Source organism: Nocardia sp. bgisy118, from assembly GCF_057708605.1.
Genome location: NZ_JBYISM010000003.1, coordinates 402,323 through 446,307, shown reverse-complemented (window position 1 = coordinate 446,307; position 43,985 = coordinate 402,323). Strand labels below are relative to the sequence as shown.

Genomic DNA, 43,985 nt, shown 5'->3' with positions numbered 1-43,985 from the left:
CTCGGCTCGATCCGCACCTTCCCCGCGTCGGCGGCCGCCGACGCGAGCAGGCGCGCGAACGCGTGATAGAAACCGCCCACCTCACCCGAAGCCAACCGGACCACCGGATCGTTCCCGCTCCCGCACCCCACGACGCCGGAAGCGCCGACGCCCGCGGCGCCGATGGCCGCGAGCGCCAGGAACTTTCGCCGGTTCAGCCGACCCGTCACGACACCACCGCCACGGGAAGACGGACGGAGATCGCGAGTCCGTGCGGTGCCACCGCGGAGACCGAGAGCGTACCGCCGCGCGCCTGGGCGAGAGCCGCGGCGATCGGCAGGCCGAGGCCGGAACCGCCTGCCTGCGCGGAGGAACCGCGGAAGAACCGGGTGGTGAGCTTGCGGATCTCGTCGGAGGGGACGCCGCGGCCGTCGTCGCGCACCGTCACCGTGACCCATTCCGGCTCGATCCCGACGGACACCACGGTGTCCGCGCCGGATCCGGCGTAACGGTTCGAATTGCTCAGCGGCACATCGAGAATCTGCGCGAGCACATCCGCGGTCACGGCGACCTCGGCAGGCCGCCCCGGTTGCTCGGCGCGCAGCGACTGCCCGGAGGCGGCGAACGCGGAATGCCAGGCGTCGATGCGGTCGGCGACGACTTGGCCCGCGTCGCAACGCTGTTCGGCCGTAACCGCCGCGGGCGCGAACGCGTCCGGCGTCTCCGCGACCGCGAGGGTGAGCAGACCGTCGAGCAATGTGGTGAGCCGCTCCACCTCCGCGCTCGCCCCGCGGAAGGTGTCCGCGGCGTTCTGCGGAATCGCGTACTCCAGCGAATCCAGCCGGATGGTCAGGGCGGCCAACGGATTGCGCATCGCGTGCGCGGTGTCGGCGACCAACTGGCGCTGCGCCTCCGTCGAGTCCGCCACCGCCAGCGCCATGGTATCGAAAGATTCCGCGACAGCGCGCATTTCGGGCGGACCGCCGTAGTGGCGGGCGATCGACGCAGGCGGTGCGTCGTCGGCGGCCTGCGGCGCGGACCGCGCCTTCGGCAGCGTCGCGGTCAACTCGGCGACGGCCCGGGAGAGGGCCGCGAGCGGACGCAGCACCCAGCGGCTCAGCGTCAACGCGAGCATCGTGAAGAGCACCATGGCCCCCACCCCGCCGACGCCGATGATCAGCCACGCGCGGGTGATGTCGCGGCGCGCCTGCGCGGTGGACGCCTCGATGACGACGGCCCCGTTGACCTGCACCCCGGTCCCGACCGGTCGCGCGACGAGCATCATCGGATCGCTCCACGGCATGAGCCGGTCGATCGGATGCGGTCGCTGATTGCGCCGCGCGTCGGCAACCGCGGCGACAACGGCCGGATCGATGATGGTGACGCCCGCGTTGACCGCGGTCGCCCCGCGCGCGTCGACCACAAGCACGTTCTCGCCGTACAACTCGTGGTAGCGCGCGACCTCCTCGGCCAGCGCGGCGTAGTTGCCCTCCACCGCCAAAGCGTCGGCGAGAGTGGCGAACCGATCCGCGTCGCCGGAGCGGCCGAGCACCAACTCCTGGGTCCTGCTGGTGGCATAGGTCAGCGAGAGCGGCACCGCGAACGCGAGGACGGCGATCGCCGCGAACACCGTCAGCGCGGCAAGAAGTCTGCGCCGCATGACATTTGGCCCTCCCCGCTCACTGCCCCCACCGGTACCCGTAGCCGCGGATCGTGGTGATCAGCCCCGGCCGGTTGAGCTTGGCGCGCAGACCGGTCATGTGCACGTCCAGCGAACGCGAGACCGCGATGAACGCGTCGCCCCAGATCCGGTCCATCAGCTGCTGGCGGCTCACCGCCGCACCCGGCCGTTCCACGAGCGCCTCGACCAGCTCGAATTCCTTCTGCGTCAACGCGACCGGCACCCCGCCGACCTCGACGACCCGAGCCGCCAGATCGACGCGCACATCGCCGGTGATCACCTCGGTGCGCTCCGAATGCGCGACCGCGGCCGCCCGGCGCATCACGGTTTCCAGCCGCGCCATCAGCTCCGCGATCCGCGGCGGCTTCACCAGATAATCGTCCGCGCCGCCACGCAATCCACGCACGATGGAGCGTTCGTCGCTGCGCGCCGTCAGGATCAGCACCGGCACCGAACTCACCTCGCGCAGCTGCCGCAACACCTGCAGGCCGTCGCCGTCGGGCAGACCGAGATCGAGGATGACGGCGTCGTAGCCGCGGTGGTCGAGCAGCAGCTCGCTGCCACGACGCTTGCGCTCGGCGGAATAACCGCGGGCATTGAGCGCCTCGACGAGCGCGTCGCCCACACCGTCGTCATCTTCGACCACCGCAAGCCGCACGCGCCGATCCTGCCACATGGGCTGGATCGGCGCGGTCACGAGTCGCTCAGCCACGCACGGCGGCCATGGGGCGTTCGTCATCGCTTCCGGCGCTCACCGCGTCGGCCCGCGCCTTGTCGTCGGCGTCGATGGTGGACTCCGCCGAGGTCTCCCGCATGAAGTAGTAGGTCACCAGCGAAACCGCGATGCAGCCCGCCACGTAGTAGAAGTACACCGACTCCATGCCCGCCTTCTTCAGTGCGAGCGCGATCATCTCCGCGGTGCCGCCGAAGATCGCGACCGTCAGTGCGTAAGGCAGGCCGACGCCGAGCGCCCGGATCTTGGTCGGGAAGAGCTCCGCCTTCACGATGGCGTTGATCGAGGTGTAGCCGGTGATGATCAGCAGGGCGACCATCATCAGGCCCCAGGCGGCGACCGGGTTCGAGGTGTGCGCGAGCACGGTCATGAGCGGCACGGTCAGCAAGGTGCCGCTCACGCCGAAGAAGATCAGCAGCTTGCGCCGCCCGATCTTGTCGGACAGCCCGCCCGCCAGCGGCTGGATCACCACGAACGCCAGCAGCGCGACGAAGTTGATCCAGGCCACCGTGCCCTTGGAGATGCCGGAGGTGTTGATCATGAACTTCTGCATATAGGTGGTGTAGGTGTAGAACGCCACCGTGCCGCCGAGCGTCAGACCGACAACGAGCAGGCACTCCCTCGGGTACTTCAGCAGGACCCGCAGCGAACCGCGCGAGGAACCGCTGGGCTCCTTCGAGCCGGAGGCCTCCGCCTCGAAGGACGCGGACTCGTCCATCCCGCGGCGCAGCAGCATGACGACGATCGCGCCGCCCGCGCCGATCACGAACGGGATTCGCCAACCCCAGGAGTGCATCTGCGCGGAGGTGAGCACCTGCAGCAACACGATCTGCACGCCGAGCGCGGTGAGCTGACCGGCGACCAGGGTCACGTACTGGAAGCTCGAGTAGAACCCGCGACGGCCCGCCGAAGCGACCTCGGACAGATACGTCGCGCTGGTGGCGTACTCACCGCCGACGGAGAGACCCTGCAGCAGTCGCGCGAGCAGCAACAGCACCGGGGCGGCGATGCCGATGCTCTGGTAGCCCGGCGTGATCGCGATGAGCAGCGAACCGGCCGCCATCACGGTCACCGACAGCGTCAGCGCGGCGCGCCTGCCGAACTGGTCCGCGTAACGGCCGAGCGCCCAGCCGCCCAGCGGGCGCATCAGGAACCCGACCGCGAACACGGCCGCGGTGGACAGCAGCTGAGCGGTCGAATCCCCTTCGGGGAAGAACGCTTTCGCGAAGTACACGCTGAACGCCGCGTACACGTACCAGTCGTACCACTCGACCAGGTTGCCGATCGATCCGCGCAGCACGTTCGCGACGACGCGGCGTTCGCCACCGGACTGTGTCGTAGTCACCGAATCTCCTCCTTCGACGCTTCTTCGCGTCAACTGGAAGAGAGTGTGTCGGCAGTCACAAGGGATTCGGAAGCGTGCGGCGGGTTTCCTAACTGTCTCTTAGTACGATCGCCACCGCACGCTCGCGCAGGTCAGGAGCGCAACAAGGGGGCCAGAGCGCGCAGCGGGCCGAGGTAGTCGGACCCGAGCGCCTGCAGGGCGACGTGGTCGGCGCCCGCCTCGAGGTGGGCCCTGAGCTGCACGGCCACCTGCTCCGCGCTGCCGTGCACCGCCAGCTGGTCGATCAGCCGGTCGCTACCGGGCGTGGTGACATCGGCGTCGTCGAAACCGAGCCTGCGCAGATTTGCGACGTAGTTGCCGAGCCCGAGGTACATGGGCACGATCGTGCGTCCGACTTCGCGCGCCCGCTCCGGGTTTTCGTCGATGATGAACTTCTGCTCGGTGGCCAGTAGCGCGTCCGCGCCGAGCACCACACGGGCGCGCCGGGTGTGCTCGGGGGTCACCAAGTACGGCAGCGCGCCCGCGGTCCGATCGCGCGCCAGCTCCAGCACCCGCGGGCCGAGCGCGGCGAGGGCCCGCCGCTGCTTCGGCACTCCGGCCGCGTCCAGCTCGTCGAGGTACTCGACCAGCGCGTCGTAGGGCTTGCGGTAGGGACCGTTGAATTCCGGATGCCCGGCGCCGACGCCGAGCAGGAAGCGGCCTGGGAAGCGCTCCTCGATGCGGTGGAACGAATCGGCCACGATCTTCGCCGGGGCCGCCCAGATGTTCACGATGCTGGTGGCCACCGTGAGCGAATCCGTCGCGGCGAGCAGCGATTCCACGACGGGCAGCTCCGCGGGCGGGGAGCTGCCGAGCCATACCGTTCCGTAGCCGAGCTCCTCCAGCTCGTGCGCCTCCTCCGGAGTCACCCCCTGGTAGCCGCGCCATACACCGAATCGTCCGAGACCGTCGATTGTCATGTGGGAAACGAACCTCCGCTGTCCCCGTTCCTATTCCGCGCCGCGGAGCGAGGCCCCCTGGGCATTAGCACTCAGGACATGAGAGTGCTAACTTGGAGGGTGCACAGCTCCCGGCGGTCGCCGCCGTGGCGGTCGCCGACGTACTGAGATGGAGGTGATTGCTGTGCTGCGATTCGATCCATTCCATGACATCGACACTGTCGCTCGCCAGCTGCTCGGCGAGAACGTCGGAACGGCACGCGCACCGCGATTCATGCCGATGGATCTGTTCAAGGCGGGCGACCACTATGTGCTCAATGCCGATCTGCCCGGCGTCGATCCCGGCTCGGTGGATGTGAGTGTCGACAACGGCACCCTCACCCTGCGCGCCCAGCGCAGCCTGCCCAGCGACGAAGGCGTCCAGTGGATCGCCTCGGAACGCTTCGCGGGAACCTACATGCGCCAGCTGTCCCTCGGTGACAACGTCGACGCCGACAAGATCAGCGCCACCTACAACAACGGTGTCCTCTCGGTGACCATCCCCGTCGCCGAAAGGGCCAAGCCGCGCCGCATCGAGATCTCCGGCCACTCACAGCCCAAGACCATCGAAGCGAGCACCGGCGACTGAACCACTCCGGTACCGCGGTTCGCTGAGACCGGCCGCGGTACCGGTCCCCTATTCACTCTCCGCCGCAGCACCCTCGGGTCGGCACGACGCGCATCTCCCTGGTCTCGGCATTGCGCGCCGCCAGGTCCGCGTCGGCGGGATAGTCGACCGCGACCAGGCTCAGGCCGTGGGCCGGAGCGACGGTCACCGCGCTCGCACGCTCGGTCTCCGCCAGCAGTCCGGCGATCCATTCCACGGTGCGCCTGCCCTCGCCAACGGCGAGCACCCCGCCGACCAGGCTGCGCACCATCGACCAGCAGAACGCGTCGGCGCTGACGAACGCGGTGAGCAGGTCCCCCTCCCGCTCCCAGTCGAAGCGCTGCAATTCGCGGACCGTCGTCGCGCCCTCCCTGCGACGGCAGAACGCCGCGAAATCGTGCAACCCCAACAGGCTTCGGGACGCCGCGCACATCGCCTCCAGATCGACGCCCGGGCGGCACGGCACCACGCTCCGGGCGCTCAGCGGCTCCGCGCCGTACGGCGCGGTGGTGAGCCGGTAGACGTAGTGGCGGCGAATCGCCGAGAAGCGCGCGTCGAATTCCGGCGGCGCGCTCCGAGCCGCCTTGATACGCACGTCTTTCGGAAGGAAGCGAGCCATGCGGTGGACGAGCTTGTCACCGTCGAACTCGGCGGTGGTGTCGAAGTGCGCGACCTGCCCCTCCGCGTGCACCCCGGCGTCGGTGCGGCCCGCGACGGTCAGCTGGATCGGCTCGCGGAATACCTTGCTCAGCGACTCCTCCAGCACGCCCTGCACGGTCCGTAGCCCCGGCTGGCGGGCCCAGCCGATGAAGTCCGTTCCGTCGTAGGAGATGTCGAGGCGCACCCGCACCGCATCCCGGAGCTCGGTCGCCGCCGTCGGGGACACTGGAGACGCCGCCGGGGCAGCAGAGTCGGTCTGTGCGCTAGCCGATTCCATCGAATCCTCCACTGTCACAACAACTTCTCGTCGAACGCAAACCAGCCCACGGAGTCACGACGGGCCGCAGACAGGTTCGGCCGATCGACGCGAATGAGCCCGCCACCCACAGGGGCGGCGGGCTCATTCGAGAAACCCGACCCAGGTCAGGCGTCCTTCTTGTCCTCGGCGGACTCGTCGGCCTGCTCCTCGGCAACCGGAGCCTCGGCCTCGGCGACAGCCTCGTCGGCCTTCTCCTCGACGACCTCGGGAGCCTGCTCCTCGGCCTTCTTGGAGGCGGCGACGCGACGGGCGCGATCGGCCTCGTTGGTCACGGTCTTCTCCCGGACCAGCTCGATGATCGCCATCGGCGCGTTGTCACCCTTACGCGGCAGCGTCTTGGTGATGCGGGTGTAGCCACCCTCGCGACCATCGAACGAAGGCCCGATCTCCGCGAAGAGCGAGTGGACGACGTCCTTGTTGCGGATCACCTTCAGCACCTCGCGACGGTCGGCAAGGGTGCCGCCCTTCGCCTTGGTGATGAGCTTCTCCGCGTAGGGACGCACGGCCTTGGCCTTGGCCTCGGTGGTGGTGATCCGGCCGTGCTCGAAGAGCGCCGTGGCCAGATTGGCGAAGATCGCCTTCTGGTGCGACGCCGACCCGCCGAAGCGGGCACCCTTCTTGGGCTTAGGCATTGTTGATTCTCCTTGTATGCGGCCGGGCCGGGGCGCCTACCCCAGCGGCCTAGAGCTGTTCGGTCTCGGCGTAGTCCTGCTCGCCGCCATCGGTGTCACTGAACGTGCCGCTGTCGCTCCACGTGCCGGTGCTCGCGTCGTAACCCACCACGGAGGACGGGTCGAACGACGCCGGGCTGTCCTTCAGCGAGAGGCCGAGCGCGTGCAGCTTGACCTTCACCTCGTCGATGGACTTCTGGCCGAAGTTGCGGATGTCCAGCAGATCCGACTCGGTGCGGGCGACAAGCTCGCCCACCGTGTGCACACCCTCGCGCTTGAGGCAGTTGTAGGACCGGACGGTGAGGTCCAGGTCCTCGATCGGCAGACCGAACGAGGCGATGTGATCCGCCTCGGCCGGCGAGGGGCCGATCTCGATGCCTTCGGCTTCGACGTTCAGCTCGCGAGCGAGGCCGAACAGCTCGACCAGGGTCTTGCCCGCCGAGGCGAGCGCGTCCCGCGCGCTGATGGAGTTCTTGGTCTCCACGTCCAGGATGAGCCGGTCGAAGTCGGTGCGCTGCTCGACACGGGTGGCCTCGACCTTGTAGGTCACCTTGAGCACCGGGGAGTAGATCGAATCCACCGGAATCCGGCCGATTTCCGCACCGGACGCCTTGTTCTGCACCGCCGGGACGTAACCGCGACCGCGCTCGACGACGAGCTCGATCTCGAGCTTGCCCTTGTCGTTCAGGGTGGCGATGTGCATGTCCGGGTTGTGCACGACGACGCCGGCGGGCGGCACGATGTCACCGGCGGTGACGGTGCCGGGTCCCTGCTTGCGCACGTACATCGTCACCGGCTCGTCCTCCTCCGAGGACACGACCAGACCCTTGAGGTTCAGGATGATGTCGGTGACATCTTCCTTCACGCCGGGAACGGTGGTGAACTCGTGCAGAACGCCGTCGATGCGGATGCTCGTGACCGCGGCCCCCGGGATCGAGGACAGCAGGGTACGCCGCAGCGAGTTGCCGAGGGTGTAACCGAAGCCCGGCTCGAGGGGTTCGATGGTGAACTTCGAGCGGTTCTCGGCGACGACCTCTTCGGTCAGGGTCGGACGCTGGGAAATCAGCATGAGGATCATCCTCCTTTTAGGGCGCCCGCTATTTGACGCCTCGTTTTAAGGGGTTGTGCTCGACCATCCGGCGAACCGAACGACCGAGCACCAGCGGCATTCGCTGATTACTTCGAGTAGTACTCGACGATCAGCTGTTCCTGCAGCGGCACATCGATCTGGGCGCGCTCCGGCTCCTGGTGGACCAGGATCCGCAGACGGCCAGGGATCACCTGCAGCCAGCCCGGAACCGGGCGATCGCCGAGGGTTTCGCGCGCGACCTGGAAAGGCAGGGTCGGCAGCGACTTCTCCTTGACATCGATGATGTCGTACTGGCTCACCTTGTAGCTGGGCACGTCGACCTTGACGCCGTTGACCAGGAAGTGGCCGTGGCTGACCAGCTGACGAGCCTGGCGACGGGTGCGCGCCAGACCGGCGCGGTACACGACGTTGTCGAGACGGGTCTCGAGCAGACGAAGCAGGTTGTCACCGGTCTTGCCCTTGAGGCGGTTGGCCTCTTCGTAGTACCGGCGGAACTGCTTCTCCATGACGCCGTAGGAGAAGCGAGCCTTCTGCTTCTCCTGCAGCTGGAGCAGGTACTCGCTCTCCTTGATCCGCGCACGGCCGTGCTGGCCGGGCGGGTAGGGGCGACGCTCGAACGCCTGATCGCCGCCGACGAGGTCGACGCGCAGACGACGCGACTTGCGGGTGATGGGTCCGGTGTAACGGGCCATTTCGCTCTACCTTCCTTTCCCGCTAGACGCGACGCCGCTTGGGCGGACGGCAGCCGTTGTGCGGCTGCGGGGTGACATCGGAGATCGTGCCCACCTCGAGGCCTGCGGCCTGCAGCGAGCGGATCGCGGTCTCACGGCCCGAACCGGGGCCCTTGACGAACACGTCGACCTTCTTGACGCCGTGCTCCTGCGCCTTGCGGGCCGCGTTCTCGGCGGCGAGCTGCGCGGCGAACGGGGTCGACTTACGCGAACCCTTGAAGCCGACGTGACCCGACGACGCCCAGGAGATGACGTTGCCGTTCGGGTCGGTGATGGACACGATCGTGTTGTTGAACGTGCTCTTGATGTGCGCGTTGCCGTGCGGGACGTTCTTCTTGTCCCTGCGGCGCGACTTCTGGGTCTTCTTGGGGCCGGAGGCCCTGCTCTTAGGAGGCATCCGTATCCCTTACTTCTTCTTGCCTGCGACGGTGCGCTTCGGGCCCTTGCGGGTGCGCGCGTTGGTCTTGGTCCGCTGGCCACGCACGGGCAGGCCACGGCGGTGGCGCAGGCCCTGGTAGCAGCCGATCTCGATCTTGCGGCGGATGTCGGCCTGCACCTCACGGCGCAGGTCACCCTCGACCTTGAACTCCGAGGCCTCGATGTAGTCGCGGAGCTTGGTCAGGTCGTCGTCGCTGAGATCCTTCGAACGCAGGTCCGGGCTGACGCCGGTGGCCTCGAGGATCTCCTTGGAGCGGGTACGGCCGATGCCGAAAATGTAGGTCAGCGCGATCTCCATGCGCTTTTCGCGCGGGAGGTCGACGCCCATGAGACGTGCCATGTGGCAGTTTCCTTAATCGTTGCGGAGGTCTGCTCCCTGTCCGTTCCCCCGTCTTGTGTGGGGCACCGGCCTCCGTACCGGTGGTTGGCTCGCACGCCCCGGGCCTTCTCTCGAAAGCCCGAATTTCCACAGCGTGCGGCTGGAGCTGGGAGTTCTTCGTTGTGCCAATCCGAACCGCGTTCGGTGCTTGGCGGTGAGCCCTTGATCAGCCCTGGCGCTGCTTGTGGCGCAGGTTGTCGCAGATCACCATGACCCGGCCGTGGCGGCGGATCACCTTGCACTTCTCGCAGATCTTCTTGACGCTCGGCTGAACCTTCACGTCCGTCCAATCTCGTTGTGGTCCACAGAGGTGTGAACACAGTTTTTCCCCAGCCTGGCGGCTGGGGAAGTCTTTTGTTGTGCCGTCCTCGCGAACGGCCGTCCCTCCGGGAGGGACCTGGGGTAAAAGCCTTGGTCCGGGTCGAACCAGCCCGCCCATCCGGCGGTCCGGAGATGCCCGACCCGCGCGAACGGTTGGTCCGCGCCTAAGCCAACCCGCCCGTTCGGGAGTCCGGGGGCGAAGCCCGCCGGGCGGGGTGTGGGGGTTGCACCCCCACAAAACACCAAGTGAATCGACCTAGGCGAACGCTCACCGTGAGCAGCGTTCGCCGACTCGATTCACTTGTAGCGGTAAACGATCCGGCCGCGGGACAGGTCGTAGGGCGAGAGCTCGACGACCACCCGGTCCTCGGGAAGGATGCGAATGTAGTGCTGCCGCATCTTTCCGCTGATGTGCGCGAGAACCTTGTGCCCGTTCTCGAGCTCGATACGGAACATCGCATTGGGCAGCGGCTCGACAACTCGACCCTCGACCTCGATGGCCCCGTCCTTCTTCGCCATGTCCTCCGCGATCCCGGTTCATCGAGCGACTTCGCCGATCGAACCTGGTGTGATTGCCTGGTGTCTGCTTGTATGTACCGGACGGCGTAACCGAACCGGCGGCATGCAAACAGGCGGCGCATAGGTGCACCGCCGCTCCAGCTTACCGGGAGGCGTCCGATCCGGCAAAAACGCCCCGCCAGGAAGTCGCAGGGCGGCCGCTCCCTGCGCCACGGCGGGTGGGGCCGGTCACGTAAACTGACCGAGTCCAGGAAACGGTCGAGCAGACTTAGGGGGATGCCGTGAGCCAGCGTACCGGGCCAGCCGTCGGCACTGCGCCCCTCGGCCACGACAGGGCCGAGTGCGAGGGTAGCGGGCGAGCCATCTCGGGCACCACGAAAACCGAGCGCACGACGGAGCCGTGGGACAGCGAGGCGATGCGGTGAGTCGTAACAACGACCTCCCGATGCTGCCGCCATGGCTGTCCGACAGCGAGGTCACCGGCGGTTACGAAGCACCGGTACAGAATCTCCCGCACGAAGAGCTCATCGACGACGCGCCCGACCGCAAACGACGCCGCAAGCCCCAGGCGCCCGATGGTCGGAACGACGCGAATCAGGGCTCCGGCCGCAAGGACAAGAAGCGCAGGTGGCTCGGCCGCGACAAGGACGAGCCGGTCGAGGAGCAGCCCAGCGCGCCCCCGGCCGAGGACCAGCGCCGCCCCGAGCCGCCCGCCGACTCTTGGGGGCAACCGCAGTCCGGTTGGTCGTCCGGCCCCGACACGGAGGCGGGCAGGCCCGATGATTCGCCGCGGCAAGCCGCGCGCGGCCAAGCCGATCGCAACGATTCCTGGCAGCAGCAGACCGAGGGGCCGGTTCGGCAGCAGCCGATAGGCGCGCCGGATCACCCGGTCCCGCCCCGGTTCGACGCCCACGGCCAGCCCCCGCAGACGAGCGGCGGTCCCGGCCAGACCCCACAGCAGCAGTTCGGCGGACCAGGACAGCCGATCGGCGGTCCCGGTCAGGCACGGCCCGAGCAGATCGGCGGACCGGACCGACCGCAGCAGCAGACCGGCGGCGCCGGGTATACGCCGCAGCAGCCGATCGGCGACGGCGGGCCGCAGCGGGGTGGCGCGCCGGAGCAGTTCGGCGGGCCGGGTCGAGCGCCGCAACAGCACGGCGGCCAAGGACAACCGCCCTACCAGCAGACCGGCGTGCCCGGATACCAGCAGCCGATGGGTGGGCCGGGACACCAGCCGCAGCAGCCGATCGGCGGCCCAGGCCAGCCGCCGGTCGACGGTTCGAGCCAGGTCGCGCAGCGACCGGGCGAGGCATGGGCCGGGCAACCGCACCCCGAGGACCCGAGGTCGTCGGCACCGCGAGGACAGGATGGGCAGTCGAGCCTGCCCACCCGGCAGCCGAGCCAGCCCTCCGAGGGCTTCCAACCGCTCGGTCAGCGCACCCCCACACCGACCGCCCCCGAGCTGCCTCCGTCGGACGAGGCGACCACGCGCTACGAGCGCAGGCTTCCCGACCTGCCGCCACCGCCGAGCCACGTCCGGCCGTCTCCGGCCGCCGAGGACAGCTCCACCCGAACGACCGGCGATCCGCAGGCCGGGCACAGCGTCACCGGCGGGGCGGCCGAGAACCACGTGGCCGACTCGCCTGCCGAGCGCCGCATTCCGGCCGGGGACCCCGTCGTCCCTCCGGCAGCGGTGAATCACGCTCCCGCTCAGGCGGACACGGGTCAGGGCTCCGCATCGACGGTGCAGGACCACAACCCCGCCGCAGCCGACGCGGACCGCGCGGCGTCCGAATTCGACGCGGCCCCACCGTGGCTCGCAGGTCCGAGCGCGGCCGCGTCGCCGGGCCCGGTCGGATCTCCCGCGGAGCAACGCCGCGTGCCACGCACGCCCGAGGGGGCTACGCCGTCGAGCGACGCGCCACCCTCCTGGCTCGACGGCCCCGAACAACACCAGCCGAGCGCCCGCCCTGAGCTTCCCCCGCCACCCGCGAATTTCGCCGAACAGTCCGAGGCGCAAGCGACTTCGCCCGCCGCGCAGCAGACACCGGCGTCGGCGAGCGACATCGGTCGATCGGGCGAGCCCTCACCCGTCGCGCACACGAGCGGCACGTCCGCTGCCGTCGATCCGGTGAACGGCGCCGAGCGTCCGAACTCCGAGGCCCGGCCGGCCGGCGACGAGGCGGCTCCGAGCTCCTCCACGGACGAGCGGAGCGAAGGCGGAATCCCTTCGCGCCCCGACGACTCCGTGTACGGACCGGCGGCGGTCGGACGAGGCCAAGGCGACGAGTCCACGCGCAACACCACGGGCCCAGCCGAAGACGCTGAGTTCGCGGGGGGCGGCAGGCATCGACTGTCCGCGGAACCCCAACCGAGCGAGCGTCCGTGGGGCGCACCGGGTCCGGCCCAGGGCGGACACCGGGCTCCGGTCAGCGATCAGCCCGCTCCCGGCGAGGTGCGCCGGGATCCCGGCGTCTTCGCACAGCAGGGCGGCCAGGCCCCCGGCGGCGAAATGCCGTGGACGCAGGCCGGATACGGTACCCAGCCGCCAGCCCCGCCGAACGGCCCGCAGCCCAGCTACGGCTATGCCGACCAGCGTCAGGGTGGTTACGCTCCGGCCCCCGGCCCCGACGCGAACGCCTATCACATCCCCGGCGATCGCCGGCCCGGCGAGCCGGGATATCCGACGCAGTCCGGGCCGGGAGCGGTTGAGCCCGCGAACAACCCGCCCGGCTTCGTCGCGCCACCGGCCGCCGATCAGCAGCCACCCGCACCGCCTTCGTGGAACCAGGGCGCGCAACCTCCCGCGCCCCCGCAGGGCCCCACGGGCGAGAGCTGGGGTCGGCCGCAGCACGGACCGGCCGGTGAGAGCTGGGGCCAGCAGCCGCAGGGCGGTCCGCGTCAGCCCCAGCAGGGCCAGCCCTCGCTGGACGACGTTCCCTTGCGCCGCGCGAAGAAGTCGCCGGGCAGTGGTTGGCGCAAGGCCGTGCACCACATGTCCGGCGGCGCGATCAATCCCGGCATGTCGGCCGAGGAGCTACGGCTCCAGGAACTGGTGGCCAGGATCAGGCAGCCGGTCCGCGGCGACTACCGCATCGCGGTGCTCTCGCTGAAGGGCGGCGTCGGGAAGACGACCACCACCATGGGTCTGGGATCGATCTTCGCCTCCGTCCGCGGCGACCGGGTGATCGCGGTCGACGCCAACCCGGACTTCGGCACGCTCTCCCAGCGCGTGCCGCTGCAGACCCGGTCGACGGTGCGCGACCTGCTGCTCGATCCGTCGATCGAGCGCTACTCGGACGTGCGCAGGCACACCTCGCAGGCCACCAGCCGACTGGAAGTGCTTGCCAGCGAACGGGATCCGGCGGCGTCGGAAGCGTTCAACGACGAAGAGTACCGGGCGGTCGCTCGAATCCTGCAGCGCTACTACAACATCATCCTCACCGACTGCGGCACCGGTCTGATGCACTCGGCGATGGCCGGTGTCCTGGACCTGGCGCATTCGCTGGTGCTGATTTCCTCGGCGGCGATCGACGGCGCCCGCAGCGCCGCGGCGACGCTGGACTGGCTGTCCCTGCACGGCCACGATCACTTGGTGCGCAACGCCGTCGTGGTGATCAACCTGCCACGCGAGGGTTCACCGAATGTCGGCGTGCAGCAGCTGCGCGAGTACTTCCTGTCCCGCTGCCGCGCGGTGCACATCATCCCGTATGACGCGCACCTCTCGGAGGGCGCCGAGATCGATCTGCACCGGCTCAGCAAGCAGGCCAAGCGCGCCTACGTGGAACTCGCCGCGACGGTCGCCGACGAGTTCAGCGTCGACCACCGCCGCTTCCACAGCTGAGCGCCACGGTCGACCGAACGGTTGGACCGAGCAGTTCGACCACGCAGCTCGACAAACACTGTGTGCCAAAGAGGTTCGCCGGTCGGGTGCCGAGGAGGGGTGACGACACCCGACCGAACGAACCACCTCACCACTCGGGCAGCCGCCTCCGACCCGCGAGCACGTCGCGGACCAGGTCGTCGTAGGCGTCCGCCAATTCGGCGAGGTGGTGCCAGGCGCAGTGCAATAGCTCGTCGTGCGCGTCGAGCGTCATCAGTGCGTGGTGCGCACGCACCGAGGACTCCGCGAGCCGATCGATCACCGCGCCGACAGTCTCGGTGTGCAAAGTAGCGCCGAGCCGATGCTGGGGCACGCTGCGCGTCACCCAGTCGTCGATGGCCATGACCAATTCGCTTCGGCGCCGTTCGTTTTCGAGAATATGAGTGGGATCGGTGTTCACCGATCCACCACGACCGACAAGTCGCCGCTCGTGTAATACCGCCAGATCACGGGCGAACCAGAGCAGGGGGCCACCTACGACCCGATGCCCGCGACACGCCCGAACAAGTAGATCCGAAGTGGGCAGTAGCCCGGAAGACACGGACTGCACTGCCGAATCGACACACCGGGGTGTGCCGGGAACTGCCATCACAATCGTTGATGAATCCGAACCTGCCACGTTGCCTCGCCGTTCATCGCCGCACAACACCGGATCAGGACGTTCATTACAATAAACCTCTGAAGGCACCTGTCAAGCGTTACCCGGCCGTAGGGAGTCACGAAGAGTACACTTCGTTACCTGCACGACCAACCGAGGAGCAAGATGGCGGACGGTCCGACGTATCACCGGATCGCAGACCTCCTCCGCGAGGAGATCCGCGCAGGCAAATGGAAACCGGGCGATCGACTTCCGAGTCACACCGAGCTGGCCGAGCAGATGCAGGTTTCGATCACCACGGCCCGCAATGCCATTCAAGTACTTGTCGCCGAAAATCTCGTCTATACAGCTACTTCCCGCGGCACGATCGTCCGAAACCAGGAAGTGCTCGAGTCGGTGATGACCGATCACATCCGTCGCGACCGGCCCAAGTCGCCGCACGACATCTTCGAGGAGATCGCCCGCGCCGCGGATCGGGTGCCCACCAAGGAGTTCAGCGCGCGGATGGAACCCGCGACGGCGCAGGTGGCGCAGTGGCTCGGCGTGGCGGAGGACACCTGGGTGCTCGCCCGCACCGTCGTGCAGTACCTGGACAACGAACCGTGGTCGTGGGAGGTCAGTTTCTATCCCCGCGACCTGGCCGAGGCGACCGGCATCGATTCACCGCACGACATCCCCGAGGGCACCACCCGCCGGATGGCCGACCGCGGCTATCCCGAAACCGCTCACCGCGACACGCTGGTCGCGCGACCCGCCAGCGCCGAGGAGGCGATCGTGCTCGGCGTCGCGACCGGAACGATCCTGCTCGACCATCTGCGGATCGGGGCGGACCACAGCCGGATAACCCGGGCGACGCGACAGCGCTCCATCGCCACACGCAACCGCTTGGCGTACGAGCTCGGCGACGCCGAGGGCACCGCGGTGATCCGGCAGATTTTGAGCGAGTCGTACAGGCCAGGTATCTCGTTGCTATGACTACCGTTCTCCGCGAGGCCACCCTCGGCGATCTCGGCTTGATCTGCCGCCTGCGCGTCCAGCGCACCGCCTGGCTCACCGCCCGTGGCTCCGATCAGTGGACGGTCGCCGGCCGCGGCCTGCCCATCGAGATCTTCGCCCGCGCGGTCGGCCGATCGCTCGACGCGGGCGAGACCTGGATCGCCGAGGTGGACGGCGAACCGGCGGGCACCATCACCGTCAACGAGCGCGCCGACCCCGGACTGTGGTCGCAATGGGAGCTCGCCGACGCGGTGGTCGTGCACTTCATGATCGTCGACCTGCGTTTCGCCGGACAGCGTCTCGGCCATCGCCTGCTCGCGCAGGCCGGGCAGCTGGCCAGGAAACGGGACCGCGACTGGGTCCGCCTCGACGCCTGGACGACCAACGCCGACCTGCACGACTACTACCGCAGAGCGGGCTTCCACATGGCGCGCATCGCGGGACCGATCGCACGCGGCCCCTCCCGCGCCCTGTTCGAACGACGCACCGACAGCTGGGATTTCGAGCAGACGCTCGCCATCCCCGCCGCGGGTCTGCCGTCGGCGGCACCCAGGCTGGACCCTCCGACGGACATCCTCGCTCCCCCGGCGCTGCCGAACTGAGCAGGCAGCGCCTGAGCGACGCGCAAAGCGGCAGAGCCGGACGTACTCCGCCCTCAGCCCGCGCACGCCCGGAGGTACGCCCTACAGCTGCGGCAGGTACGCCACCTGGATCATCTCGTTGCCGCCGCGAGTAACCAGCGTGCCACGACCGGGCGGCAGCTTGGCGGCGCGGATGTCGCCGATGATCTTGCCCTCGTCCTTGGGCGCGCTCATCAGCAGCGCGTCCACACCCATTTCCTTGAGCGTGCCGAGCACCTTGTCGTACATGGCCCGGCCGGCGCCGCCGGCGCGGCGGCTGATCACCACGTGCAAACCGATGTCGCGTGCCTGCGGCAGGAACTCGATCAGCGGCTCCAGCGGGTTGCGCCCACCGGAGACCACCATCTCGTAATCATCGACGACGACATAGATCTCGGGCCCGGTCCACCAGCTGCGTTCGCGCAACTGCTGTGGCGTGATGTCATTGCCCGGGATCCGCTTCTGGAGGTAGTTTGCGACTTCCTTGATCATCCCGAAAGACGTCTGCGCGGAGGTCGAGTATCCGGCCAGCTGCGCCCCTTCCAGCACTCCGAGCATGGTGCGCCGGTAGTCGATCAGGATGACGCGGGCTTCCTCGGAGGTGGAGTTCTCAGTGACGCCCGCGACGATATTGCGCAGCAGCGTGGTCTTACCGCACTCCACATCGCAGAAGCTGTAGAAGTGCGGCTGCACCGCTAAATCCATGGCGATCGGCTGCAGGTCGGTCTCGCCGATGCCGATGATGGCAAGCGTCTTGCTCTGCTGGATGCCCCGCCGCGCCGCCTCCGCGACCACAGCCTCGCGCGAGAGCTCCATCGGCAGCATCCGGACCTCGGGCGCGTTCCGGCCGGTGTAGAGCTCGTTGAGCTGCTGCTTGGCGATGCCGATTCCCTCGGACAGGGTGCGCGGATCGGAGTCGGAGTCCAAGCGCGGCAACGCGACCAGCAGATGCAGCTTCTGCGCGGTGAGACCACGGCCCGGACGCCCGGTGGGCACGAGCACCGCGGTACGCCGGTCCATCTCGGAGTCGGACGGGTCACCGAGGCGGAGCTCGATGCGGGTACCGATGAGGTCCTTGATCTGCGGGCGGATCTCCGGCCACCGGGTGGTGGAGACGATCAGGTGGACACCATAGGAAAGACCCTGTGCGGCGATGGCATTGAGCTGCGGTTCCAGCGTGTCGTAATCGGCGCGGATGGTGGGCCAGCCGTCGATGACGAGAAAGACGTCACCGTGCAGATCCTGAGCGAGCGGGTCGGCTTGCCGCTCCGTCGGCGACTTCTCCGCCAGCAGCGCTTTCCGCCTGCGGAATTCGACGATGGAGTCGATGCCCAGCTCGCGGAACAGCTCCTCACGGTGGCGCAGGATGCCGGTGACCTCCGCGATGGTGCGGCGGATTCGATCGACTTCCATGCGACCCGCGACGGCACCGACATGCGGTATCCCCGCCAAACCGGAGAGTGTGCCACCACCGAAGTCGAGACAGTAGAACTGCACCTGCTCGGGTGTATGAGTGGCGGCCGCGGCCATGATGATGGTGCGCAGGGTAGTCGACTTACCCGACTGCGGACCACCGACGACCGCGACATTGCCCTGCGCTGCGGACAGATCCACGATCAGCACGTCGCGGCGCTGCTCGTAGGGCTTGTCGATGACACCCAGCGGCAACCACAGCTGACCGTGCCGGTTGACCGGCGAGCGCCAGTCCGGGTCGGGCAGCAACATATCGACCGACGGCGACTCGTCCAGTGGCGGCAGCCATACCTCGTGCGCCGGGCGGCCGTGGCCGCGCAGGCGATCGACGACGGTGGTCAGCAGCGTCGCGGGAACGGCCTCGGCAACCGGCACCGGGGTCCGCTCCTCGCCCTCTTCCTCACCCGCGAGTTGCCCTGGCGGCGGCGGCAATTCGGGTAGTCCCATCCGTCCGGGCGGCGGCGGCAGCTCGGGCCTGCCACTCGGCACGGCCCCCCGCGCGGGCTCGACGATCTCCGGCAGCGCCACCGGCGCCGCGGTGAACACCGCAGGCGACTGCCCGCCGACGGTCTTGCCGTCCACCTGCCGGGTACTGCGCGGCGAAACATACGGCCCGGATACGTAACTGGCGTTGAAGCGCAGCGGATCGTCGGCGTCGCTCTTGAGGTAGCCGGAGCCCGGCACGCTGGGCAGGTGGTAGGCGTCGGTGATGCCGAGCACCGCCCGGGACTCGTTGGCGGAGAACGTACGCAGGCCGATCCGGTAGGACAGATGCGAGTCGAGACCGCGCAGCTTGTTCTCCTCCAGGCGCTGCGAAGCCAGCAGCAGATGCACACGCAGCGAGCGGCCCAGGCGGCCGATCATCACGAACAGGTCCGCGAAATCCGGTTTCTGCGAGAGTAGCTCGGAGAACTCGTCGACCACCACGAACAGCGCGGGCAGCGGATCCAAGTTGGCGCCCGCGGCGCGAGCCTTCTCGTATTCGGTGACATTGGCGAAGTTGCCTGCCGCGCGCAGCAGCTCTTGGCGCCGGGTCATCTCACCGGAGAGGGCGTCCTTCATGCGGTCGACGAGGGCGAGTTCCTCCTCGAGGTTGGTGATGACCGCGGAGACGTGCGGCAGCGAGTCCAGGCCGAGGAAGGTCGCGCCACCCTTGAAGTCGACCAGGACCAGGTTCAGCAGATCGGGCGAGTGCGTGGTCACCATGGACAGCACCAGCGTGCGCAGGAACTCCGACTTGCCCGAACCCGTTGCGCCGATACACAATCCGTGCGGCCCCATGCCGTTCTCGGCGGACTCCTTGATGTCGATCTCGACCGGCGTACCGTCGGGGGTGACGCCGATCGGCACCCGCAGCCGTTCCCGGTCGCTGCGCGGGCGCCACACCACCCCGGGATCGATCTGGGCGGCGTCGGTGATCTTCAGCAGCGCCATCAGGCCGGGATCGGCCCGGGTCTCGTCACCCAGGCTCACCATCTGGGCGGCGGTCGCGACGCGGAAGCGCGCCAGATCCCGGGCCAGCGCGGTCGCCTCGGCGCGGGTCACCTGGTCGGCGGTAGCGAATTTCTCCACGCCCGCTGCGGATTTCGCGGCCACCATGCCGTCGTCGGTGACGACCAGTTGCAGACCGCGGCGCACCGCAAGACCGCTCTGCGGTGCGGTCAGGTCGAGCACGGTCACCGAGTCCAGGCCCGCGTCGCTGACGACGCGTTCGGAACCGCTGACGTAGCCGTCGTCGATGATCACCAGCAGATGGATCCGGCCCGCTGTCGGCTGCGCGTTACGCATGAACCGACCGCGCTCGACCAGCTCGGCCGACATGGAGGTCTCCAGTTCGGCCAGCGAGCGGTACATCATCCGGGCCGAGCCCACACCGTCGCGGTCCACCGGATGTTGCAGGTGCGGTAGCCATTTCGCCCAGGACCAAGCCGGGCCGTCGGGGTCGGCGCAGATGATGGCGACCGCGGTGTGGTCGGGGCCGTGGAAGGTGGTGAACTCCATCAGCATCGAGCGCACCAGCGTGAGCGCGGCCGCACGGTCGCCTTCGACGTTGATGGCGGGGAACGCGCGCAGCGAGATGGCGGTGGGCAGGCCGTGCACCACCGAGTGGGTGCGCACGAACCGGCGCAAGGCGACGGTGGACACCGGCTCCAGGTCTTCCAGCGGACCGGTCTCGGGCCGGGCCAGCTTGGTGGCCAGGCGGTGGCTGCCCACGCCGACCCGCACGTGCCCGAAATCGGGGTCGTTGGGCCTGCGTTCCCACATCCGGCGGCTGCCGATCACCGATTGCAGGTCGCTGGGTTCGGGATGACTCCACCGCAGCGCCGCCAGCTGCTGGTTGCCGGTCTTGCGCACATCCTTGCGGACCTGATCGAGGTAGCGGAAGTAGTCCTTGCGTTCCTCGTTGAGCTCGGCGGCCTTCTTCGGCCCGCCGCCGCCGCGCATGCCCGCCATCATGCCGAACATCGACATCAGCATCATCATCGGGAACATCATCATGAACGGGTTGGCCAGCAGGTTGCGGCCCATCATGACCATCATCGCGATCATGCCGACCACGGCGACCACCATGACCACCGGCATCAGCTTCATCAGCAGATTGCCGACGACGGGACGATCGAGTTCCGGCGGCGCGGACAACGCGACCTCACCGCCCGGCGGACGTGGCGGCGCGATCCGCGGGCGGCGCACGAAACCTTCGGTTGCCATGTCCTACAACCCCTCTCGGGTGTGTTGCTCCGCACCCGGATCCACACTCACCTGCTTACCCCGCCGGAACGGGATCGAAGCGGCGTAGCCGAGCCCGAGCAGGGCGAGCAGCGTGATCGAGCCGATCGTGGCGACCTGGCGCGGGGCCGGGTCGACGTACGGCGGCGGGGACGGCCCGGCGATCTTGCGCGGTATATCGGAGCCGACGGTGACCGGCTTCTGCGGCAGTTGCGCGGTGAGCGCGGCCAGTGGATCGATCAGGCCGTGCCCGACCTTGTCGTTGCGTCCGTTGTCCGGTGCCTGCGCGGTCAGCTTGATTCGATCGATCACCTCGGCGGCGGTCAGTTCCGGGAAGCGCGACCGGACCAGCGCGGCCAGTCCGGAGACGTAGGCGCTGGAGAAGCTGGTGCCGTCGATGGTGGAGTAGCCCTCGTCGGTCTGGGTGGCGTTGACCAGGCCCGCGCCACCCGGCTTGCTGTCCAGGGAGACGATCTCGCGCCCCGGCGCGGCGACGCCGACCCACGGGCCGTGCAGCGAGAACGGTGAGACCATGCCCGCGGGATCCACCGAGGCGACCGACAGCACATAGGGCGTGAACCAGGCCGGAGTGACCGCGGTGCTCACCGCCGACCAGCCCGAGCGGTCGTTCTGCTTCTCACAGGCAGTGCCCTGCATGATGTTTCCGGCCGCGGCGACAACGACCACATTGCGGTCGTAGGCGTATTTCACGGCGGCGCCCAAGGCGCCGTCGGCAGCGCCCGCGCTCGCAGCCATGCACGCCACCTCGGAGATGTTGATCACCGTGGCGCCCATGTCGACCGCGCGGACGATACCGGCGGCCAGGGTGTTGACCGTGCCGTAGCCTTCGCGCGTGATCACGCCCGGCTCCTCCCGGCGATTGCGGTCCTTGGCCTCGTAGGCCGAGCTGAGCTGGCGGATGGCCAGGATCTCGGCTTCCGGTGCGACACCGGAGAATCCGTCCTCCAGGCTGGGCTGAGCGGCGATGATCCCGGCCACGAAGGTGCCGTGGCCGTCGCAGTCGACGGTGCCGTCGGTGGTGGAGACGAAGTCGCCGCCCGCCTGGAGCGCGGGCAGGCGCCAGTGCCGGTTCACGCCGGTATCGATGACGGCGACCTTCTGACCCGCGCCGCGACTGAACTGCCACGCCTCGGCCAAACCGAGGATCCGCTGCGCCAGTGGCGGATCGCGGGGCACCCCGCCCTGGAGCGTGGGTTCGGCGCAGACCTTGGCCTGTTCGGTCTCGTCCGGCGGTCTAGCGCCTGCGGCCAGGCCGAGCACGGCCCCGAGTGCGCCGTCGTCGATCTTCGGCGGCGCGATCGCCAGTGCGGGCGTGGGTGTTCCGGTGGCGAGCGCGAGCACCGCCGCCATCGTCACCGCCCGCAGCAGCCGCCGTAGGAGCGGTGCCATGTCAGATGTTCCGGGCGGCCGAGTAGATGTCCATGATCCACAGCACCAGCGGAATGATGGTGCAGATCAAGAGGTATTCGAAGATCTCACCGGTGCGGCGCATGGGTGGCGACATCTCGGTGTGCGGCCCGATCACACCGAAGACCACCGCGGCCGTGGCCACGACGAGCAGCATGCCGGCGATCGGCAGCAGCCAGTTCTCCTCACCGAGCCCGGCACCGATGCCCAGCGCGATCAACGCGATCGCGCCACCGGCGATCAGCGTGCAAGCCTGCACCAGGTCGGCGAACGCGCGCCCGCGCAGGCACAGGATGATCGAGACCACCACGCCCAGGGTGATGCCCTGCCAGCGGGCCGCGCCGAGCGGATCCGCGGCCAGCACCACGCCGATCACGGCGGCGACGGTGCAGCCGATGATCATGCCGGACTGGTATTCGTTGGCCGCGCGGGCTCGATGCTCGAGACCGGCGGCCGAGGGTAGCGCAGTGGCGCCGATGGCGCCGATGTCCTTGACGGTGGGACGGGGTTCGTGGTCGGCGGGGTCGATGGCGGCGCCGGCGGTCGGCACCGGCGGCACCGGAAGCCGTGCGGCCGCCACGGCCAGGCGCGGCACCAGGGTGATCACGATGAGCGCACCGACCAGCACGCCGGCGGCGATCTTGGACAGCGCGGGATCCCAGACCATCCGCACCATCGCGGCCACGCCGCCGAACAGCGCGAGGGTGATGACCGTGGTGAACATGGTCGCCCCGACCCGGGCCAGGCTGTAGAGGACCGCGGCCGCGGTCAGCGTTGCGACACAGGCGAACATCGCGTGCGGACTGCCGAAGGCGTTGGGCACGAACAGTGCGGTGCCCGCGAAGATCAGCAGCAGCGCGTACAGCGACAGCATGATCACCGGCAAGGACGCTTCGGCCTGATACCGGCGGGCGACGAGCACGGCCGCGCCACCGGCGATCAGTCCGGCGCCGAGGCCGATGAAACCCACTGCGGCACCGGCACCGTCGAGTTTGGCCACCGCGAGCAGGTAGATCGCGGCCAGCACCGCGAGCAGGCCCATGGACAGACCGAGCCAGCGCGCCGACAGCGGCGACCAGTGCCGGAACGAGGTCGCGGTCAGCTTGGAGACGGCGTCGATCACGTCGTCGAACAGCGCCGGTGGCTCCTTGGCGGACACCGAGCGCAATACCAGCAACTCACCATCGAAAACCTCGGCCTCGGTGAGCGATTGGTTTGCCGGGATGGGGTCGCGGCCGATCCGGGCCAGTGTCCAATGCTGCGTTTGCAGCGGTGCCCCGTCCTCGTGCTCGGTGAGATCGGGATTGCGCGATTCGATCAGCTCCACCACGTCGGCGATAAACGCCGCGATCGGAACTGTGGCAGGCAAACCCAAGTCCAACTGGGTATTGCCGCCGATCACCGAGACTCGGCACAACTCCGGAGCAACGGCAGCCACAGCGCTGCTAGACGGATCGGTCACAGCTCGGACGACTCCCTACCTAGAACACACTTCAACGCCATGCAACGTACTCAACTTAACGGAGAAGTCCCTCCCTCGCAGCAGCTATGCTTGGCGAGGAACAGCACGTCCGTTCGTTTTTAGGGGCAAACCCACATGACCGGCAACCGCCAGGCACAACGCGCATTCGACGCTGGTGTCTTGTCCTTGGGCATTGTGATCGACGGACAGGAATCTGCCCGCGATCTGGAATACGCTCAGCTAGCCTTCCAGCGCGCCACCGAATGGGATCCCGGTATGTGCGACGCTTGGCTCGGGCGCGCGGCCGCGGGCGAGCACACCCGTGAGGTGATCTTCAACCTCTTCAAGACCAGCACCTCGACGCTCTTCCGGGAGCAGCGCAGGCTCGGCCTGCAACCGCGAGCGCTGGCGGGCCGCTTCACCATCGGGCAGTACATCGATTACCCGCTGGCCAGCTATGCCGAGATCTGGCTCGCGCAGGCCACGCAGCTGATCACCGAGGGCGACTACGACGAAGCCGAGAAGGTCCTCGACGAACTGGCCAAACACCGGTCCGCACAGGTCTCCTCGTCGGATCGCGAGATCGACGACCGGATCTGCGCCTACGTCCGTGGCGTGTTGCACTTCACCACGCAGCGCTGGCCCGATGTGATGACCGTGCTGGCCGGTTCGGCGGACTGGGAGGATCCCTACCTGGCCGCGGGCGCCCACGTCATGGTCGGCACCGCCTGTGCCCAGCTGGGTTTGTTCGGCGAGGCGATCCGCCGCATGGAAGCCGCGGAGCAGGGCCCGATTCCGGCCGCGGCGACCACTGCCCGCTTCTGCCGCGGACTCGCCCTGCGCGAGACAGGCGAGGAGGAGAAGGCGCAGGCGCTGTTCGAGAAGGTGTTCTCCGAGGCACCGGGTTTCGAGGCCAACACCATGGCCATGCGCGACCGCAAGTACCGGATCACGGTGACCACCAAGGAGGTCATCGACGCGCGCACCAACAAGTGGGATCCGGCCTCGGCGCCGACGCTGGAACAGATGGGCCAGGAGGAGCGCGACGACAAGGCCAAGCTGATCCTGGAGAAGGCGCGCGCCGAACTCGACGAGCAGATCGGTCTCGCCGGCGTGAAAATGCAGGTTGCGAAGTTGCAGGCAACCGCTCAGCTAGCGCGGATCCGTGCCGAAAAAGGAATGGCGAGCGGATCCCGTGGCCAACATCTGGCATTCACCGGACCGCCGGGTACCGGTAAGACCACCGTTGCCCGCGTGGTGGCAAAAATTTACTGTGGCTTAGGAATTCTCAAGACCGACAAGTTGATCGAAGCCAAACGTTCCGATTTCGTCGGCCAGCATTTGGGCAGTACCGCGATCAAGACGAACAAGTTGATCGATAGCGCGATGGACGGTGTGCTGTTCATCGACGAGGCCTACACGCTGATTCAAACCGGCCTGTCCGGCGGTGACGCGTTCGGTCGCGAAGCCGTCGATACGCTGCTCGCGCGAATGGAGAACGACCGCGATCGCCTGGTGGTGATCATCGCCGGATACGACGGCGAGATCGACCGATTCCTGGCCTCCAACGACGGTCTGGCGTCCCGCTTCGCCAAGCGGGTGAAGTTCGATTCCTACTCGCCGGAGGAGCTCGGCGATATCGGCCGTTTCATTGCGCGGAAACGGGATTCGGAACTGGCCGACGACGCACAGGCGCTGCTGATCGCCGCCTGCGGTGAGCTCTACCGCAAGGAGGCCACGGATCAGAGCGGTGAGATCCGGCGCGGCATCGACATGGCCGGTAACGGCCGGTTCATCCGCAATGTGATCGAAGCGGCCGAGGAGGAGCGGGAGTTCCGGCTGGCCAATGACATCAACCTGGATCTGAGCGCCGTCGACGAATCGGTGCTGATGCGGATCGAGTCGGACGATATGCAGAACGCGCTGGACAACGTGCTGGCCACGCTGCGCTGATATCCGGACACAGCAGTACGGCCGCGAGTTCTCGCCAGCCGTACTGCTGTGCGGGGCACGTCAGTTGGTGGTCGGCAGGATGTCGTAGCTGACGAGCGCTTCCTCGCGCGAGAGCGTCGGCCCAGGCACCAGCTGGCCGATGATCGGCCACGGTGCGGGCCGCGGCTTGTCGGCCAGGCCGAGCAGGGTGGCCGTCTCCTGATCCGGTATGCCGTAGCGAATCCCGTTGTCGGAGATGTAGAACAGGCTGCCCAGGCGGACGCTGTCCGGCGACATGCCGGTCATCTGGAGGTACTCCCCCGAGTTCGGCGGGATGTAAGCATGGTCGATGCGGTCGCCGGTGCCGTCGCCGGTGGCCAGATCCACCACCTTGGCCGACTTCGGCAGCGGCAGTTCACGTCCGGCGAGCAGCGTGATCGTGGCGGCCGGATCGGAGTCCTTCTTGGCCCACTGGATGCAGCTGACCTTGTTCTGCTCGGGAGTGAGGATGGTCGGGACCGGCCCGGGGAACTTGTCCACCGGCAGCGGGCTCACCACGGGCACGCCAACCAACCGGTCCGGCGGCACCGAGATGATCTCGTTCATCTCCTGGGAGTTCGCGTTGCGGATCACCTCGGCGGAGAACGGCGTCAGCCGCTGCACGCCGTCGGCGAGCACCACGTACAGCTCTTCGGAGTCGACCCGCTGCACGCGGATCACGCCGCCGATCGGCACGCCCTGCAAGCGACCGGGGCCGGGTTCGCCGAGCCGATCGATCTTCGGCGGGACGATCGCGGGGACCTGTGTGGCGGAGTTGAGCATGCCCGCGCTGACCGGACGCGGGTTGTACTCCCGCATGCCCAGCGAGCGCGAGATCACCGAATCGTTCGGATCCACTTCGGCGCGTTTGCCGTCGAACATCAGGAAGGTCTTGCCGCCGCGGGTCACCAGCAGCGCCTCGTTGTCGCGCAGCGGGCGGGCGGTGTTCGGCTCGCTCGAGTCGAGCGCGCCTGCGACGACCGTGGACGTGGCGCCTGCGGAGCGGGCGGCGCTGCCCGCCGCGGACAGCTCCACCGCATCGCACAGGCTCCAGACGGAGTCCGGCGAGGCCGCGCCGGGCAGGGTGGCCGGAACGCCGGGAATGCCCACCATCGGGCCGCGCGGCATCGTCAGCTTGGATTCCTTGACGGAGGTGGGTTTTTCGTTGCTGGCGACGATCAGGCGGGCGGAAGCCAGGTTCAGCGCCGGATGCAGCGTGCCGTCGACGATCACGTAGAGCGCGCCGGTCTCCTTGCCCATCACGATGGTCGCGTCGCCGATCGCGCCCACCGGGCGCAGGAACGCCAGGATCGCCGCACCGGCGACCACCAGGATGCCGAGCACCGCGCCGACGACCAGCGAGCGGAACTGCGAGCGCATCGGATCGTGCAGCATCCGGACATCGCGCCGAATCAGCGCGTGCTCGTACCTTTTCAGCAGAAACCGGTAACCGTTGACTTGCGCCTTTGTAGTCAACTGTGCGGGCACGAAACGCCTCCGAACTGACGCGGGGTACAACGGACCGAGCATTTCACCCGGCACGGCTTACAGTACCTACCTACCCACCCCGCCGACTACGCAAGCTCCGCCACCTGCCGTCCCCGGTAGCGCAGCCGAGCGAATTCGGTCCATTATGTCCGCATGGGTTCCACCACAGCCGACGGCGAAAATCGCGACACCGCGCCCCAGAGTTCACCTGTCCCGTCGGCTGAGCCTGCCCCCGCTCCCCTGCGCTCCTCGTACTTCTGGCTGTTCCGAATTCTGCCGCTACGCTGGGTGATTCCGGTGGCGCTCGTCGCGGCCGCGGCCTCACTGGTCGCGGTGATCTTCGATGCCTCCGTGTGGGTCGCGGCCGGAGTATGTGCCGGTGTCCTCGTGCTCGGGCTGACACCGCTGCCGCGCCGCAAGTCGCCGGCAGGCTGGCTGGACGAAGAAATCACCTTCCGTTGGCGCGCGTTCCGCAATCGTTCGGCAACCGTTGATCAGGCGCCGTTCGACGTACCGCTACCCGAAGGCGGCGCCTATGGAATGCGCTGGGACGGCTCGCGATTGCTCATCATGCTGCGCGTGGAGGCGCATCCGCGCACGGTGACGCTGCTGAGCCCGCAGTCGCTGATCTCCGACGACATGATGCCGCTGCCCGAGATCGCGCACTGCCTCGACCAGTTCGACATCGAGCTGGCCTCCATCGACGTGATCAGCACCGGCGCCCGCACCGCCGGGCCCGGCCGGGTCTCGCATCTCTACGAGCAGATCCTGGGTCGGCTGCCCGCGGTGGCGCACCGCACGGTGTGGGTGGTGCTGCGGCTGGACCCGCTGGGCAATGCCCCCGCGGTGGCGCGGCGCGGCGGCGGCGCCACCGGCACGCTGCGCACGGCCATCGTGGCGACCCAGCGGGTGGCGAATCGGCTTGCCGCCCATGGCATCTCCACGGTAGTGCTGTCGGCCGCCGAGATCACCGCCGCGGTCAACCAGCTCACCCGGCACACGCCGCTGGAGGAGTTCACCGAGACACCGCACAGCGTGGAACGCGACGGCGTGCACTACACCACCTACCGGATGGCGCCGGAAGCTTTGGGACCGCAGGGCTTCGCCGCAGTGTGGTCCACTCCGACGCTGGCGACCACCGTCACCATGCGTCTTCAGCGCGCCGCGGCACAGTCACCGCGCGACCAGGCCGCCACACCCGGTGCCGCGGGCATCGAAGTGACCGCGGTGGTGCGCTTCGATACCCCGGACAAGCCCGCCGTAGTCAAGGCCGAGGGCCTGGTTCCGCTGCCGGGCAAGCAGTTCCGCGCCCTGCTGTACACGCTGCCGATCGCCCAGCGTGGCCGTCAGTTCACCCCGGAAACCTATCTGGGCAAGCCGGATTCGCTGCTCACACTGCCGATGCCGATCGCAGGCTGCGGGCAGCTGATCGGCGCCGACACCTCCGGACAGGGCGTGGCCCTGCCCCTGGTCGGGCACCAGGTGCGGCGCGTGGAGGTGATCGGGTCGCTGCTGGTCGCCCAACAGATGATCCTGCGCGCCATCGCGCTCGGCGCCTCGGTCGTGGTGCACACCAACCGTCACGACGCGTGGCGGCAGATGGCCGCCGACGTGGGTGTGCCCCAGTCGCTGACCATCGCGGCCTGGTCCGCGGCCGGGCAGCAGGCCAGCGCGCACCGCTCCGCCACTGTGATCGTCTACGACGGCATTCCGCCGACGGGACACCACTCCGACGCCACCACCGTGCTGCTCCGCAATGCCCCGGCGACCATGGAGGACCACTTCGACCCCGACGTCACCCTCGCCGAGGACCCGGAGACCGCCAACCTCGTCACCGTGCGCACGGCAGGTGTGACCACCCGCGTGCACATGGTGGCGACACCGGACGAGATGCAGTACTTGCACACGGCTTTGGCCGCCGCCCGCTAACCGAGTACCGGAAAGCCCCGGCCACCCGCAAGGGTGACCGGGGCTTTCTCGTTGCCAACCCGGATCAGAAGGAGTTGTAGACCTTCTTGTCAGCGGCGAACGCGTTGTTGAACGCGCCGTCGATGGCGTTGCGCAGGGCCTGCATCTTGGTGTGGGTGTCGTTGAGCTCCTCGAGCAGGGAGTTGGCCTTCACGGTGAAGGACTCCAGCGCCTCGCTCTCTTCCCAACCCTTGGTGACCAGCTTGTCCTTGGCGGCGACGAAGGCGTCCTTGTAGCCGTCGAGATCCTTGTAGTACTGGTCCATTTCGCTGATCAGCTGGTCGTGGACCTGTTTGGTGTACTTCATGGCCGTCTCCTTTCGAGTGGTGTGTCAGATCAGGTTGGTCAGGGCGTCCACGTTTTCCGGATCGACGTTGCCGAGGGTCGTGTTGCCCTCGGAGATGGTCTGATTCATCTCGTCGATCTTGGTGTTGATACGGGTGGTCTCCTCCTGCCAAGCGGTGGAAGCCTTCTGTCCCGCAACGGCGGCGTCACCCTCCCAGCCCGAGCGGGCCGCGTCGAAGGTTTCCTGCACGGCCGAGATGGTCTTCTTGATGCCCTCGACGGCCTGCATGTATTCGTCGACGACCGCAGCAGCTTCGGCCTCTGTATAACTGGTCTGTCCGGACATTGTTCACCTCATCATGTCGGTGGGTACTTGGTTTTCCGCTGCGCAGGGGCCGCGGTGGTTCGGTCGGTTCGTGAGTTCCGATGCGTTAACTAGGGCATCCACCTTCCTCCGGGCAAGGTTTCGATCAGCGCCGAGATCGCCTGGGCGATCCGGTGATCGGTTCCCGGGGTGAAGGTCGACCAGACCCGCAGGTCCGGCGCAGCGCCGGGGCTGGCGGCGATACGACCCCGCGAGGTGTCGTAAACCGCTACCGCTCCGGACGTTCTGGTCGTGATGCCGTCGTCGTAGGCGTAGGCGACGATCTCGGCGTGCGCGTGGCAGCTGGACATGGCCAGCCCGAACTCGATGGCATCGCGTTCGCCCACGCCGCGGGCGTAGAAGATATCGGAGTAGTCGCTGGATCTCGTTGCCTCGTCCAGTCTTTCGCGCAGATCTTCGACCGGGGCGCTGATGCTCGGGATATCGGCGGCCGGGGCGCGGCCCAGCGCTTCGAGCACCGGCCGCGCCAGCGCTTGTCCGCCGCCGTCGCACCAGATGGTGCCCACGTCGAAGGTGTCGCCGGTGCGGGTGGCCAGCGCGTGCTGAGCTCCCTTGCGCGCCACGCAGACCTGTCGAATCCCCGACTCCGTGTAGATCCGGGCCGCGAGCTCACGCTCCGGGTTGGCCAGGATGAACAGCGCGTCGGTCAGGTCGGCGGCGACATCGTCGTAGGCGTTGACCAACCCGGCGGCGCGCAGGTCGGCGATCGCCTGGTCGCGCGCGGCCTGCCAGGCATCGACCGAATCCTGCTGCGGTCCGACCCCCAGCACCAGCGGCAGGGTCTGCACGCCGAGCAGGTCGGACACCGCCAGGAGTCCATCGTTGGTCATCGTCGTCATGGCGCCCCCGGTGCGGTCGCCTTCGGTGCGGGTTCGGCGGCGCCGCCGATTACCGCTGGGGCAGCGGCGAATCCGGCGTCGACCTCGAACGGCTTGTCCGGCTGCGCGGAGGCGGCGCCGGCCCGCAGGGTACGGTCGTCGTCCTGCATGGCGGCTGCGGGCGCCATCGCGGCCGGGGCGCCCATGCGGCTCGCCGACGACGAATCTCCGGCCACCGGAGTCGTTTCCACGGGCAGCGGGGTCGGTTCGGCGGTCCCGGCGGCGGCCACGGCCTGCGTGGTGAACGCCGTCTTCGCCCGCGGCGGCGGTGTGGCCCGGGCGAACGCCGCAGCGAACGAGGTCGGCAAGGCGGTCGTGGGCACGGCTGTGGGACGCACCTCGGACGCGGCCCGCTCGGCCTCCAGCGCAGCACTATTGGCGATGACCGATGGCGTGGTCTGCGTCCACGGCGTCTCCAGCGGCTTGGTCGCCTCTTCGTAGACACGCATGACCCGGGCCGCGTTGACCTTGGCCAGATCCTGTTCGGCGTCGATATCGGCGGCCGCGCCCACCAGGGGCGCACCCAACCCGGCGCCGATCGCCTCCACCGACTTCTTTGCCTCTTCCAGGGCGGCGATCTCGGCGACGTGCGGCATGGCCAGCCTGGCCACCTCGTAGGCCAGCGCTTGCGAGCCGGTCTTGGTGGCGTTCTGGGCCGCGGAACCGGCCGCCTCCAGCAGCCACTCCCGCAGTGTGGTGATCCGGTCCAGGATCTCCGGGCTCGTCTCCGAACGCCACGATTCGCCGATGGCCTTGACGATCTGGTCGTATTCGGGCACGGCGGCGCCGAAACTCACGCCAAGGCGAGTCCACGCCTGGGCCGCTTCGGCCATCGGCGCCGCGCCGCGACCGGTAGTCAGATCCTGGGCGAGTTTCTCCGTGGGCCTGGCTTCCCAGACCACGCCGGTGAAACCAGGGATCGGCGGTTCGACCATATGTCCCCCGCCTCGCGCTAGGCCGACGCCCCGAGACCAGCGGCGTTCTCGGTATCCATCACCACTAGCGACTGCGACTGCGAGCGCAGCGCGGCGGCCAGTTTGCGTAGTTCGAGAACGCCTGCGGTCGCGGCTTCGTCGTAGGAGGCGGCCACCCCGCGCAGGGTCTGCGCGGCACGCTGTGAAACTTCGTCCAGCCCAGCGGCTTCCACGGCCAGGGCGGGCGTGTTGGCCTTCAGATCGGCTTCCAGCCGGTCCGCGAGGGCGTCGAGTGCGGTGGCAGACTTGATTGCCCCGGCGCGATCGAATTCCATGCCGTCCTCCTATCAGAGAGTGAGTGCCTGGTCCGGCGGTTCGTTGAGTCCATCGGCGTTGGCCGCGCCGACGACGGGCAGCGAGGCGCCTTCGATATCGCCCACCACCTCGTTGCCGTGCGAGGCGGACACCAGTTCGCCGCGCAAGCCGTTCGCGGCGTCCTCCGCGCCGCGGCCCATGCCCGCGGCGGCCGCCGGCGACATCGGCATCATGCCGCCCGGCGAGGTGGCCGCCGTGGTGTTGCTGCGGGCCGCCGAACTGGCGCCGGCCTGCATCGCCGAGGCCGGGTTGCCGACGCCGTTCGCGCCTGCCGCGCCCAGATTGCCGACCGTGCGACCGTCGACCCACGGGCTGAGCTGGCGCGCCGCGGCGGCCACGGCACCGCCGCCACCACCGAAACCGCCGCCGCCCGCACCGGGCTTGGCGGCACTCTTGCCCAGCTCCGCCTGCTCGGCCTTGTCCTTTTCCAGTGCCGGGTTGGTGGAGGCCACCGGGTTCAATGTCTTGTGCAGCGAGACAGCCGATTCCATGCCGGACTTCACCGCGGTGGTCAGCGTGGGGATCATCTGCATCAGCATGCTCAGCATCTGCATCTGGTCCATGCCCTTGGGGGCATCGGTGACCGGCACCTTCTGGCCCGTGGCCGTCATCTCCGCGCTGTGCACGGTCATTTCGCCGCGCGTCTTCGCCACCGTCGCCGTGGCCTCGGCCATCGTCTCGACGGTCGAGGCGACCAGGAAGGCCTGGCCACCCGGGGTCGAGAGGAACGGCGCGGAGGCGGCGACCTGTGCCATGTACTTGGCGATGATGGCCGCCATCGTCGCGCCGCCGATGGCGACCGAGGTCGCGGCTGAGGCGACGCCTGCCGACTCCTGCGCGGCCTGGGTGGCGATCTTGCCGCCGTCCTTCTGCGCCTCTTTGCCTTTTTCCTCGGCGGCGGCCGCGGCCTGACTCTGCCACAGTTGCATCGCCATGGTGAGCGCCGTGCTGCCCAGCTGCACCACCGTCGAGACGACGCTGGAGACCTGACTCAGTACCTCGGTCGGATCGACGACGGGCGCGGCGGCCGGATTCGCCGCGGGCTGCGCGGCCGGATCACCATTGGCCACCGGCGCGGCGGCCGGTGCGGGAGACGGGAATTGGCCGGTGCCGAAGGTGGCGGCCAGATCGGTCAGCGGCTTGGCCAGCAGGGACAGGTCGATCACCGGCAGCGGCGGCAGGCCCGGAATCGGTGGCAGCAGCGGAATTTCGGGCAGCTGCGGCAGGCCCATGTCCTTCAGGACATCGTTCACCGGCCGGTCCAACATCGGACCCACCGCGCTCTGGCGCAGCATGTCCAATACCGACTGATCGACCAGCTCCGACATCAGGCGCGACCGACCGCGTCGATATCGGAGCCCGAGAGACCGTCCGTCACTTCGTATTCGGTGGCGGCCTGCTGACAGGTCAGCGCCGTCATGCCGTGCACGTAGGCCAGTTCGGCGACCGAGGTGAGGTGATTGGCCTGCGCCACCGCGAAGGAGGCGAGGAAATCCTGGCCGATCAAACCGAACACCGGGATGGCCGCGGCCATGGTGGCCGCCTGGTTCACCGAACCGGCGCTCGCCACGCTGGCGGCACACGCCGCAGCCGTGTCCGCGTAGGCCCGAATCGCGTCAGGTTCGGCGGCCACATGCGGCCAGGGATTGATGTCAAAACCGTTAGGCATCGGAAACACCCTCTGCGCGAAAATGATTGGAAGGTCCAGACCGAATATACCGGATCACAGGATGAGTCGCGCAGTAAATATTCGGGTGGAAAACCTTAAGGGAGAGTAAATATTTGGTGCGGCCACTAGGTCTGAGCTGCGGATTCTTCATTGAACTCGGTGATGAGCTCACCCATCCGCCCCATGGCTTCGGCCGCCGCGCGATGCGCCGTGGAAACCACCGCCTGCTCGAATTCACCGGGTGACATTCGCGACACCGCACTGGTGAATCGCATGTCCCGCAAGGCTCCGCTGCCGTCGACCTCGACGGTCACCGCACCGTCCTCCGACGACTCCTGCGCGCGCACCTTCGCCATCTCGTCGCCGAGATCGCGCAACCGGTTCAGCGCCCGCTGCGCCCGCGCCTCGATCTCGTCCATCACCGGGTTGGTACTCATGCCTCCGCCTCGCTGACGCTCGGCTCCAGCATGCGTACCGCACACTGGCACATGATTCGCTCTCTGCGTTCGCTCATGCCTCCACCTCGCTGACGCTCGGCTCCAGCATGCGTACCGCACACTGGCACATGATTCGCTCTCTGCGTTCGCTCATGTCAGGCTTCCCTCAACCAGCTCTGCGGCTCTTCGTCGTACTCTTCTTCCTCGACCCACTCCTGCGCCGCGACATCCTCCGGCTTCGGCAGCCCGGTCAGCGCGAGCTGTTGATTGGTCAACCCCGCCGCCTGCAACTCCTCCCGCCGCGCCAGCCCGGCCCGGTTCGCCGCCTGCCTGCACAACCGCATGATCTGATTCGCCAGCTCGGCCGGATCCCGCCGCAGCTCATCCGCTTCCACCGAAATAGCCAGCGGCAGGCCCTGTTCGGTGGTCCGCACCGAAATCGTGCCGCTGATGTTCGCCGCTGTGGACATCGCATCAACCCCTCATCGCTTGTCGCTCAGTGTATGTTCCCGCCGCCGGGGTCCATACCGGTTCGTCCTCGATCGCACGGACCACCTCGGCGATCTCGGCGTTGATCAACGTGGTCAGGCGTATCGAGCCGAATCAGGCACGGTGCGAAAGTCTCTCGTCCTTGATGGTCTGGACGACCTTCGCGATCTCCTTGTTGATCATGATCACAAACTTCTTTTCGTCGACGGGTTGCGCGACCGGCGGCAGGTCCGGAGCGATCAGATATCTGCCGTCATCGGGCAGATCCCGCCATTTGAGCTCGAGGGTGAGCCGCCCGCGCGGACCGTACACCGAATAACCCTGGCTCACGCGCACCACCCCGCGCGACGCCGCGACCGTCTTTTCGAACCGTTCCCCGGACACCGGGGTGGAGCCGCCGCCGTAGGGGTCGTCCCACAGGCCGGAACTACTCGTGTCGACCATTTCTTCGCTCTTGGGCACCGGCAACTTGATACTGCCCTGTTTTCCCGGTTCGACCTTCGGCAGTTCAGCCACCACCGCGTCGGCCAGCGCCAGCGGCTCGCATTCGGTGACGGTGAAACCGGCGGCGTGCTCGAAGGTCTTGCCGGTCACCTGCTTCAGCACGTACCCGCGGTCGCCACGCCGGACCGCGAGCACCCGGACCCAGCCTTCCGCGCGCTCGTACTCCCGCTCGTCGAATCCGCGCACTTCGAGAGCGATATCCGGTTGCAACACGGCCTCGGAAATCTCATCGAGCACCCGATCGTCCGTGCCCCGCCACCGTTCCCGAACAAGGTGCAACGCACGTTCGTATTCATCGGTGGTCTGCATTTCACAGATGTAGGTGAACGGATGCGGGAGAATCGTGCCCCCGGAGCGTGACCACAGGGCCATGAACTCGGTGTCGGTGAATTTCCAAGTGCGACTCACTGTTCGACCACCGGCCTGACCACCTTCGGCGCCTCACCGAGCAGTTCGTCCAGGTGCTGGTCGGATTCGAGGTAGGCAGGGCGCTTGTAGTTCTGCTGACCCTGGCCCGCACCCTGACCCGCCGCACCGGCGGGGCCGGGGGAACCGGGCGTCGCCTGCATGGCTGCCCCGGCCCGGCCGAGCGAGCCGAGACCTGTTCCGGCGGCGGTCGCCGCCGTGGCGGCGCCCGCGCGGGGGAACAGCTTCGCGGCTTCGGTCAGACCCAATCCCTTTGCCAGGGAGCCGGGGCCAGGCCCGGGGCCGCCGAGTTTCGACGCCAGGTCGCCCACCTTCGGCATCCCGTTGGCCAACGCGTTCTGCGCGGCTTGCTGCGCGGCCGCCAGCGCCTCGGTCGCACCCTTCTGGCCACCCTGGAGGGCTTCCTGCACAGCCTGCTGCGCGGCCTGCAAACCTTGCTGAGCGGCCTGCTGCGCCGCCGACGTGGCTTCCTTCGCAGCGGCTTGCGCCCGCTGCTGCTTCTGGTAGGCCTCTTGCTCCGCGGCCGCGTCCTTGGCGCGCTGCTCGGCCTCGGCCTGTCGGCGCTCGTTGGCGGCCCGCTGCGTCTTCTCGTAGGCCTCTTGTTCGTTCGCGCGCCGGGCCGCGTCTTTGCGCTGTTGCTCGGCGAACTGCGCGGCCTTCCGCTGCTCGTCCGCTGCGTTCGCCTGTGCCTTCTTCTGCTCCGCGGTCAAACCGGGACCGGGGCCGGGGCCTGCCTTGGCTCTGGCAGGACCGGGGCCGCCAGGACCGGGACCGGGGCCGCCAGGACCGCCGGCTTGGGTTTTCGCCAGCGCCTGCTTTTCTTCCTCGGAGAGCTTGCCGTCGTTGTTCGTGTCCCCCGGGATTTTTTCCTTGTCATCGATCTTGCCGTCTTTGTTCGTATCCCGGGGATCGTAGATCGGCGGGACGTCCTTGAACGCATCCGTCGGGTAAACAAGGTTCGGAATACTCTTGGACGTGAAATTGACACCGCGCACATAGGTTTCGCCGAACATCTGCTGCCGGTCGGTCAACCAGTAAGTGGGGTCTTCATCTTCCGTCTTGTAGGGCGGGGCCCAATAGTGAGTATCCTGTAGGAACTGCGAGACGTGCTCGAGCAGGGAATGGTGCTGTGCGGCGGATGTCGCGAGCGGTTCGAGGGAGAGGCGATAGTTGTTCAGGGCAGTTTTGATCGCCTGTGCACCTTCACCCTCCCAGACCTTTTCCCCCGCAGCCGGGTTCAGGTGATTGACAATCTTGTTACCGAACTCCACACTCCACTCTTGGATTTTTTTTCCGATATGCTCCCATTCAGCAGCATCATCGGCGACCATATCCGCGACGACGCCACCCTCCAGGTACTGCCGGTTCGCATAAAGAGTAGCCCAAGGTTTATTTTGGACTTCCCCGATACCCGCGTTCCGAGTGCCCTTGATATCCGGCTGCTTCCGGTTATCCTTTACATGAAATCCACTCTCATAGTCACTAGCCGCCTTTCTTCGGGTGGTCGGCATCCCGTCTTCATCATAATTCCACCCTTTGCGATATTTGCCGTGATCACCCTCGCGCTGCGTGAGGGCACCCGGAGCCTTTCCGTCGGCGTAGTGCGTGTCTTGGAGTGGGGTCGTAATCCCGTCCAGCTGACGGAGGAGATCCTCGACGTTGCCCTCCTCGGTTTTGGCCATGTTCTTGCCCGCCGCAACGACGGAGTCGAGCATGTCATCGAGGATCTTGTGGTGCGCGCCGAGGATGCGATACATCTCCTGGCCCTGCTTACCGAACACCTTGGCGAGCTCCGGACCCGAGGATATGGCGGGCGTGGACAGGTCGATCATGGACGAGACTGCCGTGGCATTCCCCCACAGGGAGAACAACTTCCATTGGAGATCCGAGATCGCCTGCCCCACAGCGATCGCCGCCTGCGGATCGAACTTGATCCAACCCGCGTCACCCGCACGTTTTTTGATGTCCGGCCAGGGATTGTTGGGTAGCGGGAGCTCCGGGATCGAAGGTCCCGAGCCCCCGCCGTCATCTTCCTTAGGTGGCATGCCTCGTACTCCTTGACTATCTCCGAAACTCCGGGACTGTCACGTGCGCCCGTGTGCCGTCTTACGTCCATCTTGTCACGGAATCACTGCCCGAACATATACGGACGACCCGTAAGCCCAAGCAACGCAAGAGGTCCGAGCGGTTCGCACATTATCGCTCGTTCGTTGCTATCCGAACATGGTGACCTCCAAGGAAATTCCTAAGGAACGGTTAGGAAATATGCGGATAGTGGATGCGGTCGTCGTCGGACAACTCGGTGATCCGGAGTTCGCCCGCTCCCCCGCAGATCGGGCACACCCGTGACCCCTGGCAGGTGCGGCAGCGGTGGCGACCGGTGGCGGTGGGCGCCTTGGTCCAGCCGGTGCCGTGGCAGGTGGGGCACAGGCCCTGGCCGTCGCATTCGTAGCAGAGGACGGCGCCGTCGCTGACGGTGTCCGCAGTGACGGCCGGGGCGGGGCGGGCGGAGGGTGGATCCGGCTGGTAGAGCTGGATGTTGGGGGTTTCACCGAGCAGGACGATGCCGCCGTAGCCGTCCTCTATGCGGGCTTGCAAACAGTAGCCCTCGCGATCGCCGCGGACGATGACGACGGTCGGGGCCTGCGGATCACGCTGGACCTGGACGGCCCAGCCCGCGGTGTGCAGCACCTGGGCGGCGCGGTCGGCGCGGGACGGATCCGGTGGGCCGGACAGGTTGGCGAGGGCCTCGAACCGGTGACGGGGCGGATCGGCCCAGTCCACCTGGCTGGGATGCTTCGGGATGACCACGTACGGTGCCGACCCGGGCACGAGCTGGGCACCGAACCAGCGCATCTGGCCGCGGAGGAACTCGGCGGAGCGGTCCAGCCACTCGCGCACGCCCTCGATCTCCGCCATTACCGTGCACCACCTTCGAGACCAGCCGTTGCCGGACGGTAACCGGCGGGCTTGTACACGATCACCATACGGTCGGTGGGCTGCGGCGGCGAGTATTTGGCCATGGCGTCCGGGTTGATCACATTGCTGGCTCCGGTGTCGATGGTGAACAGGTATTCGTCGCTGCCGTCGCCCTCGAACTCGGTGTGCTCGACCACCTCGAAGGCGGCCGCGAGCGAGGGCGGCAGCACGCGGCTGATGGCGAGCATGAGCTCGTCGCCCTGGATATGCCCGCGGTCGCCGGGTTCGCCACCCTCCACCAGTTCCGACTTCATGTCCCACTGGATTTCGATGTGCGCGCCGGGCACCAGGGTGTGCGGCAATTGCCGGGCCAGGGTGTCGTAGTCGGTGTCGCCGTAGTGGGCGCTGACATTGTTGATGTAGTAGCGCGCCACGCCGCCGTTGCCGCCGACATTGAGCACCGCGCCGTGCAGCAGCAAGTCGGCCCACACCATGAGCGAACCCGGGCGGGTCAGCGGACCGGCGTCGAGGATGCCGAGGTTGCGGCGGCGCTGGCCGGCGTCGGCGTAATCCATGGGCAGTTCGGTTTGCAGGATGAGGCCGCGACCGGAGGTGTCCCGTGCGGGCGTCAATTCGACCGCGAACCCACCGCGCCCGACACCCACGTCCACGGTGTGGCCGCCCTCGACCGCCGCGGGCACCGACGGGCGCGGCACGAACCGCACCGGATGGCTCTGTTGGGCGGGCAGTCGATACTGCGCGCGCGGACGGGAGAGCACGTCGACCGAGGACCGGCCGTTGGCCTCGTCATGGATCACCACGACGTATTCGATGTCCAGGCCGGCCGCTTCGGCGCCACGGTTGGCCCGGTCCATGGCGTGGAAGAAGTCGAGCATGGACATGGTCTGCCCGCCCGGATGGGTGGCGGTGGCCGGGAAGTACACCTCACCGGTGGACCGATCGAGCAGGCCGCCGACCCGGTCGGGCATCTGGGCGTAGGCGCGGGCCGCCTGGCGCATCCGGTCGAAGTCGATGGCCTGATTGATCTGCTGCATGTGGCCCGGGGTGTGCTGTACCTCGGTGATCGCGGCGTCCAGTGCGGCCGCCCGCCAACCCGGCGGCATCGGATCGTTGAAGGCGCGTTTGATCGGAGCAAGGGCGGCGACCAGGTCGTCGGCGCTGAACAGTTCGGCCGCTTCGAACTGTTTGCGGATGGTGCTGACGTCACGGTTGGCGAAGATCGGCTCGAACAGGCGGCGGCACTGCTCCTCGCGCATCCTGGCATTGAGCGAAAGTTGTTCCGCCATCAGCACTTCGGAGGCGTGCTCGCCGGTCAGGAAGCGGGACAGCTGGCCGAGGTGGGTGAGCGCGGCCTCGTGGAACGCCGGGTCGGTCAGTGTCTTCCCGAAGACGGGCCGGAAGGCGACAGCGCCACCGTATTCCAGCCTGATCCGGCGCGAGAGTTCCGGGTCGTGGGCGGCCAGCGCTTCCGCCGCCGGACCGACCGGGTCCACGTCCATGCCCAGGTGCGCGATCAGGTCGTCGAAGTCCGCCCGGATCTCGGGGGTCAGCTTGCTGCGGGCGGGGTCGAAGATCGACTGGTCGAGCTGGGTGGCAAGCACTTTCAGTTCCGCGAAGCGCGGACCGGGGTGCTGGAATTCGGGGTCGGTCAGCTGCCGGATCCGGGTGAGCATGTGCGCGACGGCACGGGCCACGTCCCTGGTGCGCAGTCGGTCGGACAGGATGACGTCGAACGCGGCACCGCCGGGACGCAGCTGGAAGCTGCCGACTTCGCTCTCGAAACTGCTCTCGACCCGCACGTGCACCTGGCGGCCGTCGGGCAGTAGGAAGTGGCCGTCGCGGTGCCAGCCGGTCTCGACCGGCTGGATCGCCCGGAGCATGTTCGCGATCGCCTGCCTGGCCAGTTTCGGGGTCAGCACGCCGTCGTCGACCATGCGGCCGTTGCCGTCGAAGTTGCCTATGCCCTCGATGATTTCGCTGTAGCCGTCGGGCAGGGCGGAGGTGCGCGGTTGCGCCGGCTCGAGGTATTCCGGCTCGTCGGTCTCCGGCTGGCCATCGAGATACTCCGCCCCCTGGACCTCCCGGCCCGGCACGTGCGCTTCCGGCAGCGACGGGTCCCCACCCAGATACTCCGGCCCCTCGACCTCCCGGCCCGGCACGAGCGCTTCCGGCAGCGACGGATCGTCACCGAGATACTCCGGCCCCTCGGTGGTGGGCACGATCTGGGTCGGCGTCGCCCGATTCTGCCCACCGAGACTCGATTCGCTTACCTCGGCGGACGGCTCCGACACCTGCTGGTTCGCGGATACCTCGGACTCGGTGCTGCGCGGCTGCTCGATGCCGATCATGGTCGGCGCCTGGTCGAGCGGCTCCGTGACGGCGGGGCTCGTGTCGATCATGGTCGGCTCGTGCGGCGCCGCAGGCGTGACCGACCGGGGCGGAGTCGGTGTACCCGGCGTGGGAATCGCGGTGATCGTCTCGGCCCCCGCGACCAACCCGGCCACCTCGCCGACCCCGAGCTTGTGCGCGATCCTGGCCAGATAGGTGGCTACGGTGTGCTCGGAAATCTCCAGCGCCGCGGCGATTTCGGTGTTCGACCGCCCCGCGGTACGCAGCGTGTACACCTCGGTTTCCCGGGGGCTCAACGCGGTACGCCCCTCGCCGGACTGCGGCCGCAGGGCGAACTCGGCGTCCATGGGCAGGATGCCCGCCCGCAGCGCGGTCGTCACCATGCCTGCCCGGCCGCTGATGCCCAGCGCGCGGCCGATCCGGACCAGGTGGTTCTTCACCACGGACTCGGTGGTGTCCAGGGCCAGCCCGATCTCCTTGTTCGACCACCCGTCCGCGACCAGAGCCAGGACCTCGAGCTGGATGTCGTCCAGCGCGTCCGGGTGCAGCCCGCCCTCGAGCTTCATGGCGACATCCGGATCCGAGAACGGCAGGATCCCGCTGCGCACGCCGATCGCCGCCATCGCGGCCCGATCGCCGGTGCCGAGCTTGACGGCGATGCTGGTCAGGTGGGTGTGCACCGTGTAGTCCGCGAGCGTCAACCGCTCCGCGATCTGCTTGTTGGTCAGGCCCGCCGCCACCAGGTCCAGCACTTCGACTTCCCGCGGGGTGAGATCGCGGTGGGTGATCAGCGCATCGGGGTGGGCCTCCGTAGCGGCGGCGTGCTCGGCGCTCGGCAACAGCGCCCTTCCATCGGCGCCGTAGGCGATCGCGGAGATCTTGCGAGACCCGGGCGTGACCGTGCCGGGCACGTGCTCGCGCCACGCGCCGTCGTCGACATTGGGATCGCTGACCATGACCTGGCCGTCGACCAGCCGCCACAGGGTCAGGTGCGCGACATTCATGCCGCCGATCGAGTACTCCTCGACCATCAGCATCGCGGTGGCCGGGTCGTCGGGGTCGGTCAGGCGCGCGGCGATCGCGTCCCGCGAATCGGCGGGTCGCATCCGGCCGTGCGCGTACTGTTCCTCGACCTCGAGCGCGGTCCGACCGTACAGTTTCGCCTCGGTGGGCACGGTGACATCCAGCCCGGCCGCGCGGCCGGTGCGCATGGTTTGCCGGACGCAGTCCTCGGCAGGCCGCGGATTCGGCAGCGGCGCACCGGCTTCGGGTAGGTCGAAGCCCGTCCCGCCATCCGAAGTGTCCGAGGCCGCGCGCGGGCCGGGTACCTGGCCGCTCGGTTCCGGACCGGCGGCCGGGGCACCCGGACGGCGGATTCGCTCGGCGAAACGCCGCAGGAAACTCCGCTTCGCCGCGGGGCTCTCGGGTTCCGCTGAGCGGCCCTCGATCTCGGCCTGCGGTTCGACAGCCGCGGTGGGCGTGCTGTCGATCTCCGGCTTCGGGGTGTGCAGCTCGACGAGCGCGGCCGGGACGAGCGGCGCGATCCGGGCCGACCCGTCCAGCAGCAGCTGGGCGATACGCTCGGCCACCTGGTCGGGGCTGGTGCCGGTCATGCCCTGGAACCACCGGGACAGCACATCCGTGGGGTGACCGGCGTGATTCGGCGGCGCGACCCGCCAGCCACCCGCACCGTCGGCGTGCAACCGCAGCGTGCAGGACACCGCTCCGATGGGCAGGTTCGTGTCGACGAATTTGCCTGCGGGCCGATCGCTGAAATCCCGGATCGGGAGCGGGATCTGGCGGGTGACCAGCCGGTGGCTGACCGCGGCCGGATGCGGCTCGGTGATCGACGGGTCCGCCTGCACCATCCGGAAGCCGACGCGCTCGAACCCGTGGGTCACTTCGGCATGGGCGGTACCCGCGGCGATGAAGGCATCCGGCCCGAGCAGCTCGAGCCATTGCCGGAGATCGAGATCGAAGGTGAAGTCCGGATCCACCTCGCTGCGCAGCCGATAGCGCAGATAGTGATCCAGCAGCACCGGCGCGACCTCGTCGTAGCGCGGCGCGCGGAACATGCCCTCGGCGTCGTCTTGCAGCATGTCCGCGACGACGACCTCGCCGTCGGGTCCCCGCGTGACCGACAGGTATTCGAGTTCGTGCGATCCCCGCCACAGCACGCCGTCGAAATCGGGCTGCTCCAGCTCGAGATCACGCAGCAGATCGACGTGCTCGCCCGGTTCGGCGAGCACCAGCAACCGCGGATTGTCGCTGCCCGGATACGGCGGGAGCAGGGCGAACCGATCCGCGAGCGGGCCCTCGTCGACAACCCGTTGCGCGCCTGGGTTTTCGGCCAGCACGCGGTCGAGCTCCCGGCCGAACACACCGGAGTCGAGACCGGGTGTCTCCAGCTCGGAGGCGGTGGCCGCTTCGATCGCGGCCGTCAGGGCGTCGAGCGCGGGCTGAGCGGCCGAGTCCTCCTCGATGTCCCACGGCAGCCGACGGTTCAGGTCCCCGCTGGCGAAACGGGCGAGATCCAGGGCGATCTGGGCATCCACCAGACCGGTCCCGGCCAGATAGGCGCGCACCGCCGCGAGCCGCTCCGCCGCGCTGTCCTCGGCGGCCAGGTAGGCCTGCTCGGCCGGGCCGAGCGGTACGAACGCGCCCTGGGCGCGCTGGGCGCGCAGCTCCTGAATCGCCTCGACGAAGCGGGCGGCGTACAGGTCCAGCAGCGCATCCGTCTGCTCCGCGGGCGGGGCGACGGTTTCCGGCGCGGGCGTGTCCGCCGTCGGCGGAATGGCGTGCGCGCGATCCCATTCCGAATCGAAGAAGGTTTTCAGGTCGACGCCGTCGACAACCGGGCCGAGCGCCGCCAGCTGCTCCCGAACGGTACGGGCCGCGAACCGGTAGGCCACCGCGTGCGTCGCCGCCTGCGGCACCTGGTTGTCGTTGCGGAGGCCGTCGTACTTCGACTCCACCGAATAGACGTTGCGCAGCAGGTTTTCGGCGTGGTCGTAGGCGGCATGGTAGGCCTGCGCCAGCGGGCTGCCGGTGTAGCGGCTGTAGCCGTGCACTTCGCGGCGGTGGTGGAACCGGCGGGCCTCGGCCTCGGCGCGCAGGTCCAGCATCGCCGTGACGTAGCTGTCACGGCCCTCGGTCAGCAGGACCAGCGGGTCACCATCCGAGCGCGTCGCCTGCGCCAGGTGCGCCGCGACGACCAACTGCTCGGCATGGGAGACGGAGCCACGGCCGAAGGGCAGCACCAGGGTGTTG

Annotated in this window: 36 protein-coding genes and 1 pseudogene (1 of these 37 cut by a window edge); 6 read left to right on the top strand and 31 right to left on the bottom strand. The window is 68.2% G+C overall.

Annotation, left to right across the window (positions count from 1 at the left end):
* The 5 genes and pseudogenes from AC3EO7_RS05780 to AC3EO7_RS05760 form a co-directional block, all read right to left on the bottom strand.
* Positions 1-209 (bottom strand): annotated as a pseudogene (locus AC3EO7_RS05780) (TAXI family TRAP transporter solute-binding subunit); the annotation flags it as partial.
* The gene (locus AC3EO7_RS05775; protein ID WP_431964133.1) at positions 206-1,639 is read right to left on the bottom strand and encodes a sensor histidine kinase; all 1,434 of its coding nucleotides are present in this window, start codon (positions 1,637-1,639) and stop codon (positions 206-208) included. The gene AC3EO7_RS05775 and the pseudogene AC3EO7_RS05780, both read right to left, overlap by 4 nt.
* Positions 1,640-1,658: 19 nt before the next feature.
* Positions 1,659-2,318, bottom strand: a complete 660-nt coding sequence (locus tag AC3EO7_RS05770) for a response regulator transcription factor (RefSeq protein ID WP_431964533.1) — start codon at positions 2,316-2,318, stop codon at positions 1,659-1,661.
* A 46-nt stretch (positions 2,319-2,364) separates the two neighbouring features.
* A complete protein-coding gene (locus AC3EO7_RS05765) occupies positions 2,365-3,738 on the bottom strand; it encodes an MFS transporter (RefSeq protein WP_435590613.1) in 1,374 nt (457 codons plus the stop codon).
* 131 nt (positions 3,739-3,869) lie between these two features.
* Positions 3,870-4,697 carry an LLM class F420-dependent oxidoreductase gene (locus AC3EO7_RS05760; RefSeq protein ID WP_435590612.1) on the bottom strand — a complete coding sequence of 276 codons (828 nt, stop codon included), beginning with the start codon at positions 4,695-4,697 and terminating at the stop codon, positions 3,870-3,872.
* A gap of 163 nt (positions 4,698-4,860) precedes the next feature.
* Between AC3EO7_RS05760 and AC3EO7_RS05755 the strand changes: the two genes are divergently transcribed.
* Positions 4,861-5,304 carry an Hsp20/alpha crystallin family protein gene (locus tag AC3EO7_RS05755; protein WP_431964531.1) on the top strand — a complete coding sequence of 148 codons (444 nt, stop codon included), beginning with the start codon at positions 4,861-4,863 and terminating at the stop codon, positions 5,302-5,304.
* 52 nt (positions 5,305-5,356) lie between these two features.
* On the opposite strand, the gene truA is transcribed toward AC3EO7_RS05755, so the two are convergent.
* From truA to infA, 8 genes are all read right to left on the bottom strand, one after another.
* Complete coding sequence (gene truA, locus AC3EO7_RS05750) at positions 5,357-6,259, bottom strand: tRNA pseudouridine(38-40) synthase TruA (RefSeq protein WP_435590611.1); 903 nt, start codon at positions 6,257-6,259, stop codon at positions 5,357-5,359.
* Positions 6,260-6,405: 146 nt separating this feature from the next.
* Entirely contained in the window at positions 6,406-6,933 is a 528-nt protein-coding gene (gene rplQ / locus AC3EO7_RS05745) for a 50S ribosomal protein L17 (RefSeq protein WP_431964125.1), read from the bottom strand.
* A gap of 49 nt (positions 6,934-6,982) precedes the next feature.
* The gene (locus AC3EO7_RS05740) at positions 6,983-8,041 is read right to left on the bottom strand and encodes a DNA-directed RNA polymerase subunit alpha (protein ID WP_067785162.1); all 1,059 of its coding nucleotides are present in this window, start codon (positions 8,039-8,041) and stop codon (positions 6,983-6,985) included.
* A 107-nt stretch (positions 8,042-8,148) separates the two neighbouring features.
* Positions 8,149-8,754 (bottom strand): 30S ribosomal protein S4, encoded by a 606-nt coding sequence (rpsD, locus tag AC3EO7_RS05735; protein ID WP_067785061.1) that lies wholly within the window; start codon positions 8,752-8,754, stop codon positions 8,149-8,151.
* A gap of 22 nt (positions 8,755-8,776) precedes the next feature.
* Complete coding sequence (gene rpsK / locus AC3EO7_RS05730) at positions 8,777-9,190, bottom strand: 30S ribosomal protein S11 (RefSeq protein WP_011207365.1); 414 nt, start codon at positions 9,188-9,190, stop codon at positions 8,777-8,779.
* A gap of 9 nt (positions 9,191-9,199) precedes the next feature.
* Positions 9,200-9,571, bottom strand: coding sequence for a 30S ribosomal protein S13 (gene rpsM, locus AC3EO7_RS05725; RefSeq protein ID WP_039795645.1), 372 nt, complete (start codon positions 9,569-9,571; stop codon positions 9,200-9,202).
* A 205-nt stretch (positions 9,572-9,776) separates the two neighbouring features.
* On the bottom strand, positions 9,777-9,890 hold the full coding sequence (rpmJ, locus tag AC3EO7_RS05720; protein ID WP_011207363.1) for a 50S ribosomal protein L36: 114 nt from the start codon (positions 9,888-9,890) through the stop codon (positions 9,777-9,779).
* A 338-nt stretch (positions 9,891-10,228) separates the two neighbouring features.
* Positions 10,229-10,450 (bottom strand): translation initiation factor IF-1, encoded by a 222-nt coding sequence (infA, locus tag AC3EO7_RS05715; protein WP_003418601.1) that lies wholly within the window; start codon positions 10,448-10,450, stop codon positions 10,229-10,231.
* Between the two features lie 2,353 nt (positions 10,451-12,803).
* Here infA and AC3EO7_RS05710 point away from each other — a divergent pair.
* Positions 12,804-14,294 (top strand): MinD/ParA family ATP-binding protein, encoded by a 1,491-nt coding sequence (locus AC3EO7_RS05710; protein ID WP_435590620.1) that lies wholly within the window; start codon positions 12,804-12,806, stop codon positions 14,292-14,294.
* A 127-nt stretch (positions 14,295-14,421) separates the two neighbouring features.
* Here AC3EO7_RS05710 and AC3EO7_RS05705 read toward each other — a convergent pair whose 3' ends face one another.
* On the bottom strand, positions 14,422-14,733 hold the full coding sequence (locus tag AC3EO7_RS05705) for a DUF4254 domain-containing protein (RefSeq protein WP_245668422.1): 312 nt from the start codon (positions 14,731-14,733) through the stop codon (positions 14,422-14,424).
* A 363-nt stretch (positions 14,734-15,096) separates the two neighbouring features.
* Here AC3EO7_RS05705 and AC3EO7_RS05700 point away from each other — a divergent pair, with 363 nt between their 5' ends.
* The gene (locus AC3EO7_RS05700; RefSeq protein WP_431964120.1) at positions 15,097-15,906 is read left to right on the top strand and encodes a GntR family transcriptional regulator; all 810 of its coding nucleotides are present in this window, start codon (positions 15,097-15,099) and stop codon (positions 15,904-15,906) included.
* Positions 15,903-16,529 (top strand): GNAT family N-acetyltransferase, encoded by a 627-nt coding sequence (locus tag AC3EO7_RS05695; RefSeq protein ID WP_435590610.1) that lies wholly within the window; start codon positions 15,903-15,905, stop codon positions 16,527-16,529. The genes AC3EO7_RS05700 and AC3EO7_RS05695 overlap by 4 nt, the downstream gene beginning before the upstream one ends.
* Positions 16,530-16,610: 81 nt before the next feature.
* Here the strand turns inward: AC3EO7_RS05695 and eccCa are convergent, their stop codons facing one another.
* Genes eccCa through eccD form a run of 3 tightly spaced genes read right to left on the bottom strand, consistent with a single transcriptional unit; the run spans position 16,611 to position 23,637 of the window.
* Positions 16,611-20,729: a type VII secretion protein EccCa gene (gene eccCa, locus AC3EO7_RS05690; RefSeq protein ID WP_435590609.1), complete on the bottom strand. Its 4,119-nt coding sequence runs from the start codon at positions 20,727-20,729 to the stop codon at positions 16,611-16,613.
* Between the two features lie 3 nt (positions 20,730-20,732).
* Positions 20,733-22,157 (bottom strand): type VII secretion-associated serine protease mycosin, encoded by a 1,425-nt coding sequence (gene mycP / locus AC3EO7_RS05685; protein WP_431964114.1) that lies wholly within the window; start codon positions 22,155-22,157, stop codon positions 20,733-20,735.
* A gap of 1 nt (position 22,158) precedes the next feature.
* Complete coding sequence (gene eccD, locus AC3EO7_RS05680; protein ID WP_435590608.1) at positions 22,159-23,637, bottom strand: type VII secretion integral membrane protein EccD; 1,479 nt, start codon at positions 23,635-23,637, stop codon at positions 22,159-22,161.
* Between the two features lie 135 nt (positions 23,638-23,772).
* On the opposite strand from eccD, the gene eccA reads away from it, so the two are divergent.
* Positions 23,773-25,590, top strand: coding sequence for a type VII secretion AAA-ATPase EccA (eccA, locus tag AC3EO7_RS05675; protein ID WP_431964110.1), 1,818 nt, complete (start codon positions 23,773-23,775; stop codon positions 25,588-25,590).
* A 60-nt stretch (positions 25,591-25,650) separates the two neighbouring features.
* Here eccA and eccB read toward each other — a convergent pair whose 3' ends face one another.
* A complete protein-coding gene (eccB, locus tag AC3EO7_RS05670; RefSeq protein ID WP_431964108.1) occupies positions 25,651-27,096 on the bottom strand; it encodes a type VII secretion protein EccB in 1,446 nt (481 codons plus the stop codon).
* A 153-nt stretch (positions 27,097-27,249) separates the two neighbouring features.
* Between eccB and eccE the strand changes: the two genes are divergently transcribed.
* The gene (gene eccE, locus AC3EO7_RS05665; protein ID WP_435590607.1) at positions 27,250-29,025 is read left to right on the top strand and encodes a type VII secretion protein EccE; all 1,776 of its coding nucleotides are present in this window, start codon (positions 27,250-27,252) and stop codon (positions 29,023-29,025) included.
* A gap of 64 nt (positions 29,026-29,089) precedes the next feature.
* Here eccE and AC3EO7_RS05660 read toward each other — a convergent pair whose 3' ends face one another.
* From AC3EO7_RS05660 to AC3EO7_RS05600, 13 genes are all read right to left on the bottom strand, one after another.
* A complete protein-coding gene (locus tag AC3EO7_RS05660; protein ID WP_068056994.1) occupies positions 29,090-29,371 on the bottom strand; it encodes a hypothetical protein in 282 nt (93 codons plus the stop codon).
* A 24-nt stretch (positions 29,372-29,395) separates the two neighbouring features.
* Positions 29,396-29,695, bottom strand: coding sequence for a WXG100 family type VII secretion target (locus AC3EO7_RS05655; protein WP_068056992.1), 300 nt, complete (start codon positions 29,693-29,695; stop codon positions 29,396-29,398).
* Positions 29,696-29,784: 89 nt separating this feature from the next.
* Positions 29,785-30,564, bottom strand: coding sequence for an ESX secretion-associated protein EspG (locus AC3EO7_RS05650; RefSeq protein WP_435590606.1), 780 nt, complete (start codon positions 30,562-30,564; stop codon positions 29,785-29,787).
* A 5-nt stretch (positions 30,565-30,569) separates the two neighbouring features.
* Complete coding sequence (locus AC3EO7_RS05645) at positions 30,570-31,547, bottom strand: PPE domain-containing protein (protein ID WP_435590605.1); 978 nt, start codon at positions 31,545-31,547, stop codon at positions 30,570-30,572.
* A 17-nt stretch (positions 31,548-31,564) separates the two neighbouring features.
* Complete coding sequence (locus AC3EO7_RS05640; protein WP_067785091.1) at positions 31,565-31,861, bottom strand: PE domain-containing protein; 297 nt, start codon at positions 31,859-31,861, stop codon at positions 31,565-31,567.
* Positions 31,862-31,873: 12 nt separating this feature from the next.
* The gene (locus AC3EO7_RS05635; RefSeq protein ID WP_435590604.1) at positions 31,874-33,229 is read right to left on the bottom strand and encodes a hypothetical protein; all 1,356 of its coding nucleotides are present in this window, start codon (positions 33,227-33,229) and stop codon (positions 31,874-31,876) included.
* Positions 33,229-33,570: a type VII secretion target gene (locus tag AC3EO7_RS05630; protein WP_435590603.1), complete on the bottom strand. Its 342-nt coding sequence runs from the start codon at positions 33,568-33,570 to the stop codon at positions 33,229-33,231. Before AC3EO7_RS05630 ends, AC3EO7_RS05635 begins: the two co-directional genes overlap by 1 nt.
* 125 nt (positions 33,571-33,695) lie before the next feature.
* On the bottom strand, positions 33,696-34,007 hold the full coding sequence (locus AC3EO7_RS05625; RefSeq protein ID WP_431964096.1) for a YbaB/EbfC family nucleoid-associated protein: 312 nt from the start codon (positions 34,005-34,007) through the stop codon (positions 33,696-33,698).
* Positions 34,008-34,162: 155 nt separating this feature from the next.
* The gene (locus tag AC3EO7_RS05620; RefSeq protein ID WP_431964094.1) at positions 34,163-34,477 is read right to left on the bottom strand and encodes a hypothetical protein; all 315 of its coding nucleotides are present in this window, start codon (positions 34,475-34,477) and stop codon (positions 34,163-34,165) included.
* 133 nt (positions 34,478-34,610) lie between these two features.
* Entirely contained in the window at positions 34,611-35,372 is a 762-nt protein-coding gene (locus AC3EO7_RS05615; RefSeq protein WP_431964527.1) for an ESX secretion-associated protein EspG, read from the bottom strand.
* A gap of 32 nt (positions 35,373-35,404) precedes the next feature.
* A complete protein-coding gene (locus AC3EO7_RS05610) occupies positions 35,405-37,471 on the bottom strand; it encodes a cell envelope integrity TolA family protein (protein ID WP_435590602.1) in 2,067 nt (688 codons plus the stop codon).
* A 211-nt stretch (positions 37,472-37,682) separates the two neighbouring features.
* Positions 37,683-38,345 (bottom strand): hypothetical protein, encoded by a 663-nt coding sequence (locus AC3EO7_RS05605; protein ID WP_435590601.1) that lies wholly within the window; start codon positions 38,343-38,345, stop codon positions 37,683-37,685.
* Positions 38,345-43,985: the 3' end of a sigma factor-like helix-turn-helix DNA-binding protein gene (locus AC3EO7_RS05600; protein WP_435590600.1), read on the bottom strand. 47,402 nt of this gene lie beyond the right edge of the window; 5,641 of the gene's 53,043 nt are visible here — the last part of the coding sequence; its start codon lies off the right edge, out of view; its stop codon occupies positions 38,345-38,347. Before AC3EO7_RS05600 ends, AC3EO7_RS05605 begins: the two co-directional genes overlap by 1 nt.

What these genes read in the sequence shown, in the direction of transcription:
- AC3EO7_RS05775 (WP_431964133.1), bottom strand. Translation starts at nt 1,639, where the DNA reads ATGCGGCGCAGACTTCTTGCCGCGCTGACGGTGTTCGCGGCGATCGCC.
- AC3EO7_RS05760 (WP_435590612.1), bottom strand. Translation starts at nt 4,697, where the DNA reads ATGACAATCGACGGTCTCGGACGATTCGGTGTATGGCGCGGCTACCAG.
- truA (WP_435590611.1), bottom strand. Translation starts at nt 6,259, where the DNA reads ATGGAATCGGCTAGCGCACAGACCGACTCTGCTGCCCCGGCGGCGTCT.
- rplQ (WP_431964125.1), bottom strand. Translation starts at nt 6,933, where the DNA reads ATGCCTAAGCCCAAGAAGGGTGCCCGCTTCGGCGGGTCGGCGTCGCAC.
- AC3EO7_RS05740 (WP_067785162.1), bottom strand. Translation starts at nt 8,041, where the DNA reads ATGCTGATTTCCCAGCGTCCGACCCTGACCGAAGAGGTCGTCGCCGAG.
- rpsD (WP_067785061.1), bottom strand. Translation starts at nt 8,754, where the DNA reads ATGGCCCGTTACACCGGACCCATCACCCGCAAGTCGCGTCGTCTGCGC.
- rpsK (WP_011207365.1), bottom strand. Translation starts at nt 9,190, where the DNA reads ATGCCTCCTAAGAGCAGGGCCTCCGGCCCCAAGAAGACCCAGAAGTCG.
- rpsM (WP_039795645.1), bottom strand. Translation starts at nt 9,571, where the DNA reads ATGGCACGTCTCATGGGCGTCGACCTCCCGCGCGAAAAGCGCATGGAG.
- infA (WP_003418601.1), bottom strand. Translation starts at nt 10,450, where the DNA reads ATGGCGAAGAAGGACGGGGCCATCGAGGTCGAGGGTCGAGTTGTCGAG.
- AC3EO7_RS05700 (WP_431964120.1), top strand. Translation starts at nt 15,097, where the DNA reads ATGGCGGACGGTCCGACGTATCACCGGATCGCAGACCTCCTCCGCGAG.
- AC3EO7_RS05695 (WP_435590610.1), top strand. Translation starts at nt 15,903, where the DNA reads ATGACTACCGTTCTCCGCGAGGCCACCCTCGGCGATCTCGGCTTGATC.
- eccCa (WP_435590609.1), bottom strand. Translation starts at nt 20,729, where the DNA reads ATGGCAACCGAAGGTTTCGTGCGCCGCCCGCGGATCGCGCCGCCACGT.
- mycP (WP_431964114.1), bottom strand. Translation starts at nt 22,157, where the DNA reads ATGGCACCGCTCCTACGGCGGCTGCTGCGGGCGGTGACGATGGCGGCG.
- eccA (WP_431964110.1), top strand. Translation starts at nt 23,773, where the DNA reads ATGACCGGCAACCGCCAGGCACAACGCGCATTCGACGCTGGTGTCTTG.
- eccE (WP_435590607.1), top strand. Translation starts at nt 27,250, where the DNA reads ATGGGTTCCACCACAGCCGACGGCGAAAATCGCGACACCGCGCCCCAG.
- AC3EO7_RS05660 (WP_068056994.1), bottom strand. Translation starts at nt 29,371, where the DNA reads ATGAAGTACACCAAACAGGTCCACGACCAGCTGATCAGCGAAATGGAC.
- AC3EO7_RS05655 (WP_068056992.1), bottom strand. Translation starts at nt 29,695, where the DNA reads ATGTCCGGACAGACCAGTTATACAGAGGCCGAAGCTGCTGCGGTCGTC.
- AC3EO7_RS05650 (WP_435590606.1), bottom strand. Translation starts at nt 30,564, where the DNA reads ATGACCAACGATGGACTCCTGGCGGTGTCCGACCTGCTCGGCGTGCAG.
- AC3EO7_RS05645 (WP_435590605.1), bottom strand. Translation starts at nt 31,547, where the DNA reads ATGGTCGAACCGCCGATCCCTGGTTTCACCGGCGTGGTCTGGGAAGCC.
- AC3EO7_RS05640 (WP_067785091.1), bottom strand. Translation starts at nt 31,861, where the DNA reads ATGGAATTCGATCGCGCCGGGGCAATCAAGTCTGCCACCGCACTCGAC.
- AC3EO7_RS05635 (WP_435590604.1), bottom strand. Translation starts at nt 33,229, where the DNA reads ATGTCGGAGCTGGTCGATCAGTCGGTATTGGACATGCTGCGCCAGAGC.
- AC3EO7_RS05630 (WP_435590603.1), bottom strand. Translation starts at nt 33,570, where the DNA reads ATGCCTAACGGTTTTGACATCAATCCCTGGCCGCATGTGGCCGCCGAA.
- AC3EO7_RS05625 (WP_431964096.1), bottom strand. Translation starts at nt 34,007, where the DNA reads ATGAGTACCAACCCGGTGATGGACGAGATCGAGGCGCGGGCGCAGCGG.
- AC3EO7_RS05620 (WP_431964094.1), bottom strand. Translation starts at nt 34,477, where the DNA reads ATGTCCACAGCGGCGAACATCAGCGGCACGATTTCGGTGCGGACCACC.
- AC3EO7_RS05615 (WP_431964527.1), bottom strand. Translation starts at nt 35,372, where the DNA reads ATGGCCCTGTGGTCACGCTCCGGGGGCACGATTCTCCCGCATCCGTTC.
- AC3EO7_RS05610 (WP_435590602.1), bottom strand. Translation starts at nt 37,471, where the DNA reads ATGCCACCTAAGGAAGATGACGGCGGGGGCTCGGGACCTTCGATCCCG.
- AC3EO7_RS05605 (WP_435590601.1), bottom strand. Translation starts at nt 38,345, where the DNA reads ATGGCGGAGATCGAGGGCGTGCGCGAGTGGCTGGACCGCTCCGCCGAG.